Origin of the sequence: Zhenpiania hominis (assembly GCF_014333425.1) — a bacterium.
Classification (GTDB): Bacteria; Bacillota; Clostridia; order Peptostreptococcales; family Anaerovoracaceae; genus Hominibacterium; species Hominibacterium hominis.
On the sequence record NZ_JACRYT010000003.1, the window covers coordinates 115343 to 171543 of the forward strand.

A 56201-nucleotide genomic window follows, 5' to 3' on the forward strand; every position below is an offset into this window, starting at 1 on the left:
AGCCCTGGAGAACGGAGACTGTGAAACCGCGGGGAAATTTCTCTCAGAACAACTTATGGATACCATCAGTTATTTTGATTACGCGGAAAACTATTATCATGGATTTCTGGCCGGTCTTCTGAAAGGAGCGGGAAACTATCAGGTTCAGTCTGACAGGGAAAGCGGGAGCGGACGGCCGGATCTTCTTTTGAAAGAAAAAAAGTTTATGGGGAAAGCGATGGTACTGGAAGTGAAAATCGCCCAACGATTTGATGAGATGGAAGCGAAGTGTGAAGAAGCTCTCACCCAGATTAAAGAAAACCATTACGCAGAGCCGTTGCTTGCGGATGGATATCGTCCGGTTTTGTCTTATGGAATCTGCTTTTTCAAGAAAGGATGTATCGTAAAAAAGGGTGAGGCCATTACCCGGGTATAAACCGTTTCGATATCTGAACAATACATGCAGCTGCGCGAACATTTTGCGCTTTAAAAAAGCAGGATTGCGGATTGTTGACATATGTTGTAATGAAATGGTTAAATTTAGATAAAATCTGTTCCCAAGCCTCGAAAATCAGGTGTTAGAGGGGCTTTTAGGCTCCAAAACGCAACTCCTTTCAGTATTATGAGAATTTGTTCGCGCGGCGAGACACTGGGCTGAAGATTTCAATGATTTGTTCGCGCGCAGTAGAAAGGTTTATCGAAAAAACAGGGCTGTAGGGGATGAAACGTAACTCATCCCCTGCGGCTCTTTTTTTTGCGCAAAAAAAACTCCCGATATTTATAAAATCCTAAACGCTGGCCCGGCAAAAAAAGCAGGCATAAAACCTTGTCCACGGAATAAGATGTATAAACAAAAGGGAAAAGGGGTGTTTGAATGAACAACTTAGAGCAGATTTTAAATAAACTTCCGGAACGGATAAGAATACCGATTCAGGAACTTCCCGAGCCGCTGCTTGCCGGCCTGGAAGAGATAAGGCTCAGGGTCCGCGGCGATGTGCGCGTAATTTCAAAGAACAAGGAAATTGTAGTAGCCCTTAAGAAAAACGCCATGGTCACCAGACAGGAGCTGGATACGATTTTAAATAATCTTCTGGATTATTCTTATTATGCCTATGAGGAAGAACTGGCAAAGGGCTACATAACCATCGAAGGCGGACACCGGGTTGGGATATGCGGCCGCGCGGTTTTGGATCGTGGGAAGGTAACCCTGATTAAAGAGGTATCCTCCCTCAATCTGCGGAGAAGCAGGGAGATTACCGGCGTAGCTGATCGGGTGCTTTCTCATGTGCTGGATAAGGAGGGAAGACTTCAGAATACCTTGATTGTATCACCCCCCAAATGCGGAAAAACGACACTGTTGCGAGATCTGATGAGAGCGCTCAGCTATCAGGGATTTAAAATCGGCCTCTGTGATGAACGATCGGAAATCGCGGGAACTTATATGGGGAAGCCCTCTTTTGATATCGGGCCGAGAACGGACGTGCTGGACGGCTGTCCCAAAGCGGAAGGGATGATTATGCTGATCCGCGCCATGTCGCCGGACGCGGTTGTAACCGACGAAATCGGAAAAAAAGAAGACATTGACGCCATTGAAACCGCCCTTTGCGCCGGCGTGGCAATCCTTACAACCATTCATGGCAGAGACTACGATGATGTGCTGTCTTCCAATCTCGGGCCGATTGTAAAGAGGGGCGTTTTTTCCAGGATTCTTTTCCTGACAAACGATCCCCGGACCGGAACGATCCGTGAGGTTCTCCATGTTTAAAGGTTTTTTGTGTCTTATTATCATCTTCTCCTGCGGGGGACTTGGCATTATGAAAGCTCAGGTCTACAGTCAGAGACTGGAAGAACTCAGAGATCTGAAAGAGATGATCCGCATTCTGCAGACGGAAATGAGCTATCTGAAGGATCCGCTCCCCGCGGTATTTGCGAGGGTCGGTTCCTACAAAGACAACCGGGCGATGGATCTTTTGTGGGAATGCAGCCGGTTTATGAAAGAAAATCTGAATCTGAAGCAATGCTGGGACCAGGCTCTGGACCGCGCCTACAGCGGCAGCTGCCTGCGGGATGAAGACCGGATCATCATTTCGGATCTGGGACTGCAGCTGGGAAAAAGCGATCTGCGAGGGCAGGCGTCCATGTTCTCCCTTGCCGAAACCCGACTGGAGACACAAATGGAAGCCGCGGTGAAAGAAAAGGAAACCAAAGGGAAAATGTACAGGGGACTCGGATTTTCCATCGGTGTTGTCATTGCCATTATCTTAATTTAGGAGAGTAGAAAGCCATGAGTATGGATATTGATATTATTTTTAAAATCGCGGCGATCGGGATCGCGATCGCGGTGCTCAACCAGATTCTGCTGCGGGCAGGCAGGGAAGAGCAGGCTATGATGACGACCCTGGCGGGCATCGTCATTGTGCTCTTCCTGGTCGTGCAGATGATCAGTGAATTCTTCGATACAGTCCGGACACTTTTTCAGTTTTAGGAGGGACAGCCTGTGGAAATTATGAAAATCGCTGCCATAGCCATAGGCGGAGTCATCATGGCCTCCATTGTAAAACATTTTAAGCCCGAATTGTCTCTTTATGTCGCCTTAGCCACTGTGATGGTGATTTTCCTTATGGCGCTGGACAAACTGACTGCGGTCTTTCAGTTCCTGGAGAACATTTACGGGCAGATGACCTACGGAAAAGATTTTTTCCCGATCATCGTAAAAGTCCTGGTAGTCGCGTACCTGGCGGATTTTACCTCGCAGCTGTGCAAGGACGCGGGAGAAGGGGCCATCGGAAGCAAAGTGGAACTGGCAGGAAAAATTATTATCTTCTACTTGTCCATGCCGATTCTATTCGCGATCCTGGAACTGATCAATTCTATCCTGTAAAGGAGGCGCCCTGATGGATTACGATTCGATCATAAAAGAACAAATGGAAGAACTGGATCTGGCGGAGCTGGAACAGATTATGGAAGACGCGGCGCAGCAGAGCAATGGGATTTTTTCCGCTGTCTCAACCGATGAGATTGTCCAGAGTTTTATTGACGGAAAGCCTCTGTTTGACTCGGAAGTTCTTATACAAAACCTTTTAGACGTGTTTCTTTATGAAGTAAAAGCCGGACTGATTCTGGGAGTGGAAATTATCAGCCTGTGTATTGTCATCGGTCTTCTAAAAAACTTCTCGAGTTCGTTTGGGGACAAACCGGTTTCCACTCTGGGTACCGTAGTCTGCAGCTGTCTTGTCATTACACTGTGCCTGAAAAATTTTATGGTAACCTACGAGTCCTGCCTGGCGACTCTGGAAATTATGACAAAGACCATGCAGATTCTGCTGCCGATTCTGATTCCGCTGATTATCAGCATGGGCGGATTTTCCTCAGGAGGAATTCTGAATCCGGTCATATTAGGCGCCATTACTGCGTTTAATACGGCCCTGCAGAAGTTCATCCTGCCTCTGGTGTTTTTATCCAGCATCTTCATTCTGATTAACAGCCTTACAGAAAAGGACTACGTCAGCCGTCTGGCAGTATTTTTACGGAAAGCGGCAGTCTTTTTTACCGGGCTTGCCGTAACGATTTTCGCGGGGCTGACGGCCATCCAGGGTTTGGTGACAAAGACGGCGGACGGCCTTTTAGTCAATACCGCAAGGTACTCGGTGGATAATTTCGTGCCCATTGTGGGAGGCTTTGCCGCCGATTCCATCGATATGGTACTGAGCTGCGTAGCAGTGATTAAAAACGGAATTGGGGTTTTAGGAATCATTATTATTTTGTGCCTCTTAACAGCGCCGGTTCTGAAAATCCTCGCCATAGCGGTAATCTACAAGCTGACTGCCATACTGGCGGCGCCTATTGCCACCAAACAGATCGCGGACAGTCTGAATGAAATGGGCAGCGCGGTCATTACAATGGCCGTCGTTTTAGGGCTGTGCGCGCTGATGTTTCTGATCTTTCTCACAATTATCATCAGCATTGGGGGAGGAACATTATGGAAGTAATGAAGGAATGGGTAAAAAATATTTTTATTCTGATTCTGGCGCTGACCTTTATCGAGATGCTGCTGCCGACCTCCAGAATGGAAAAGTATATCAAATTTATTTTTTCTCTGGTCATTATGGCGACGATTCTGTCGCCTCTGCTGATTTTGCTGGAATAAGAGCGGCGCAGGAAAAATATATATAGTAAGGAGGAAGCAGATGTTTGAGAAATTAAAAAAAGATCCGAAAATGAAGGATCTGGCCATCAAGATCATTGCGGTTCTGATCATCCTGTCGGTCGCATTGCTGTCCTTTGATGTGTTCACCCAAAGCAAAGACGGACGAAAACAGATTCTGGATGAAGACGGAGGAACAGAGGAAGCTCTCTGCGCGATCCTGACAGATATGAAAGGAGTCGGAGAGGTGGACGTTATGCTTCAGTACGGGGAAGACGATCAGATATCGGGAGTAATTGTCACAGCAGAAGGCGCCGGCGATCCGGTTGTCCAGAACAATCTGGTAAATGCGGTACGGGCTGTTTTTAATATCCCCGTATCCAGTGTAATGGTCTTTGAAAAAGATGATAATGCTAATCAGGAAAATGGAGGAAAGGAAAAATGAAAAAACATACATTCTGGGAGCGGGTTAAAAGACATAAAAAAATGCTGGGAGGAGTTTGCGTCTTTGCCCTTTGTATCGGAATTCTGGCAGCCGCGGGAGGCGGGCTGAAAACACCGGACGCGGTAAAGAGCAATCAGGCGATTCCCGAACACGATGGGGACGTACTTGTGGACAGCATTCATGTACAGGAGGAAACCGAGGCTTCCAAACATGGGCAAAAGGATTCTCAAAAAGAAAGCAGCAAAAAAGATTCCGAGCTGGTAACATCGGATGATGTCAGTGATCTGGAAAATTCCGACACTTATTTTGAAGAAATGAGAGCAACCATCAATATGGATCGAAACGAAGTTATTTCTATGCTGACAGATGCGGAAAATACGGCGGAGGGCAGCTCGGAAAAAGAAAACGCGACCCAGCAGAAGCTTCAGCTTCTCGAATACATGGAGCAGGAACAGAATGTGGAAAACGCCATCCGCACAAAAGGGCTGCCTGAATGTCTGGTTTTGATCACAGAAAGCGGAGTAAATGTAACGGTTGACAAGCAGGATCTGAATCAGAGTGATGTGGCGAAGATTTGCGATGTGGTCATGCGCGAGACAGGCAGAAAAGCTCCGGACATCATCATCCAAAGCAGGTTCTAAAACCATTGTCATGAAAGGGTAAATTTGATATAATAAACCCTGAGGTGTAAAGAAATGAATGTGGCAAATGAGCAAAAGGCCGGAACCTTGAAAATTTCCGATGAAGTAATTGCTGTCTGCGCGGCCAACGCTACCCTGAAAACCGATGGGGTCGCGGAGCTGGCAGGCGGGTTTACCAATACACTTTCCAGAAATCTTCTGGGAAAAGAACTTCTTTCCAAGGGAGTCAAAGTTTCACAGGGCGAAGATGGCGCTGCCATAGACATATTCGTAATTGTACATTATCAGGTGAACATTCCGTCCGTCGCGTGGGAGATTCAGGAGCATGTGAAAAAGGAAGTGGAGTCCATGACCGAGCTTCCTGTTGCCGCTGTTAATATTCACGTACAGGGCGTTCACATGCCTGAGGAGGAGACTTAGGAGAAATGAATCGAACAGAGGCGAGAGAACGGATTATGCAGCTTCTCTATCAAATGGACATACAGGGCGACTACAGCAGGGAGTGCCGGGAGCGCTATCTTGAGGCTAATTTTCGGAAAAACAGTCAGAGAGAATACGCGGATCAGCTTTCCGACGCGGTAGCGGATCATATCGGCGAGATCGATGAAAGACTGAACGCGATCAGCTCTAAGTGGAATACCAAGCGCATGGCGAAAGTGGATCTTGCCATCGCCAGACTGGCGCTGGGAGAGATTTTTTATATGGACGCAATTCCCGACGCGGTGGCCATTAATGAAGCGGTAGATCTGGCAAAAAAATACAGTACAAATGAATCCCGCAGGTTTATAAACGGAATCCTGGGACAGATTGTGAAGAAAAAAGATGAACCAAACAGCGAATTGGATATTGGGAATTGATACCAGCAATTATAAGACTTCGGTTGCTGTTGTTGATTCTGAAAAAAAGATCCTTTGTGATCTGCGAAAATTATTGCGTGTAAAACAGGGCGAACGAGGGCTTAGACAGTCAGACGCCCTTTTTCAGCATCTGGAAAATCTGCCGCCTCTTTTGGAGGAAGCTCTGTCGGATGGGCGCAACCGGGATATTCGTGCTGTCTGTACTTCGGATCGTCCAAGGCCGGTAGAAGGGTCCTATATGCCTGTTTTTAAAGCGGGAATTGGATTCGGACAGGCAGTGGCGGCGGCGCTGCAGGTGCCCCATTATATGTTTTCCCATCAGGAAGGACATATTGAGGCCATCCGGGCTTACAGCCAATTCGCGGAAAAGGAAGCTTTTTTGTGCTATCATCTTTCCGGCGGTACCTGCGAACTTCTGAAAGTGGAGCCCGGCAGCCTGACAAAGATCGGCGGCTCAAAAGATCTGTCCATGGGACAGGTTTTGGATCGGGTTGGCGTGAAGATGGGATTTTCGTTTCCGGCAGGAGAAAGTCTGGACCATATGGCAGTTTCCGCGGAGAGCCCTTCTCAGGATTTAAAAAAAATTCCTGCCGACGGTCTCTGGTTTAACCTTTCCGGTATTGAAACGCAATGCGGCAGAAAGCTGGAAGAACTTAGGAAGAATGAAACCGGGCAGGAGAGCCTTGTGCGGGAACTATTTGATAAATTTGTAAAAATTCTGATCGAAATCACAGAAAAGGCGGCAGACGAGACCGGTCTGGACAGTGTTATGTTCGCCGGGGGCGTTTCATCCAGCCGGTATGTTCGCCGGAGACTGGAACAGTATTTTGAGCGTTCGTCTATTGAGATTGCTTTCGGACGGCCGGAGCTTTCCCAGGATAACGCGGTAGGAACAGCGCTGCTTGGAGGAAGACGGATATGGCGATAAAACCAGTAAAAGTGTCTCAGCTCAACGGATATATCAAACGAATCCTTCAGACAGATCCCCTTCTTGGAAATGTGTCGGTAATCGGAGAAATTTCCAATCTGAAATTTCACGGTTCCGGGCATGTGTATTTTTCTATGAAAGATGAAGGCAGCAGGTTAAATTGCTTTTTACCTGCGGATCGGGCGCAGAATCTTCGTTATGAGCTTTCGGAAGGTATGGAGATTACAGCCAGCGGATATATCTACCTTTATGAGCGGGGCGGGAGTTATTCTCTGAATATCCGGGACATTGAGGTGGCGGGACTTGGAAATCTGTCGATTGCCTTTGAAAAACTGAAGGCAAAATTAGAGGCGGAAGGATTGTTTGATAAAGAGCATAAAAAGGAAATTCCGTTTTTTCCGGAAAAGATCGCGGTAGTTACTTCGGAAACCGGCGCGGCGGTACGGGATATTCTGAAAATCATAAAAAGCAGGAATAACTATGTGGATGTGCTGATTTATCCGGTGCTGGTTCAGGGACCTTCCGCGGCAGGGGAAATTGCCCATGCCATTGCGGATATCAATGAAAAGTGGCCGGATATGGATACGATTATAACCGGACGGGGCGGAGGCGCCATGGAAGAACTATGGGCTTTCAATGAAGAAATTGTGGCCCGCAGCATCTACGCTTCAAAAATTCCAGTGATTTCCGCCGTAGGACATGAGACGGATTTTACCATTGCGGATTTTGTGGCGGATCGCAGGGCGGAAACTCCGACCGCGGCCGCCCATATGGCGGTTCCGGATATTGAAGAATTGAAAGGGTATATCGAAACTTTAAAACAGCACCTGGAGAGTGGGTTTGAAACCGGACTTAAATATCGGAGCATGCATCTTGAGAGACTGAATCTGGATGTGTTCAAACGGGATCTGGAAAGCCGGATTACCGTTGAGCAGATGCGGCTTGAAGCGATCCATACGGAAAACCTTCACAGTATACGCAGGCAGACAGAGGCCTATGAGAAGAAGCTGCAGCTGCTCCGGGAAAGTCTGGAGGCTTTTAATCCGAAGGCGATTTTAGCAAGGGGATACGGCGCTGTTTTGGACAGCGGGCGCAGATTTGTAAAAACAGCCGGGCAGATCCGCAAGGGAGACAAAATGATCGTTGCGCTCTCAGACGGAGAGGTTGACTGCATCACAGAGGATGTAAGGAGGGGAGAACAATGACGGAAAAAAAAATGACTTTTGAGGAAGCGCTGGAAAAGCTTGAAAAAAGTTCGGAAAATCTGAAAAGGGAAAATATTACACTGGAGGAAGCGCTGAAAAACTTTGAAGAAGGAATTGCATATTATAAGCAGTGCAGCGAAATATTAAACAGTGCGAAACAAAAAATTGAAACCTATTCCAAGTAAACAGGAGGAACACAAAAATGCCTGAACTAATGCGGAAAAAATACAAAAATCTAATCGAAGATCATATTCTGGATTATCTTCCCGATATCGACCACAAAAGCATAACCCTCTATGAGTCTATGAAATATAGCTTGACTGCCGGAGGAAAACGAATCCGTCCGATGCTTCTTCTGGCGGCAGCTGAATTTACGGGCTGCAAGATCGAGGAGGCGATCCCTTATGCGTGCGCCATCGAGTATATTCATACTTACTCGCTGATCCATGACGATCTTCCGGCTATGGACGACGATCAGCTCAGACGGGGCCAGCCGACCAATCATATTATTTTCGGAGAGGCCATGGCGATCCTGGCGGGAGACGGCCTGCAGTCAGCGGCATTTGAAGCGATGACAAAGGACCTGTTCCTTTATTTTGATAATGAGGATAAGCTGAAAAAACGGATCCGGGCGGCTAATGAAATCATTAAGGGGTCCGGATGCAGGGGAATCGTAGCCGGTCAGGTCGCGGATATCGAATCCGAGGACCGGGCATGTTCCGGAGAAATGCTGGATTATATTCATCTGACGAAAACAGCGGCTCTGATTGTGGCTGCGGTACGGGCCGGCGCGCAGCTTGGCGGAGCGGACGCGGAAACTTTGGAAAACCTTACCATTTATGCGGAAAATCTGGGGCTGGCGTTCCAGATTGAAGACGATATCTTAGATGTGATCGGCAGTGAGGAAGAAATGGGGAAGAAGGCAGGTATGGACGAGGCTAAGAAAAAGTCCACTTACCCGGCTCTTTACGGTCTGGAGGCGTCGCAGAAAAAACTGATGGAGCTGACAGAAACAGCGGTTGACGCATTAGCGTCTTATTATGACAACGCGGAATTTTTCGTGAAACTAGCAAAGGATTTAGCGACAAGAGGCAGATAGGAATGAAAAAGTTAGTGGAATATGATTTTCCGCGGGATTTGAAGGACATGTCGATCAAAGAGCTGGATCTTCTTTCTTATGAGATTCGGGATTTTCTAATATCCAATATTTCAAAGACAGGAGGACATCTGGCGTCGAACCTGGGCGTTGTTGAGTTGTCTATCGCCCTTCATAAAGTCTTTGATACGCCAAAGGACAAGCTGGTGTGGGATGTAGGTCACCAGTCTTATGTTCATAAAATTCTGACGGGAAGAGCGGGAGGATTTGAAAACCTGCGGAAATTCGGAGGAATGAGCGGCTTTCCAAAGGTAAAGGAAAGTGAATATGATACCTTTGATACCGGGCACAGCAGTACATCTATTTCCATAGCCGCGGGGATGGCTGCGGCAAGAGATTTGAGAGGAGAGCACTACAATATTGCGGCTATTATTGGAGACGGAGCACTGACCGGGGGGCTTGCCTATGAGGCGCTGAATAACGCGGGAGCGTCTAAGACGAAAATGATCGTCATTCTCAATGATAATGGGATGTCTATCGCGCCTAATACAGGAGGGGTGTCGCGGTACCTTGAAAAACTCCGCAGCTCACAGAAATATACGGAATTCAAACAGAAATTAAAAAAGAATGTTGCAGAAATCCCGGGCATCGGCAAAGGCGTGGTGTCGGGAATGCAGCACATGCGGGATTCCCTCAAATATGCGGTGTTGGATGGAATTATGTTTGAAGAGTTGGGTTTTAAATATTTCGGTCCTATTGACGGACATAGCGTGGAGGACTTGATTCGGACACTGGAACTGGTTAAAGAGGTTGATGAGCCGGTTTTTCTCCATGTCATTACCCAAAAGGGAAAAGGATACCGCAGCGCGGAAGAAACTCCCAGCAAATACCACGGAACCGGGCCTTTTGATCCGACTACCGGAAAACAGCATAGCAGCGGAACAGAGCTATCTTACTCTAAAGTGTTTGGCAGAAAGCTGTCGCAGTTGGCGCGGACAAATTCGGAAATTGTCGCGGTAGGAGCGGCTATGCTGGAGGGAACCGGTCTGAAAGAATTTAAGCAGAAGTATCCGAAACGAACCTTTGACGTGGGAATCGCGGAGGCCCACGCGGTTACGTTTGCGGCGGGAATGGCCGCGGGAGGCTTTCGCCCGGTAGTTGCCATTTATTCCACTTTCCTTCAGCGGGCATATGACCAGATTATGGAGGATGTCTGCCTTCAGAAACTTCCCGTTGTATTTGCCATTGACCGGGCAGGGATTGTCGGCGCGGACGGGGAAACTCATCATGGGATGTTTGATCTTTCCTATCTGGGCCATATGCCGAATATGACGATCCTGGCTCCCGCGGACAGCAATGAGCTGGAGTCTATGTTGGAATACGCTTTAACGCTGGAAGGACCCTGTGCCATCCGCTATCCGCGAGGGGAAGCAGCACAGCTGGATTTTTATCAGCCGATTGCGGGAAGCCTTGTACAGAAGGAAGGCAGAGATCTGGAAATCTGGGCAGTCGGCAATATGGTTTCTACAGGTCTTGAAGTCTGCAAACTGTTAGAAAAAAGAGGATTGGATGCAGGTCTTGTGAACGCTCGCTTTGTACGTCCGCTGGACCAGCCGGCCATTGAAGCTTCCGCAGGCAGAACCGGACTGATTGTGACTCTGGAGGATAATGTAGTGACTGGAGGATTTGGTGAAAATCTGGCCGCCGCCATTATGGAATCTCCTGTTAAAGTATTGAACTTTGGTTGGCCTGACTGCTTTATTGAACATGGGAGCTGCGGACAGCTGTTTGAAAAATACGGGCTGGACCCGGAAAGTATTGCGGAAAGGATTTGGAATTATATTGAAAAACAGGCTTGATATCATTCTTACAGAGAGAGGGCTCTTTGCTTCCAGAGAAAAAGCTCGGGCATCGATTATGGCGGGGCTCGTGTATGTAGACGGACAAAGAATTGACAAAGCGGGAACCGCAGTTGATACAGAGGCGCAAATACAGATTAAAGAAAATCTGTGTCCCTATGTAAGCAGAGGGGGACTGAAGCTGGAAAAGGCGCTGAATTACTTTTCTTTTCATCTGGATGGCGCGGTATGCGCGGATATTGGAGCCTCTACAGGTGGATTTACAGACTGTATGCTGCAGAAGGGCGCTTCAAAAGTATTCGCCATTGATGTAGGATATGGACAGCTGGACTGGAAGCTGCGAAACGATCCACGAGTGGTAAATATGGAAAAGACCAATGTGCGTTATCTGGATATCGACACCGTGGGAAGGGAGCGGTTGGACTTTATCAGCATCGATGTTTCCTTCATTTCTCTCAAATTGGTCTTTCCGGTAGCCGCTCAGCTCCTTTCCGACACGGGAAGCCTTGTATGCCTGGTAAAACCTCAGTTTGAGGCGGGACGACAGCAGGTGGGGAAAAAAGGAATTGTGCGGGACAGAGCAGTCCATAAGGAGGTTCTGGAAAAGGTAATCGGCTATGGAGCGGAAAACGGTCTTTTCGCCCATGGATTTACATATTCTCCGGTACGGGGGGCCAAGGGTAATATTGAGTACCTGTTGTATCTGAAAAAGACTTCTCCGGAAGATCCGCTGCCGGAGATCGCGTCGGTGGTAGAGGAGTCTCATAGAAAACTGGAGGGAAACGAATAAAAAGAAAGGGAGGCTAGAGAAATGAAATTATCGAACAAGGTACTGGCGATGGAGCATTCGCCGATCCGCAAGTTTAATGCCATCGCGCAGAAGGCAAACGAGGCTGGAAAGAAGGTATATTATCTGAATATCGGGCAGCCGGATGTGGAAACGCCGGCATGTTTTATGGAGGCGATTCGCGCCTTTGATGAAAAGGTGATTGCCTATGCGGAATCAGGAGGCGTCGCGGCGCTTCAGGACGCGATTTCCGGCTATTTCAGACAATACGGAATGGAATACGAAAGAGAAAACATTATCGTCACAAACGGTGGATCGGAAGCCCTTAGTATGACCTTTATCTCTCTTTTGAATCCGGGAGACGAAGTTTTGATTCCGGAACCATTTTATACCAACTATCATACCTTTGTGACTATGGCCGATGGGGTGATAGTCCCTATCACTACGACTCCGGAGGAAGGGTATCATTACGCGGACGCGGAAAAAATAGAAGCGGCTATTACGCCGAAAACGAGGGCGATCTGTTGCATCAGTCCGGGGAACCCCACCGGAAATGTGCTGACATTGGAAGAAATACGGCTTATCGGCGAAATTGCCAAAAAACACGATCTGTGGATTATCGCCGATGAAGTGTACCGGGAATTCGCCTATGACGGAAGACCGGCCACATCCTTTGGCATGGCGGAAGAACTGGCGGATCGGGTTATTATTATTGATTCGGTTTCCAAACGGTTTTCCGCCTGCGGCGCGAGGATCGGATGTATTGTTTCAAAGAACGAGGAACTCCTTGATAATCTGATGAAAATCGCTCAGGGCAGACTGTGTTCGCCGACAGTAGAACAGATTGGTGCGGAAGCTTTGTACAAGCTGTCTAAATCTTATTATGATGAGATCCGGGCAGAATATGAGGCGAGAAGAGACGTTGTTTATAAAGAATTGATGAAGATTCCCGGGGTTGTATGCCAAAAACCGGGAGGAGCCTTTTACCTGACGGCCAAGCTTCCGGTGGATAATGTAGAGGAGTTTCTTATGTTTCTTCTCACCGAGTTCGATGATCAGGGAGAAACGGTGATGTTTGCTCCTGCCGAAGGGTTTTACGCTACGCCGGGACTGGGAAAAGAAGAAATGCGTATCGCCTATGTTCTTAACAGGAAAGATATGGCCCGAGGTGTGGAGCTGATCCGCCTGGGGCTGGAGGCTTATAACAGAAGGTAAGGAAACATAAATTTCCGGAGAAACGCTTCTCCGAAGGAAAACCCCTGAGAGGTTCGATCGCTTCTCAGGGCGCTTTATATCGCAAAAGGAAAGGAATTAGAGAAACAATGGCACTATCACCAATGATGCAGCAATACACGAAGATCAAAGAAGACTATCAGGATTGTATTCTGTTTTTCCGGCTGGGCGACTTTTATGAAATGTTCTTTGAAGACGCGAAAACCGCGTCCAGGGAACTGGAACTGACGCTGACGGGAAAAAACTGCGGCCTGGAGGAACGGGCGCCTATGTGCGGGGTCCCTTTCCATTCCGCGGATACTTATATTGCGCGTTTGGTGGAAAAGGGATATAAAGTCGCGATCTGCGAACAGACGGAGGACCCTTCTCAAGCGAAAGGAATTGTTAAAAGAGAAGTGATCCGAATTATTACTCCCGGGACAGTCATCAGTCAGAATATGCTGAAGGAAACGGAAAACAATTATATCGCTTCTTTTTTCAGTAGACATGGACGGACCGGGCTTGCTTACTGTGATGTTTCCACAGGGGAGATCTACGCGACAGAAATCTCCCGCGGGGAGGATGCAGACAGTTTTGAGACACTCCTGAATGAACTGGTAAAAATAAAAGCCAGGGAAATCCTGTTTAACGAGGACTGCACATTGGATACAGAGGAAGTCAAGCGGATTACCGAGGCTTATTTCAACCCGCTGTCCGCGGATTATTATGAGGAACGGGCAGTGCAGGACGCGGTTCTGCGCCAGTTTAAGGTGAAGGCGCTCTTAGGTCTGGGACTGGAAGAAGAAAGCGCCGCCCTTTTCGCCCTGGGGGCTATGCTCCTGTATCTTCATGAAACCCAGAAAAACAGCCTAGAGCATATTACATGGCTGCACCTTTACGAGATGGGGACCCATATGGCGCTGGACAAGGCGACCATCAAAAATCTGGAATTGACGGAAACTCTTTTCGAAAAAAAGGTGCAGGGATCGCTTCTTGGAGTTCTGGATAAAACCAGCACCGCTATGGGAGGAAGAAGGCTGAAGCAGTGGATTCGGGAACCGCTGAATAACGCTGATGAGATCCAGGAACGTTTGGACGCGGTAGAAGTGCTGGTCGACGATCTGCTTTTGCGCAACAATCTGCGGGAAAATCTAAAACAGATCTATGACTTTGAACGTCTTTCCGGAAGGATCGCATGCGGCAGCGCTAATGGTAAAGATCTCATCGCCCTGCGAAACTCCTGCTTTGTGCTTCCTGAAATTAAGGGAGATCTGGAGGAAACGGACAGCGCGCTGCTGAAACGGCTCGGCCGGGAGGTGCGGGACTTAAAAGAGGTCTACCAATTGATCGATACGGCGATTGTGGAAGATCCCCCTTTTACCGTGAAAGAAGGCGGACTTATAAAAGAAGGGTACTCGGAAGAACTCGATGATTTGAAGTTCTCTATCCGGGACGCGCAGAACTGGATTGCGCAGCTGGAAAACAGCGAGCGGGAACGGACGGGAATCAAAAACCTTAAAGTGGGATTTAATAAGGTCTTTGGATATTTTCTGGAAATTACCAAATCTTATTACGATATGATTCCGGATAATTATGTGAGAAAGCAAACGCTTACCAACTGTGAGCGATTCATTACGCCGGAATTAAAGGAAATGGAAAATCTGGTTCTCAATGCCGAGGTTAAAATCAACCAGATGGAATATGAACTGTTTACTGCTGTGCGGGAGGAAATACAACAACACATTCGGGAAATTCAGACAACCTCCGCCGCTGTCTCAGCTCTGGATGTACTGGCCTGCTTTGCCCAGGTGGCCCAGCAAAATAATTACGTAAAGCCGCAAATTGACTGCGGGGATGAGATTCAAATCGAAAAGGGAAGACACCCGGTAATTGAACAGACCATTCGGGACGGAATTTTTGTAAGCAATGATGTATGGCTGGATCGGAAAGACTGCAGTATGCTTTTGATTACTGGTCCAAATATGGCGGGAAAATCTACATATATGCGACAGACCGCGCTTATTGTCCTGATGGCTCAGGCCGGATGCTTTGTGCCGGCGGAAACTGCCCGCATCGGCATAGCGGATCGGATTTTTACCAGGATCGGCGCTTCGGATAATCTGGCTCAGGGACAAAGTACCTTTTTTGTGGAAATGAGCGAATTAGCCTACATTCTCAACGCGTCCACAGAAAAAAGCCTGATTATTTTAGACGAAATCGGCAGAGGAACCAGTACTTACGATGGACTCTCCATTGCCTGGGCTGCCGCCGAATACTTGTGCAATACCAAAAAACAGGTCCGGACTCTTTTCGCGACTCACTATCACGAGATGACGGCTCTGGAAGGGAAGATGAAGGGGGTACATAATCTCAATGTGGATGTTGCCGAGGAAAACGGAAATGTGGTATTCCTTCATAAGATTGTGGAAGGAAGCGCCAGCCGCAGTTATGGTATTCATGTGGCGAGACTGGCGGGCGTTCCGGAGCTTCTTTTGGAACAAGCGGAAGTCAAGCTGAAAGAATTGGAAGAAGGAATTACTGCTCCGGATCCAAATTTTTCGGGTACTGCGCCTTCGAAAAAGGCGGAAGCGGAGGCTTTGGAAGAACAGCAGATCTCCTTCTTTGGGTTTGCGCCGAATCCTGTGGTGGAAAGATTGAGAGCGTTGGATCTGATGACTCTGACTCCGTCAGAGGCCTTTCGGATTTTGGAAGAGTTAAAGGCGGCGGCAGAGGAGTAACAGAAAGATGATTCATGTTTTAGAAAAAGAAGTAGCGGATAAAATCGCGGCAGGGGAGGTAATTGAACGGCCTCTTTCCATTGTAAAGGAGCTGGTGGAAAATTCCATTGACGCGGGAGCACGGAGTATTACAGTTGAAATAAAAAAGGGAGGAAAAAACTATATCCGTGTAACAGACGATGGCTGCGGAATCAAAAGCGATGAGGTGGAAATTGCGTTCCTGCGTCACGCCACCAGCAAAATTTCCCGGGCAAAGGATTTGGAAAGTATTGAAACGCTGGGATTTCGCGGTGAAGCCCTCGCTAGTATTGCCGCTGTTTCCCGAACGGAAATCATAACGAAAACGGCGGAAGAAAAAGCAGGAACACGCCTTGTAATCGAAGGAAGCAGCATTGCGGAGCGGGAAGCTACAGGATGTCCCGGCGGCACGACGATTGTTGTACGGGATCTATTCTATAATACCCCTGCCAGGCGAAAGTTTATGAAATCGGACGCAGGAGAAAGCAGCGCGGTTATTGAATTCGTCTCCCAGATTTCTTTAGCCTATCCCCATCTCCGTATCCGCATGATCAGCAACGGCAACATGCTGTTTTCTACGCCCGGGAAAGGGGATCGATACAAGAACATTCTGACGGTATTCAGCAGAGAGCTGGGCGATGGACTGATTCCAGTACAGGCTGAAGAAGGGAACCTGAGACTGGAAGGCTATATTTCAAACCCGGGAGAGAGCCGGGCGACAAGAAAGCAGCAGATTTTCTTCGTCAACGGCAGAGTTGTGGACAGTAAAGTGATACAGAAGGGAATCAGCCAGGCTTACGCGGATAAGCTTTTTGAGGGAAGATTTCCCATAGCCTTTCTATTTCTGGCGATCCGGCCGGATTCATTGGATGTCAATATTCATCCTAATAAAAGAGAAATCCGCTTTAACGATGAGGATTTTGTAACAGAATTTATAAGAAAGTCTCTGAGGGAAGCGCTTCTTTCAAAAGAATCCATCCCAGAAGTAAAAGAAAAAATGCTCTTTCGAAGACCTTTTCCAGAACCGACGGTTGCGAAAAGGGAATCTGCCGCTCCAGAGCCGGTGGCTGCCGCGGATAAAATCGAAGCCGAGGTTCCTCCGGAAGAGGAACAAGTTAACATAAAAAAATTATTGTCAAATATAAGAAACGAAGAAGACAGGCGGGAGCCAGAGCTGAGAGAAGCGGTGGCCGAATATCAGGTCAAGCCATCGCCGGAGGCAGATATTTTTGTAGAGTCTTCGGAGACTATTCTGCCAAAGACGCCTGCTCCCTTTGATTTTGATGAGCTTACCATCACCGGATCTATCTTTGGCACTTATATTACAGCCGTTGATGAAAGCTGCTTTTATCTCATTGATCAGCACGCTGCTCATGAAAGGATCTTTTTTGAAAAGCTGATGAAACAGTACCGGCAGAGTGAGACCTACTGTCAGCCGGTTATGCTTCCCATTACGCTGAATGTTTCCTACGATGTAGCCGAATCCCAGGATGACTGGGTGCCCCATTTGAATAGAATGGGATTCCAGGCGGAAGTTTTCGGCCCCAGGACGTACCGGATAAAGGGAATCCCCGCCTTTATGGAACTGGAGGAAGCAGAACGGTTTTTAAAGGATTTTACCGAACAGGCAGCGGCAGGAATAAAAATAGATAATCTTCCAGCGATCGAAAAAATTATCATGCGATCCTGCAAGAGCGCTGTGAAGGCGCACGACTATCTGAAGGACGAGGAGATTCGAAGTCTGTTTGAGGAATTGAAACAATGTGAAAATCCCTTTTCCTGCCCCCACGGACGGCCTACGTTTATAAAAATGACGCAGTATGAAATTGAAAAGATGTTTAAGAGGGTGTAAATGAAGGACTTAATCGCGGTAGTAGGCCCTACGGCTACGGGAAAAACGGAATACGCTATCCAGCTGGCGGAACGTCTCGGAGGAGAGATTGTTTCCTGTGATTCTATGCAGCTTTACAAATTCATGGATATTGGGAGCGCCAAGCCGTCTGAGGAAGAACGGCGAAAAGTACGGCACTATCTGGTAGATGAAATTGATCCTCGGACTCCTTTTTCCGTGGTACAGTATCAGAGGATGGCTAAACAGGCAATTCAGGAGATTTATGAAAAAGGCAAACTTCCCATTCTGGCAGGAGGTACGGGCCTTTATCTGAACTCGATCCTCTATGAGATGGATTTCAGCGCGCCTCCCGCGGATAACGGCTATCGGGAGAGACTTCAGGAAATTGCACAGCGGGAAGGAAAAGAGGTCCTGCACCGGATGCTTGCGGAGAAGGATCCGCAGGCAGCGGCTCGAATCCACCCCAATAATACGAAGAAGATTATCCGGGCTTTGGAGGCGGCGGAGACCGCGGGGCAAGGGATACGCCCCTTTTCCGAAGCAAACAGGCCCTGCCCGGACTACCATCCATTCCTTATCGGCCTTACCAGAGACAGAGAGGAGCTTTACGATCGAATCAACCGGCGGGTGCTGCTCCTGATGGAACAGGGGCTTTTAGAAGAAGTGGACAGGTTGCTCGCTATGGGTCTGACAGAGGAACATATTTCTATGAAGGGGATCGGATACAAGGAACTCATTGAATACCGAAACGGAAAATGGGATCTGGAAACAGCCATCGCAAAAATACAGCAAAATACAAGACATTATGCAAAAAGACAGTTAACGTGGTTCCGCAGATATGATAAAATAAAATGGTTTAACCTTTCCTGCTATGAGAGTCGGGAAAGGGCAATTGAGGATATGATGGCATGGATAAAGGTAAGGACGTAAAAGTTTATAACAGAAGCGGGCGGCCTGATAATGTTGTTCGGAAAGAACAGGATATTATCCGCCAGTGCCGGGAACTTGAGAAAGAGCTTCCTTCGTTTCTAAAGGGATATTTCACATATTTGCGGAGTAATGTGCTTCCTATGACAAGGCTCGCGTATCTGCATGATATTCGTTTTTTCTGCCAGTATCTGATTGACGAGACATCGCTGACGGAGGCGGAATGTGTCCGGGATATTACTCTAAACGATTTTTCTCAGATAACGGCTCCGGATGTCAACAGCTTCCTCGATTACTGCAGGCATTATGAAGTGGAAAAGGATGGATTTACGGTTGCCTTTGAAAACAGCAATAAAACTCTGGCAAGGAAAAAATCTTCGTTGTCTGTTTTATTCAAACAGCTTTACCGGGATCAGAAATTGGAAAAGAATATTACAGACGGGTTTGATCCGATTCGGGTGCCAGGCGCCTCGGAGCGTGAGATTAAAGCTCTGCAGGATGATGAGGTTATGATTATGCTGGATGCGGTCTCCACCGGCAGCCATCTGACAAAAAAGGAACGGCAATACTGGGAAAAAACGAAGAAGCGGGATAAGGCGATTCTGATTCTGTTTCTGACCTACGGCCTTCGGTTATCAGAGCTGCAGCAGCTGAATGTATCTTCCTTTCAGTTTTCACGGGGAGAATTCCTCATCTACCGAAAGAGAGGAAAGGAATCCACTATGCCTCTAAATCAGTCGGTCACCATGGTGATCCAGGATTATCTGGAAAATGAACGGCCGGGAGATGAAACCTTAAGCGAGGAAAATCGGGACGCGCTGTTTCTTTCCCTCCAGGGAAAGCGCATGACAGAGCGGCAGATTCGGGAACTGGTGAAAAAGTATACATCCATCGGTCTTTCGACTTCCCGAAAGAAGGGGTACAGCCCCCACAAGCTGAGGGCCACCGCGGCAACCAGTCTGATCGGACGGGGAAATTCGATTTATGATGTTCAGGCGCTGTTGGATCACGAACAGGTGACAACAACCCAGCTTTACGCGGCTCATAAGATGAATGTCAAACGGGATCTGGTGCGCGATATGGAATGGGAACTGGAGCGTTCCGGAAAAAAAGAGGGAAAACCTTATGAAAAAGATAAGAAATAATTCATAATATAGATAAGAATTTAATGGTAAGATCATTTGGAAAGGAAATAAGTAAGGAAATGAAGAAGAAGGAAATATTCTGTGTGCTTGCAGCGTCGCTGTTTATCTCAAATTTCATATCGGTGTCCCCCGTCTCTGCAGTTGATTATTCCTTCATACAAAAAGTGGAGCCCCTTCAGTATGACTGGGAATTTCAGCAAGAACTGAAAGAAGACAAGGCAATCAAAAACGGAAAGCCAGATACTCGCTGGTTCGATCCGGAGGATCAGCGCAAGGAATACGAAATTTCCACAGAAGAGGAGCTTATGGGGCTTTCTCAACTGGTCAGCACAAGAGAATTTAACTGGCAGGTAAATGAAGTCTATACATTTAAGGGGATTACGATAAAGCTGATGAATGATATTGAGCTGACAAAGGATTGGACCCCGATTGGATATTCGGATATCTACGCCTTTGAGGGAATTTTTGAGGGAAATGGACATACAATTTCGGGAATTCATATTGAAAAAACCAGTGATGACAATCAGGGATTTTTCGGCTATCTGAAAGGAACGGTCCGAAATCTGAATCTGTCAGGAAGTATTGAAACAGAGACAAGTACTGTGGGAGGTCTTGCCGCTGTTATGGCTCCGGATTCTTCTGTGGAAAACTGCACAGTTGATATGAACGTTTCCGGAAGGGACAAGGTCGGTGGCATTGTGGGACAGAGCACGTCCGCGCGGATTGAAGACTGCCATAATAAAGGAAATGTCAGCGGGACCGTAAAAGTCGGCGGCGTTGTCGGAGAAAACTGGAATGGATCTGTGGTCCAGTGCTCCAATACCGGCACCATATCTTCTTCCGGGCGTGGCGTAGGAACTTATGGAACCGGCGGGGTCGCGGGAAGATCGGTGGCAAGAGACGCCGTGATTCGGGAATGTTACAATACCGGGTCTATTCGCTCCAACAATGAATGTACCGGTGGAATTGTCGGCTATACCAACGCTTCTGGTTCTACCGTAGAAAGCTGTTACAATACAGGGACGGTTTCCGGAGTGAAAGGAACGTCTTCGCTTGCGAATTATGTCGGTGGAATCGTCGGAAGCATTGGGGAGAACGGAGTTCGCCTGAGAAATTGCTATAATGTAGGCGCTGTGAAGAACGGAGAATATCTCGGCGGTGTTCTTGGAAACTTTACAGCCAATTATTACGCAAACATTGAGACCTATATCAGCAATAATTATTACCTGGACGAATCTGCGCCGGTCGCGGTAGGGAAAGAAAAAGATGGAGAGGGAGAAAAGAATTATTCGAATGTGGCATCGGTAGAACTTTCCGGAGATTTGAGAAGCACACATATGGCGGCGGCGCTGGGCAGCGCATATCGCCCCGATCAGGGCGGCCTGCACGGGGTTAACAATGGATTTCCGGTTTTAACATGGCAGGAAGAAACCACGATAGACCGGAAAACGCTGCTGAAAAAAATGAAAATTAACTACAAGAAGGAGTTTAACGCTTTTTTTGACGCGCATCCTTATGGAACCGCATCCGGTCAATTTATTTTGGAATTATCCAACCCGCATGTATTCTTTGAACGCCAGCTTTCGGATCAAAAAGCAAGGGCAGAAGAACGAGCAGAAAAAGAAGCGGCTGCGGAATAACAAAGAGCAAATTACGGAAACCTAGGAGAGAGAACGAAATGCGAAAGAACACATATCAACTATTATCGGAGGAACTGGGCGTTTCTCCAAAGGTACTCGACCGGATCGAACAGGCGGAATCCGATATCCGCGGCGAGTTTGACAGCCTTGATGATATTATGGCTTATAATCAGTATAAAGTGCTGACTGCGTTTCAGAATAATCGAATCAGTGATATGCACTTTTCCTGGAATACAGGATATGGATATAATGACGCGGGAAGAGAAGCTCTGGAACGGGTTTACGCGGATATTTTCCGGACAGAGGCGGCGTTGGTACGACCGATTATTGTAAATGGAACCCACGCTCTTACTTTAACACTGACGGGGATTCTCCGTCCCGGCGATGAACTGATCTACTGTACAGGAGCCCCTTATGATACGCTGGAGGAAGTAATCGGAATCCGGGGTGAAGGCAAGGGCTCTCTGAAGGAGTTCGGTGTCAGCTATCAGCAGATTGAACTGACACCGGAAGGAGAGATTGATTTGGCAGCCTTGAAAGAAGCGATTACGGGAAAGACTCGCATGGTGACGGTACAGCGCGCGACCGGATACGGATGGAGAAAGGCGATTACCATTGAGCAGATCCAGGAGTGGGCTGATTTTGTCCACGGAATCAATCCGGATATTATCTGTATGGTGGATAACTGTTATGGAGAATTTCTCGACGTGAAAGAACCAACCGAAGTGGGAACGGACGTTCTTGCTGGATCTCTCATTAAAAATCCGGGAGGCGGGCTGGCGCTGACAGGAGGATATATTGCCGGACGGCAGGATTTGATCGATGATATTTCTTATCGCATGACATCCCCTGGAATCGGCGGAGAATGCGGATTGATGTTCGGACAGACACGAACAATGTTCCAAGGGCTGTTCCTGGCGCCCAAAACAGTAAATGGAGCAGTTAAGGGGGCTGCTCTGTGTGCCAAGGTTTTTGAAAATCTGGGGTTTGATGTGTGTCCAAAAGCAGAAGAAAAGCGGAGCGATATTATTGAGGCTGTCAAACTGGGAAGCCCGGAAGCAGTCGTTGCGTTCTGTGAAGGAATTCAGGCTGCTGCGCCGATTGACGCGCATGTGAAGCCTGTGCCATGGGATATGCCGGGATATGATGATCAAGTAGTAATGGCAGCGGGAGCCTTTATACAAGGATCTTCCATTGAGTTAAGCGCGGACGCGCCTATTCGTGAGCCTTATATCGTATATTTCCAGGGCGGGCTTACTTATGAACATTCTAAATTTGGGGTAATTAAAGCTTTACAGGCTTTATATGAACAGAATTTAATTTCTCTGTAGTTTTCAAAAGGGAATTTGGGTAGAGAGGGTGGCTGGATATGGACAAGCATAGAAAAGATAAAATTCATAAACGCATCAAAGTCATCAGTACGATTTTGAAATTCGCGCTGCTGCTTTTGATTATTATCGGGCTGCCGCTGTATATTTACTTTTTTGAGCCACAGCTTATCGACAGTATGTCCAGTATGGAAAATGTCAACGCGTTGTTCGAGCATTACCATGCGGAAAGTATTCTTGTTTATATTGGAGCGCAGATTCTTCAGATTATTATCTGTGTGATTCCGGGCCAATGGCTCCAATTTGCGGCGGGATATATGTATGGGTTCTGGCTGGGCTTTTTATATTCGATTATCGGCGCGGCGATCGGATCGGTGGTGACCTATTATCTCGCCAAGCTTCTAGGGCGGGACGCCATGCATCTGATTTTTGGAGAAGCCAGGATTAACGAATTTATCCATAAGCTAAACAGTAAGAAGGCAATTGTCATTGTTTTTTTGATTTTTCTGATTCCCGGGGTTCCAAAGGATCTATGTAACTATGCCGCTGGAATTTCCGAGATGAAACTCAAACCGTTTTTGACCGTTTCTCTTGTAGGGCGCAGCCCGGGAATGATGGGAAGTCTTCTGATTGGCAGACAGATTGAAGCTGGGAATTATACTGGCGCCATTGTGGTTGCTGCGGTAGCTGTAGTTCTGTGCGTAGTGGGGATTATTATGAGAAAGCGTCTTACCGGTTGGATGGATAAAGCTTATGATCGGCTTTATAAATAGCGGGCGAAGGGCCTAGCAAAGAGAAAGTGATACATTATGAAACAGAGATTAAATTTTATTTTCTATGGGATTGCCCTTGTTTTGGTACTTATCCCCATCGGAATGGAGCAGTCCGTTGGAAGGCCGATGCAGCAGCCATGGGAAACCCTGATGCTTTCCGTCGGTATTGTATTCCTTATTTTAGGAAAACTTTTTACCATTAGACAAAAGGGCAGAGCAGGCGGCGCTGCCGGCTCAATTTTCACAGATCTGATCATTGTTGCTGCCCTTTGCGCAATGATTATTTGGATGTTCGTAAAACTGTAATCGGTATAAATCTTCCAAACAAATACGAACAAATGTTTATTTTTCTCTTGACAAAGAATGAATGTTCGTGTATGATAAGAATATCAGAACGAACAAATGTTTCATGCGTTTCATACACAGGAACATATCAAGGGAGGGATAAATCATGATGGCAACTACTCATACCTGTAAAACCAGAAAAAGATATTACGTGAAATCCAGAAGTAGATTTACGATTTTTATCGTCTTATCGCTGCTTATTCTTGTTGGAGTGTTTACTACGGTCTTTGGCTTCAATAATGCAGAGGGATCGACAAAACAGCAGTACGTTCAGGTAGAAGTCCTTCCTGGTGATACGTTATGGCAAATTGCAGACGAATATATGCCTGCCGATATGGATCCACGGGAATCCGTTTATGTGATATGTGAACATAATCATATCTCCGCATCGGAACTTCAGGCAGGTCAAGTTTTGAAAATCCCCGTAAATAACCTCTAGTCTAACAAGACTGGAATTAATGTAGCAAATTATTTCCCTAAACCAATATTATATGATACAACGAACAGAAAAGACGCCCCGATGGTTCCTCATTGAGGGCGTCTTTTCTTTATAAGTCCTATTAACTATTCCGAAAATTTATGTTTTCGGAATAGTTACGTCTATCCTATTTTAATTTTGTTCCTGTTTTTCAAATTCCAATGTCGCGCCACCCTGTTCGACACTGAGCGTGTCGTCTTTTAATTCAAAGCTGAGTTCCGCGCTGGTATCATCTGTGACAATATAGGCGCCGTCTTTTCGTTCCCATTCGCCTTTGCCTTGTGTTCCCATCATATCCGCATCGACAGTATTATCTCCATTAAACGTAATTTTAGGAGTTTCTGTAGTATTTGTATTTTTTAAGAATTGTTTGACGGACATCTCCTGGCCAAGAGCGCTTACTTTACTCATTTCCCATGTCCCCACAACCGGATCATCGCTGGAATCTCCGCATGCAGATAGTAATAACATACAGCCCAGCAGCATAACGAGTAGCGTAAACGTTATAAAATGTTTTGTTTTCTTTTGCATGCTAAAAAACCTCCTCTTACTATTGACGTTCATAGGTTAATGTATAGCCATTTTGTTTGATTGTTAACATGGAGCCGTCCATATCCACAGATTGGGTATGCTCCTCGCTGTCGGTTTTATAAGTTATAGAATAATTGCCGTTTTCTTCCGCCCATGTTCCAGTACCGGAGTCCCCGTCTACATCAAGCGTGACCGATCCGTCTGTTTCAAATTTGAGGACAGGCACTTTTTCCACATCAGCAGATTTCATATAATCCTCGGCGCTCATCTGGCTGGTTCCACTTGAGATTTCAGTCATTTCCCAGGTGCCTGCGATTGCGTTGTTTCCACCGGTCTTCTGATCGCTGCCGCAGGAAGCAAGGAAAAGGCACAGGAGCATCAACACTGAAATAAAAAAAAGGTGGTGCTTCGTTCTGGCTGTCTGATACATCGTTATTTCCTCTTCTGTTTTATAGTAATTGCTGCGTTGCCGCAGCTTGCTTTTGTGTAGCGTGTAACAATTGCGGCGGCAGAGGTATCAAAAGTTTTAGAACCCCTCCGCCGTGAACATGATTAGTTGTTTCTCAGCGCTCTCTTTTTTTCTACTTCTTCGAACAGCCGTTTTTCATCATCTGTTTCCGGTGTATATTCCGGTACGCTCTGCGGCCTTCCGTTTTTGCCCATGCAGACCATTGTAAAGTATGCGGACAAAGCTTTCTGTGGGCCGGAATGAGATACCAGATCCTCTGCTTCTACATTTACGAGGACTTCCATTGAGGTCCTTCCGACATATACAATAGAAGCGGTGCATGTGACGAGTGCTCCTACAAAGATCGGAAGATGGAATTCCAGTTCATCTACTCTGGCCGTAACGCAGTTTTCCTTCGCATAGCGTATCGCTACCGCTCCGGCCGCGGAGTCCATGAGTTTCATGATTTCTCCGCCATGAACATTGCCAGCCACATTGGCTTGATTTGGCAGCATAACCTGGCTTAGTACAATTTGATTTCTGATATTCATTTTTGCCTCCTGTTTTCTTTAATAACTCTATAAACAAGGGGTCTGCTGCGAGTCCAGAAAGCTCTGCAGGATCAGCACAGCAGCCTGCTTGTCGATTACCTTTTTCCGTTTACTTCGACTAACATCGCCTTCAATCAGGACTTTTTCCGCCATTACGGTAGTCAGGCGTTCGTCCTGATAGACAATCTTTACATGGCTCATACCGGAACTTCTCATTTTATTTTCCAGCATGGTTTTAAATGTATATACTTTTTCCGTCTGAGGGCTGTCGGTTCCGTCCAATTTTTTTGGCAGACCGATTACAACGGTATCACAGTCGTATTCCTTGATCAGATCCATAACTTTTCCAGCGTCTTTTCGGATGCCGATCCGTTCAATTGTTGTAACTCCCTGCGCGGTAATCAGCAGAGGATCGCTGACAGCAACGCCAATTGTTTTATCCCCCACATCAAGCGCGATTTTCTTCTGCATAAAACTCCTCTCTCTGTTATAAGGATTCCCATAACAGAAAAATAGCGGACCTAAAAATATATGGCCCGCTCTTCTTTCATTCTTCTTTTGTTCATTTGTGAAGATAGGACTTGATCAGTTCCTCCACCAGATCGTCGCGTTCAATGCGTCCGATAATATTTCGAGCATTGTTATGACTGGTAATATAGGAAGGATCGCCTGACAGAATATAGCCCACTAATTGGTCGATTGCATTGTATCCCCGTTCTTCCAGCGCGTCATATACAATGGTCAGGATTTCTTCAATTGTGCGCTGTTCTAATTTATCCAGATTATCGTACATTCTTGTTTGTCTGTCCATGTATGTACCTCCCTTGCTATCTATCTTCTTTATTGATTATACACTTTTATACAATGAAGTACAAGAACTTTTACGTAATTTTACAAAGACTTAATCTTCTTCTTACACATTTTTTACAGCAGTGTTTCAGCCATTGCAAAGGCATCCGGGATCTTGGAAGGATCCTTGGCGCCGGCTTGGGCCATATCTGCTTTTCCGCCTCCACCACCGCCTGCGGCAGCTGCGATTTGCTTGATCATTTTGCCGGCGTGATAACCCTGATCAAGGAGATCGTCAGTTAGAGAAACAAGGAATGTAACTTTGCTTCCATTTTGCGCGGCAAAAACCATGGCAGTGTTTTTATGCTCCTTTTTAACATCATCCGACAGTTTCCGCAGATCGTCAATCGCATAATCCTTAAAAGAACGAGTTAAGAGAGTAACTCCGTTAATCGTTTTTGCTTCCGCAAACATCTGATCGAGCGCACTGCCCATAGCGTTCTTTTTAAATTCCTCTACCTCTTTTTTTAACGCCCGTATTTCCTCGGTCAGTCCCACGGCTCTGTTCACAAGACCAGACGAGTTTGTTTTCAATAGTTCCGCTGTTTCAGAAAGAATTCTTTCATTTTCTTCCAGCTTCTTTAAAACGGATGCTCCGGTAATCGCTTCGATCCTGCGAACGCCGGAAGCGACGCCAGATTCAGAAAGCAGACGGAATACCCCGATTTGGCCGCTGTTTGCCACATGGGTTCCTCCGCACAGCTCTTTACTGCAGTCTCCAATGGAAACCACTCGGACTGTATCTCCGTATTTATCGCTAAACAGGCCGATCGCCCCTTCTTTTTCCGCTTCCTTAATTGGCATTTCTCTTGTAGATACATCAAGAAAACGGGAGATCTGATGATTTACAATGGCCTCCGTTTTCAGCAGTTCATCCTTCGTCATGGCCTCAAAGTGGGTAAAGTCAAAGCGCAGAGAGTCTGCCGCAACGCTGGAACCTGCCTGCTGAACATGCTCGCCGAGTACCTGTCTCAGTGCCGCGTGAAGCAGGTGAGTTGCCGTATGGTTACGTGCCGTATGATTGCGGTTTTCCAGATCTACCTGGCAATGCACGGTTTCATCCCGACGGAGCGTTCCGGAAACAGCCTTCACCTTATGGACAAATACATTCTGTTTCTTGGAAACGTCCAGAACCTCTCCTTCAAACGCGTCGGTGGAAATGGTTCCCCGGTCACAGGCTTGTCCGCCGCTTTCCGCGTAAAACGGGGTTCTATTGAGGACAACCATACAGGTGTCTCCCTCTTTCAGCTCATCGATCGGATTTTTTCCGGCAAAGAGTAAAGTAACTGTACCTGTATCAGAAAGTGTTTCATAACCGGTGAAAGTTGTTCTCTCTCCCAGATCCAAGTCTGCGTTGGCCTCCTCCCAGCCGGCATCCTCTTTCGATTTTTGCGCGGCTCTGGCCAACTCTTTCTGATGCTCCATATGTTTTTTAAAACCTTCGACGTCAGCTTCACAGCCCTGTTCCTGCAGGATTTCCTGAGTCAGCTCCAGCGGGAAGCCATAAGTATCATGGAGTTTGAATACCTTTTCCCCTTCAAGCAGCGTCTTATGCTCCGCTTTCATCTGGGATACATAGTCCTCAATAATACTCATGCCCTGATCAATTGTACTGCTGAATTTGGATTCTTCAATAGCAATGACCTTCTTGATATAATCCTCTTTTTCTTTTAATTCAGGATAAGCGTTTCCGGAAATTTCAATGACTTTCGCGCAAAGATCCGAGAGGAAGGAGCCCTGAATACCAAGAAGCTTGCCATGCCGCGCGGCTCTTCTTAAAAGGCGGCGGAGCACGTATCCCCTACCCTCATTGCTTGGGATAATACCGTCTCCGATCATGAATGTCATAGAACGGAGATGATCGGTAATGATACGGATGGAAACATCTGTATCCGCTTTTCCGCTTTTATAGGCGACTCCCGAACGTTCTACAACACTGTCCAGTATATAGCGGACTGTATCAACATCAAATATGGAATCTACGCCCTGCATAATGGTGGCGATCCGTTCCAACCCCATTCCAGTATCGATATTCGGGTGAGCGAGATCGGAATAGTTGCCGTTTTCATCTCTGGAAAACTGTGTAAATACATGATTCCAGAATTCGATATAACGGTCACAGTCACAGCCGGGTCTGCAGTCTTCTTTTCCACAGCCGTACTCTTCTCCCCGATCATAGTATATCTCGGAGCATGGTCCGCAGGGGCCAGTTCCAATTTCCCAGAAATTATCATCTTTCCCAAGACGAACGATTCGTTCTTCTGGAAAACCTATGACATTTTTCCAGATGTCATAAGCCTCATCATCTTCTTCATATACGGAAACCCAGAGACGATCTTCAGGGAGTTTGAGAACTTGAGTCATTAACTCCCAGCCCCAGGTAATGGATTCTTTCTTAAAATAATCGCCAAAGGAAAAACTTCCCAGCATTTCAAAAAAAGTACCATGCCGCGAGGTGTAGCCAACATTTTCAATATCACCGGTACGAATACATTTCTGACAGGTTGTCATCCGTTTGGATGGAGGGGTTTCAAGACCTGCGAAATAAGGTTTTAATGGTGCCATACCGGAATTTATCAAAAGCAGACTCTTGTCCTTTTCCGGGATAAGAGAAAAACTTTTTCTTTTATAGTGACCTTTTGATTCATAGAAGCTCTGGAAAGCCTGACGAATCTCATTCAGTCCCATTTTTTCCATAGTAAAAATCCTCCCAATGATTAAACAATTACTCCATATTATATTCTATTTAAAGAGATCTTTCAATACATTCTATGTACGCTTAATAGCGGTTACCGTTTCCTCTATGATTGTGCCGGTTTGTTCATTATTACTTAATATAGGAAACTCTGCCCGGATCATAGTACCCTCTCGCCTGAGGCTGTTGATCCGGTACACCCAGGGCAATAACTGCGTAAGGGACACTGGTGATATTGAGCAGTTCTTGTGTTTTCTGTACCCGGTGCTGGATAGGGTACATACCGCACCAGCATGTGCCGTACCCCAGCTCCAGTGCCTGCAGGATCAGATTTTCCGCCGCGGCGCCGCAGTCCTGAGGCCAAAAACCATCGCAGATGCCGCTCTGCAATTCCGGGCGGGCACAAATGAGAATTGCCGCTGAGGCGGTATTCAGCATGCGGGAATAGGGATTAATTTCCGTCAGCTTTTGTAAAATCCCCCGGTTCTCAATGACAATGAATTCCCAAGGCCTGGTATTTCCGGCGCTGGGCGCCATCATCGCGGCTTCTAAGATCAGTTCAATATGTTCTTTCGGAATAACGGTTCCTTTTTTATATTTTCGAATACTTCTTCTTGCGCGAATTGCTTCTGTTACGTTCATTTTTTCCTCCTTTGTTTGCTCCGATTATTATATCACGGAGACTTTACCTGTGCAAACAAACAAGGCGCAAAAATGCCGCCGTGGAAAAAAGGCAAACGGCGGCATTTTGATACTATGGCTCCTTATAGCTTTCTGGCCAGTTCACTAACAATCCCATTGTCGTTTTCCAGATCCTCTCTGGTCATGCCCACAATCTGCATATCCAGCATGCGGTTCCACAATTTGTCTTTTTCCATTTCTTCCAGAATTCCCATTTTACATATCCTCCGTCATTCGATCCGCGATGTCTTTTAAATCGTCTACGGTGTGCTTCAGCCCCTTCTGAATGTGTTTCTGATCCCTAGGGGACATAAACGAATAGGCGCAGACGCCTACGATTGCTCCGGCAATTCCAGCTCCGATAGCTGTATTGCATACTTTTCCCATTTTTTCTCCTCCTTTTTCTTTTCGTTCTTCATTTAGTATTCCCGAAGAAACGCAAACTTTATGCTGGCAATTGCTTGCTGAATTTCCGGGATTTTAGGCAATCGATCTTGAATCCGGATGTCTGCTGTGATATAAAATGAGGAGGAAATTGTTAACATTTTTGAAGAGGTTGTTATGAAAAAAAAGAAACTTGGAAATACAGGCATTGAAGTCAGTGAATTTGGATTTGGCGTTATGACGATTGGCAGTTCGCAGTTGGATCTTCCCTTGGAAGAAGGAGCGGAGTTAATCCGTTACGGACTGGAGAACGGACTTCACTTTCTGGATACGGCTCAGTATTATGAAACGTATCCCTACATAAGGGAAGCCTTAAAAAAGACAGATGTTCACCCGGTTATTTGTTCCAAATGTCTGGATCCTACTTACAGCGGGATGCGCAGCGCGGTGGAGGAAGCGCTGCGAGAACTGGACCTTGAGCAGATCGATCTCTTTCTGCTCCATGAAGTGCGAAATGATCCAGACTGGGAGAATCGCGCGGGCGCGTGGCGCTGCCTGCAGGATATGAAAAAAGCGGGACTTGTAAAAGCTATTGGCGTTTCCACGCACCATGTCGATGTGGCGCAGAGGATCGCGAGCACGCCGGAAGCCGACGTCCTCTTTCCGCTGATTAATTTTCAGAGTCTGGGGATCCGAAAGGGAGACGGTCCGGGAACAAAAGAAGAGATGGCGGCTGCCATCCGGGCCTGTTCAGAGGCGGGGAAAGGCGTGTTCGCCATGAAGGCCTTCGGCGGGGGAAATCTGACAGGTTCCTATGTGGAAGCGTTGGACTATGTTCGTAGTCTGCCCGGAATTGACTCTATTATGATCGGTTTTGGGAAAAAAGAAGAAGTGGATCGTATTAGAGAATACGCGGATGGTACCTTGCCCAAGGAGTATCGCCCGGATCTTTCAGAAAAGCGAATCCGCATTGATCAGGGCGACTGTGAAGGCTGTGGAGCCTGCAAAGAGCGATGTCCGAATCATGCCATCTTTTGGAATGAAAACGGGCTGGCACAGGTGGATCCCGATGTCTGCATAACCTGTGGGTATTGTGCGCCTGTGTGCCCGGTAAGAGCGATTATTCTTCTATAGTTTACATAAAATAATTATTGTCTTTTATTCGATGAAGCCGCCGCCTGCGACGCAGTCTCCGTAATAAAACACGATGGATTGTCCCGGAGTAGCGGCTCTTTGTTTTTCATCAAAGACCGCGGAAATCCTCCCGTCAGGAAGAGTGTGGAGTCTGGCGGAAGCAGGTTTTGCCGCGTAGCGGATTTTCGCGGTAACTTCGGCGTTTTCCAGAAAGTCCGGAAGCTGTCCGGAAGCGGAATTTGGGAAAAAACTGTTTCCGCAGATAACTTCCCGGGAAAAAAGATCCTCATTATCTCCAAGCGTAATCGTGTTGTTTTCCGGGTCCATCCGAATGACGAATACAGGTTTTCCAAAGGTGATTCCAAGTCCCTTTCTTTGGCCGATGGTATAGCGGACAAGCCCTTGGTGTTGCCCCAGAATATGGCCGTCCTTATCAATAAAATTCCCAGGTTTGGGGTTGACACCGCGTTTCAGGAGGTAGTCCGCATAAGTCTCCCCTTCAGGAAGAAAACAGATTTCCTGGCTGTCCTTCTGATCGGCGTTAAACAAATTCTTTTCTCGCGCGGCAGCTCTGGCTTCCTCCTTACTGTGAAGTATCCCTAAAGGAAGCAGCAGGCGTTCAATGATAGAGGAAGACAGGCGGTAAAGCATGTAAGATTGATCTTTCTTCTCGCTTTCACCCTTTCGGATGCTCCAGCCAAGCCGGGCGTGCCGCGTCGTCCGGGCGTAGTGGCCGGTTGCGATATAAAAGGCGCCTTCCCTGTCCGCAGCTTCAATCAGCGTCCGAAACTTGACCGCGGGATTACAGACAACGCATGGATTCGGTGTTCTCCCACACTGATATTCTTGGCAAAAATTATGAATTACCGTTTTTTCAAATACTTCATGGATATTCCGGTAGAGAAAAGGAATGCCCAGTTGTTCCGCCGCCCGTCTGGCCGCCGCCGCTCCCTCTTTATTTTCCGGCTGCTCTACATCAAAGTAAAGACCGGTTACCTGATATCCTTTTTCCAACAACAACAAAGCAGCGGTAGTACTGTCTACTCCGCCGCTCAGTCCTAATATTACTTTTTTTCGATCCAGAGACCTGTCCATATTATTCATCCTCTGGAAGATCGTGATGATCGTCCTCGTCCGCGTTCGGATCAAAACCTTCCAGGCCTTTGTAGGTCTTGCCGGTTTTCTGCGCGTAATCATAAATGGCCGACTTGATAGCGTGATCCGCCAGTACCGAGCAGTGTACTTTGACTGCCGGAAGACCTCCAAGCTCGTTGATAATCTGTTTGTTCGTCAGTTCCAGCGCTTCATCGATGGTCATACCGATGATCATATCGGTCGCTACACTGGAGGAAGCGATCGCGGAACCGCAGCCAAAGGTTTTAAATTTTGCATCGGTAATTTTGTCATCCTCAACTTTTATAGAAATCTGCATCATGTCGCCGCATACAGGGCTTCCATAAGTGCCAACTCCATCTGCGTTTTCCAGCTCTCCTACATTGTGCGGATTCATAAAATGTTCCATTACTTTATCATTATACATGTTTGCCATGATTACCACCCCTTTTTACTTGATACTGATGAAATTTCTCTTAATTTATTTACCACATTTTTCAGGGTTGAAACAACATAATCGATATCCTCTTTTGTCGTCATGTCGCCAACTGTGAGCCGCAGAGTTCCATGAATTCGCTCTACCGGAACGCCCATAGCGGAAAGCACATGAGACGGTGTCAGGGAAGCCGACGAACAGGCAGAGCCTGTGGAAACGGCAATTCCGTTCATATCCAGATAAAGAAGCATGGCTTCCCCTTCGATAAACTCAAAGGTGAGGTTGGCGTTGCCCGGATGCCGATGCTCCCTGGAGCCATTTACATACACATGATCGATCTGCTCCTGGACCTGCTGAATTAAATAGTCCCGCAGAGAAGATGTATGTTGAATATGCTCCTGAAGATGGATACGGGCCAGTTCCGCGGCTTTTCCAAAGCCTACGATTCCGGCTGTATTTTCCGTACCGGCTCTCTTTTTATTTTCCTGGGCGCCGCCGTGCATGTAATTAGAAATTCGCACACCTTTACGGATATATAGAGCGCCAATCCCTTTTGGCCCGTAAATTTTGTGGGCTGACATAGACATCATATCCACGCCCAGCTCTTTGACGTCAATTTCCATGTTTCCCAAAGCCTGTACAGCGTCCGTATGAAACAAAATATTATGCTTTTTCGCGATGGCGGCAAGCTCTTTTATCGGCTCAACCGTTCCCACCTCGTTGTTTACAAACATGATGCTGATTAAGATCGTTTTATCCGTAATTGCGGCTTCCAGCGCCGCGGGATCCACCAGTCCCTCTGAATCCACATCCAAATAAGTAACCTCATACCCGTGTTTTTCCAAAAATTCACAGGAGTGAAGCATCGCATGATGTTCGATTTTCGTGGTAATAATATGATTTCCTTTATTTTTCAGAGCATCCGCGGCCCCCATCACTGCCCAGTTGTCCGCCTCTGTTCCGCAGGAAGTAAAAGTGATCTCTTTTTCCCCCGCGCCAATCAGATCCGCGACCTGCTTTCTTGCTTTTGCCAGGGCCTCTTTTGGTTCGCCTGCGATGGCATACAGACTGGACGGATTTCCGTAAAATTCCGAGAAATAAGGAAGCATCGCATCAAGAACTTCCTTTTTTACTGGAGTTGTTGCTGAATAATCTAAATAAACCTGTCGCATTTTGTGCTCCTTTCCCCTTTTTTTGTACCTTATTTTCATTATACCAATCTTTTCTGGCTTTTAAACATATTCACTTGATTTTCCGTAGGAAGAACCATAAACGGGTTCGAATACAGTAAGGCGAAAGCTGCCGGCATCATTTTGAATCGCGATATTATAGATGCCTGACCATATGGAAGCGCCGATATCCCATTGAATCCTGGCTTCATAGGTTATGTATTCAAACATGGTTTTCTTGCGTTTCAGTTCCTTGAACTTAATAAAACAGAACTGCCCTTTTTCTCCGCCCTTTCCAAGCTGCGTGTTTTTCGCAGCTTTTGTCAGACTGGCAAGATCGCCCTCCAACACAGCGTCCTGTTCGATCTGCCGCAGCCTGTGTTCGGCCGCGGCTGGACGAAGATGCCCGGACGATGTACTCATCAGAATGCGGGTCCGTTCCCTTATTAGCGACTGAACGGCCTTGTCTGGTTCCGGCTCCGACAGCCCTGTTAAAAGGCTGAAAAAAATTACAGCCAAAGCAGGGAAACCAAGCAAATAAAAAGATTTGTTTTTTCTTCTGTACATAAGACACACCCCATCTATTTCTTTATTAATTACTATATAATAAAGAATGTGGCGTGTTTGTCGTTTCCCGGTGTCTTATTTTATCTTTTTTTCGTGAGTGCGGTTGTATTCCGCCTTTTCCTCTTCCGTCATATCTTCTACAAATTTAATTCGATCTAGATGACCCCGAAAATGCTCGCGGAATTTTTTCAGATATTCGGCCCGGAGCGCTTCCCTTTCCTTGTGTTCTTCTTCCGTGAGACCTTCTTCTTTGTGCTTTTTCGAAAGTTCGTTGATCCGATCAATTTTTTCTTTTTCCAGCATGTTGCCTTCTCTTCTTTCTATAATGTGTTACGTTATAATGCATGCTTTCAAACAGGTTGAGAACTTCTGCCGAAAAGGTAGAAACGTTCAAACATTCCTGACCTCCTTTTAGGGCGGAAATTCCGCCTCTTTGCGGATTTAGTATATAAAATTAAACTTTTTTTGTCAACCGGACTATAGATTTTTACTGAAAATGTGGTAAAATATTAAGGATTGTAGTTTATAACTGGAGGAAAATAAATGAAAAAGAGACTGGTTATAACCGGTATGGGAGCGGTAACTCCTATCGGGACAGGAACGGACAAGTATTGGAACAATTTAATTCACGGCGAGTGCGGCGTTGATCACATTACGCGGTTCGACGCTTCGAATCTGCCGGTACAGATTGCGGCTGAAGTCAAGGACTTTGAGCCGAAAAATTATATATCCGCGAAACTGATTCGCGAAATGGATTTATTCCAACAGTTCGCTTTTGCGGCGGCAACAGAGGCTCTGGAGCAGAGCGGGTTCCCTGTAGAAGAGGAATCGCAGCGGATTGGAATCGTTATGGCGACAGCTCTCAATGGGACTTCCGCTACAGCTCAGACTCAGGAAGAATTATCTTCGGGAAAAGCCAAAAAGGTAAGTCCAAGATTTGTGCCTAAAATTTTGGGGAACCTGGCGGCTGCTCAGTTTTCTATTGCAAAGGGAATTCATGGGCCGAGCTATACCATTAATACTGCCTGCTCTTCCGGCGGGGATGCGCTGGCTATGGCAGGAACTATGATTCTTGCGGGTCAGGCAGACGCCATGATCGTCATGGGAGGAGAAAACGGCCTGTGCGAAGTTACGATCAGCAGTCTGGCTCAGGCAAAGGCGCTGTCCAGAAACAATGATAATCCAAAAGCTGCCTGCCGTCCTTTTGACGCGGACCGGGATGGCTTTATTATGGGAGAAGGCGGCGGCGCGCTGATTGTAGAATCGGAAGAACATGCCCTGCAGAGAGGCGCGGAAATTTTCGCGGAGCTGGCAGGCTATGCGAATACATCAGACGGGTACCATGTAACGTCCCCGGATCCGGAGGGAACGGGAGCGATTAACTGTATGAGATTGGCTCTTTCTATGGCGGAGATGAAACCCGAAGACATCGGTTATATTAATGCTCACGGAACGTCTACACCGCTGGGAGATCCGATTGAGACAAGGGCAATCAAAGCGGTGTTCGGGCAGAATCCGCCTCCGGTAAGTTCAACAAAAGGCGCAACCGGACATCTTATGGGCGCGGGAGGCATTACCGAAACTATCGCCTGTATCCAGGCCATTCGTACGGGAATCCTGCCGCCGACACTGGGCTATCAGACGCCGGATCCGGAATGCGATTTAGATTATATTCCCAATCAGGCCAGAGAATCTGCCATTGAAACGGCAATGTCCAACGCCCTTGGTTTTGGAGGGCAGAATTCCAGTATTATTATACGGAAGTACCGCTGACCGGGAAAATAAATAGAAGGAACAAAGAAAGAGCTTTCCAGCGCAGAAAACCGAAAGGATTTGCTGCTTTAGAAAGCTCTTTTTCTATGTACGGTATACGCCGGTTCTTTACAGGGAATTTCCTATTTGCCAGGCGCGCTTCATAATTTCACCATCTTCGCTGAGATCGCTGTCCCCTCCTGCGATGATTTTTCCTGCCAGTTCCATATCCTTGGATAGGAATGTGTTGAGATACCAGTCGTAATTGGCCTGATACTTTTCATAGTTTTCCGGCGCCCCTTGGGCAAAAATACCGATGAGTTTGACGCCTGGCTGTAGTCTCGATTTTCTTTCCTTGTCGGAAAGACAGTAATGCCGGTTCATAAAGGTAATCATCGGGCCCGCTATTTGGGAGTAGTAGTTGGGGGAAGTTACAATCAGTGCCCCACTTTCTCTCAAATCCTGAAAATAAGATTCCATGTCATCCTCAATTACACAGTCCGTGTTATGCTTCCTGCAGCATCCGCATCCCTGACATCCCATCACTTCCATATCTTGAATATGGTAAAGCCTTACCTCATGTCCCGCTTCCCGCGCTCCTTGGAGCGCTTTTTTTGCAATTCGCGTAGATACGCTGTTTTCTCTGGGACTTCCCAGCACTGCTGTAATTTTCATATCGCTTTTCTCCTTTTTTCCGATTTCCTCTTTCTGTATTATACGGATTTTTGGAGATGTTGTCTACCGCCCTACCCGACTTTTCGCTCAAGACGCAGCTTGTCTGCGATGATGGCGATGAATTCAGAGTTGGTGGGCTTACCTTTATCGTTTTGGACGGTATAGCCAAAGAGACTGTTGATGGTCTCGATTTTTCCTCTGTTCCAGGCCACTTCAATCGCGTGGCGGATCGCCCGTTCAACACGGCTTGGCGTTGTATTATTACGTTGTGCGATTGCAGGATACAATTCTTTTGTTACAGCGCCTAACAGATCCATATCCTCTACAACCATAGTAATCGCGTCCCGGAGATACTGGTAGCCTTTAATATGCGCGGGAACGCCTACCTCGTGAATGATGTTTGTAATATCGATTTCCAAATCCTCGTGGACATTTGACTCCTGATTGTTCAGAATTGCTCTGGCAAAGCTGATTTTTCCTTCTTCGCGGACTTCGTTTCCGGAAAGCTGGTGAATTCTTTTTAAAAGAATGTCAAAGCTGAAGGGTTTGACAATATAATATTCCGCACCCAGATGGATCGCTTTCTGTGTAATGGTTTCCTGCCCTACTGCAGAAAGGACAATAATGCGGGGATAAATCGGCAGCTCCATGGCATTAAGCTCTTCCAGGACGCCAAGCCCGTCTAAATGAGGCATAATCATATCAAGAACTAAAACCTCAGGCAGATGTTCTTTTACAGCATCAATCGTCTTAATTCCGTCATTTACGATAAACGAGACGTCAATTTCCTCCTTATCATGGAAAAAATCCGAAAGTATGTCACAAAAGTCCTTATTATCGTCAGCAATACCGATTTTAATTCTTTTCATTGAAAACCTCCTTTTCTCAAATAACGCATGAAAAGTATTTTTCCTCTTTTTTTCTTTTGTGGATTGTTGTTCCATATACCATTTTAGAGTATCCTGTAAAAATAGCAATGAAAAAAGAAAGTCAATTTGAGTTGTATTTCGACAAATTCTGTAGTCCAAAACCGGAGTCTTTCAGTGTCAGGAAGCTGCTTCCTGCAGCATCCATTCAATAAAAATTCCGTACCCTTTCTGAGGGTTATTGACGAATACATGTGTGACAGCTCCGATGATCCGATCATTTTGAATAATCGGGCTTCCACTCATTCCCTGAACAATACCTCCGCTTTTCTCAAGCAGACGTTCATCGGTCACCTGGATAATCATACCTTTATCCGACGGCTCTTTTTGATGATCGATTCTTTCGATTTCGATTTCAAATCGCTGCAGCTTATTATCATCCAGAGTAGTCAGGATATAGGCCTTCCCTTTTTCTACCTGATCCTGAGTCCCAACGACAAGAGGTTTATCATACAAAGTGTTTTCGATGGGATGATAAGCATTGCCGAAAATTCCATAAGATGTATTTTTTTCAAGCCCTCCCAGCGGAGATTCAGCTTCATAGAAAACGCCTCTGATTTCTCCGGGTGTTCCAACCTCGCCTTCCTGGATCGACTGAACCTGAGCTTGAAGAAGCTGCCCTTTGTCAACGGAAAGTACTGATCCTGTTTCCGGATCCACGATTGCATGCCCCAAAGCTCCAAATGATTGGCTGACCGGATCGTAGTAGGTCAGAGTCCCAATCCCTGCGGTTTTATCTTTTACCCAGACGCCCAGCTTATATAGACCATCTTCTTTTGCCAGTACCGGAGTGAGCCGGATATTGAGAGTGTCCTCTTTTCTTTTTACTTTGAGATTGACATCCCCCCGGATCTCATTAACAACTTCCTGAACCTCTGAAGCCTTATAAACCTTTGTTCCGTTAATTTCCAGGATCATGTCTCCAATTTGCAGTCCTGCCTTGATCCCCGGATTGATCCGTTCGCCGTCTGCTGTCTCGATTTCTTCAAGTCCTACGATCAGAACTCCCTTTACGTCCATCCTAACCCCAACAGAATGTCCGCCGGGAACAAGGACCCGTTCGCTGACTACATCTACACTGGCCGCATCGTTCTGAGGCGCTTCCGTAAGCTGGCCTACAAGAATAATGGTAAGCAGGAGTCCTGCGAAAATCAGGCCTCCTTTTTTGAACGCGCTCTTCATTTCTGACTTCGAGCCTCCTAGCTATCAAAGTTTTCCAGAAAATCCGCCAGTTCGTTCTCGTCCTCCACACGGACTCCTTCCGAAAGGAGCTGCTGATCTTCCGTACTCAGCAGCTGAAAGGGAACGGTTGTGATCTGATATAGATCCTCCTGGCCGTTTTCATCACAATAAAACACTTTTACAACATCCTCCACTTCTTTAATCAGATAATAGGTCTGCTGCTTTTCTTCTGTCTGTGCCGCTTCATTTTCAGATTCTTTTTCGGTCGTTTCCTGATCCAGACTGTCGACGACAGGTTGGCTTTCCTGTGTCTGATTCTGTGTTTTTTCGCTTACCTCTGTAACGGTATTGACATTCTGGCTGTTTCCGTCGTAGTTGACCCAGATGCCAAAGGCCAAAAGGAACAGAATGAGCAATCCATAAAACCATTTACTTTTAATAAATCCCTTTTTCTGATTACTAAACATACTACCACCTCAACTGGTAGTATTCGCTAATAATTAGAATTTAATACCTCTTTCGTCTATGAATCAAAATAAAAATAGTTCCGCCCGAAGCCGCGAGGAGAAAGATCAATATCCCGATCCAAAAGGAAGAGAAATCTCCGGTCTGGGGAGAATGATCCATTTTTTTCGGTTTTTCCGGTTTTGTCGGCGCGGCTTCTTCCCTTTTTATTTCCTCCTTCTGGTTTGTCATCTCACATTTCAGGATCTCGCCATTTTCTTTTATTTCAAAAGGATAGGGCCGTTCGTCAATTTGATATCCTTCTGGCGCGTCGAATTCCCGAAAATAGTAATTCCCTACAGGAAGGTTCTCAAAGAATGCTTTTCCGTCCGAATTCGTTCTTGTCTGCAGGAGGACCTTCTGATCCTGATCGAGGATTTCGATACCGGTGTCCGGGAGAGGCTGGCCAGTAGAGACATCTGTCTTTTCAATTTGGACTTCGCCGGCCTCCTGATGATTTGTCACAGCAATTTCGGTGATCGCAAGGGTTTCCTCCTGCCCGGCAAAATGAAGTTCCGCAGTAATCGGCTCTTCTGGAGGAAGATATCCTTCCGGAACCTCCTTTTCCACTATATTATACTTTCCGAGATATAATTCCCCCGAATTTGCCTTTCCTTCCGCGTCGGTAGTGATCGTTCCCGCACTTTGGCCGGCCTTCAAGCGGACGGTTCCGTCTGCTGTAATAATATCCTCCGCGGCTAGGATTTCAAAGACCACTCCTTCCAGGGGTATGGATTCCTGTACCATCTTTCCGTCCTGCGGGACGAATCGTTCTCCCTGCTTCGTGACTTTTAAAATGCCTCTCTGCGGGGCATCTTTTTGCTGAACAACGGTATCTGTATCGGATACGGTAAAGGTGAGCGGTTCTTTGTTCAGCAGGTATCCATCCGGCGCCTGAATTTCCTGAAGCTGGTAGGTGCCGGGGCTCAGTTCTTCTTTGATAACGGCTTTCCCATCGCTTCCGGTACGCAGGTTTTCGATGAGAGTTCTCCCGCCGGAATCTAAAACTTTGTAAACCGCGGGAGAGGCAGTAATGAGAAGTCCGGTTTCCGCGTCCTGTTTTTCAATGGTTACATTCGGTCTGGATTCCGTCTGCACTTTCAGATACGAAGAAGACAGATCCAGAGAACCCATAATCATTGCCTGATAGTCCTCGTTTGTCGTACAGTTCCAGACCAGAAGCTTTCCGGACGCGCTGCCGCCTGAAATATCGTTTTTTACAGTCAGAGTCAGGGCGGTAGTAAAAGGTTCGGAACTTTCCAACGTGTACTGGTACTGTTTTTTTGTTACTTTAAACCTGGAGTCACTGAGGGTGATACCATTTGTCTTTTTGTTGGAATCGGTCAGAGTCACCGCCCATTTTCCGGTCTGACTGTTGTACTGCATCTTATGGACTTTTGCGGAAGCCTGCGTCTCAGAAGCAAAGCTGTGGACAGTCAAATGCTCATTCACTTTTTTCACCAACCAGTTATAACATTTTTCCGCAGGCCTTCCTGCAAGGAATTTCTGCATATGTTTGGCAGGCATGCTGTGAGCGGCGGCAAGCTTCGTACCTGTTACAGCCCCGTTTTTTTTGGTAATCGTCCGCAGTCCCTGCTGTGCTTCCCAGATGAGAACCTGAGTTGCAAAGTAATAATCCGCATCATTTGTTCCGGAAACCGGTACCTTTCGCGATCCGTTTCTTCCATAACAAAGGGCTGCGGCGATAATCTTCTGCGCGTCGGAAGGCAGTGCTTTAAACAGATTTTTCCCTTTCGTCGAATCGGAGGCTTTATAATTCGCCTGATCGCTAAAAGAAGCGCCGAATTCCGCACAATAACCATACTTTGATCCTTTATCGGTTGTGTCGCTGATTTTCAGATAGCGCCAACGAACCTTCTTCCTTCCATTTCCAGACTTTGTGGTCTTTTTTCCATTGTTGCTGTAAAATACAGTCTTTACATCTTCGTTTATGTAATATTCTTTTCCGTCTTTCCCAATCAGAATCTTTGTAAAATCCGCGTTTCCTTTATCTCCATGCTGCCATGCGGCAAAGGCTGGCGCAGGAAACAGAGAAACAGCGAAGCAGATAACCAGGAACAGACTAATCCCCTTTTGCCAAATCCTTTTCATAATATCTTATCCCCCTAAACTGTAATATGTTCCTTTAAATTTTCAAAAGTTTTATCTCCAATTCCATCTACATTTTTGATTTCTTCAATGTTTTGGAAGGCGCCGTTGCTGTTGCGGTAGCTAAGAATTTTTTCAGCAGTTACAGGTCCTACTCCGTCCAGAGTCTGAAGTTCTTCAGAAGTAGCGGTATTAATATTGACTTTTGCGGAAAATCCGGAGTCTGCCGCTTCCTGTGGCTGGAGAGGCTCCAGGGCTGATGCGGCAGTCTCTCCCTTTTTCGGAATATAGACCTTTTCCCCATCTGTAAGGAGCGCTGCCTGGTTGATTCCGGCCGTATCCGCGTCTTTTCTCAGCCCGCCCGCAGCGGAAATCGCGTCCGCAACCCGGCTGCCGCTTCTCAGCTCTACTACCTGGGGAGCCTGTACCGCGCCCCCGACGTCGACAATAATGGAAGCAGATTCACTTTCGGCGCTTTGGGGTTCGCTTTCCAAAGAAACTTCCTGTCCGGACGAAACAAGGATATCTTCCCCAACGTCCTGTTCCCCGTCTCCTGCAAGAAAGACAAAAAAAGCAACCGCAAGTATAACGATAATTGCAGTTGCTTTTATTACAAGTTGTTTGTTGCTGAGCAGAAATTCTTTGTTCAGATATTGCTTCATCTGGAAATCCTCCTTTCTTGAATGTTTACATTATTTTACATTCGCCAGGAGGAAATGTCAATATATTACTGTTATTTTTTTACAAATTATCTATCTTAAAGAAAACTCAGTTTTGTGCGCATAACGCTTATATCCGAACGTTCATCCGGAAGGCCCCAAAACCGCACAAGCGCGGTAATCAGGAGCTCCGGACTCAAATTGGAGTCGCTCCCTGAGTCCAGCAGAGCGGTAACCAGAAGATTTTCTCCTACCGATACGATATTCATGCTCCGGATTTTATCTCGTATATTGATATCTTTCATTTCCTTTGATTTCTTCTGTCTCTTAGGTACCCGGATTTCCTTTTGTTTTAGAAAATCCTCACATAAATCTGCTGCGGATTTGCGCGGGGTGGATTCTCCCGCGGGGATTGCAATAATGTATTCTGCTGCTGTTGTCCTGGCCGCCAGACTCTTTTTGGAGTCATCTCCCTTTTCACAGGAGAAAATACGGATCCCCTCTGGAAGCTGACGTCTCAGAGCTTTCGCCAACTCTTGCGGCTGATAGGGAATATCTGTCTCAAACTCCAGATATTCCGATACACTGGAATATCCCAGAGGGAGCGGTTGAGCAAATCCCATTTTCGGATGGGGATTGAATCCTTTGGAATAGGAAAGACAGATGCCTTCTCGTTTAAACGCCCGCTTAAAAAGGCGCAGAGTGTCCAAATGGGAAATATAGCAGATGACTCCTTCTTTTGAAAATTTAATTATATATCGATTCATATTCTGTCCTCCGGCATACATTTCGCATGTCTGTTCATTCCACAGCCGCTACATTCTTTCCGGCAGTCTGGAGTGGTTTCTTCTTTAAGCGCCTTTTCGTTTTCCCGAATCAGATAGTCTCTGGAAACAAAGGAATCAATATGATCCCAAGGAAGGGCTTCATCATAAGGACGGCGACGGATGTTGTAAAAGGCCGGATCAATTCCGGTATCGGAAAAGGCCTGTTTCCAAAGATCCGCATTGAAATGCTCCGACCAGCCGTCGAATTTGCAGCCCAATTTGACGGCCTGGATCAGCGCGCGTCCCAACCGGCGGTCTCCTCTTGCGAACACCGCTTCCAGAGCGCTGATTTCCGTGTCATGGTAATTAAATGTGATTCCTTTGACAGAAAGCTGTCTGGAAAGGTAGTCGTGTTTTTGGATGAAAGATTTTTCGGTATCCTGTCCTTCCCATTGAAACGGGGTATGGGGTTTGGGTACGAAATTGGAAACGCTGACTGTCACATTAAAACGGCCGCCCTTTCGTCCTTTTAGTTCGTAGTTGATTTCTTTTATTTTTTTAGCGATCTGCGCGATGCCATCCAGATCGGCTTCCGTCTCAGTAGGAAGTCCAATCATAAAGTAAAGTTTTACATGGTTCCATCCAAGACTGAGGGCTTCACGCACTGAACGGTAAATATCATCTTCTGTAATTCCCTTGTTGATGACATCCCGCAGTCTCTGACTCCCCGCTTCCGGCGCGAAAGTAAGGCCGGATTTCTTATATCCCTGAATTTCTTCCAGTACCTTAAAGGAGAAGGAATCCAGACGCAAAGAAGGAAGCGACAGAGAAACATTCCGCTCTTTGCAGGTATTCATCAGATCCAGAGCCAGCTCTTCAAAGCGGGAATAGTCGCTGGTGGAAAGGGACAGCAGCGATAATTCTTCGTGTCCGGTACTGTCCAGCTGTTTTCGCGCCAGTTCACGAATGGTCTCAAGGCTTCGCTCTCTTACCGGCCGGTAAATCATTCCTGCCTGGCAAAAACGGCAGCCGCGGGTGCAGCCACGGAAAGTCTCAACTACGGCCCGATCGTGTACCGTCTCAATAAAGGGAACAATCGGCTCTGTCTGGAAAGGCGTTCCATCCAGATCTTGAACCAGCGCCCGCCGGATCTGCTGCGGAGCGCCTTCATAGAGCCGTTTCATTCGGAGAAGTGTACCGTCTTCTTTATATTCGGGCTGATAAAAACGCGGTATGTAAACTCCCGGAAGGCTGCAGATCTCTTTTAGATATTCTTCTTTTGACTGTCCGACCCTCCGCATTTTTACAACCTGCGGGAGTAGCTCTTCCCCGTCACCGATCAGAAAAACATCGACAATATCCGCCAGAGGTTCCGGGTTGTAGGCACAGGGACCTCCCGCTATAATCAGCGGATCCTCTTCTTTTCTTTCTGCGGCCAGAATGGGAATTTTCCCCAAATCCAGCATATTGACTACGTTTGTAAAAGAAAGTTCGTACTGGAGTGTAAAACCCAGAAAATCCAGTTCTTTTACCGATGTTTTTGTTTCCAGCGTGAAGAGGTCCATCCCGGCTTTGCGCATGCGGGCCTCCATATCCATGGCAGGAGCAAAAACACGTTCACAGTAGATATCCTCATCCTGATTCAGAATGGAATAGAGCAGCTGAAGTCCCATGTAGGACATACCAATCTCATAAGTATCCGGGAACGCAAAACCGAACCGCAGTCTTACCTGATCCGGATTTTTGACTGCGGAATGAATTTCGCCGCCAATGTAACGGGCAGGCTTTTCCACTTGTTTTAAAAGCTTGTCCAGTTCTTTATTAATTTCCATTATATCACCGTCTGTCCGCCTTCCATCAGTTGATCGACTGTCATCCCAATCGTCCTTTCAATGCCGTCCAGCAGAAGCCGCGCTTCCTGCTTTTTTTCCAGAATGCGTTTTTCCGCTTCCGGATGCCCCTGCTTTCTTGCTTTTTCAATAATATATTCCATACGCCTGTCCAGTCCCACGTACTCGTCTTCTTTGACTGTCCGGTCCCCCAGGCAGACCAGATCGGTTTCCGTCACATGTTCGACCGGAGAAAAGGGCGAGTAATTCATATGGACTCGTATAATATCCGCTTCCTGATTATAACCGAGATTCCGCGCCATCTGGTAGCCTTTTTCCCAGTGTTCATTTTCTACTCTCGCAATATCGTGGATCAAGGCAGCTGCCTGGATCAGTTCCAGATCCAGATGATATCCGTGCTCATTAAGGGCTCTTCCGATTCGTACAGCGGTATCCGCGACTGCCATACAGTGGCGGATGACATGCTCCGGCGTGCCGTATTCTTTTAAAAGCCGCAGACATTCCTGCCTGTCCGGATGTTGTTGTTTCATAATCTCATCCTTTTCTTTCTGAAATTTCCTAAAACGCCTGCGCAGGCGTTCAGATTATTATACCACAGATCCGGAATTTTGACATGCCTGCACAGTGCTTTTTCACGGCTTTGGAAATTTAATTTAATTCAGAAAGGCGATAGTAAAATTCCGTGTTTTTTTCTTTTTTGAAAGTCCCAATGGCCTGACCTTTCTTTACCCGTTCCAGTTCCTTAACATGAATTTCTTCACAATTTCCATAAATGCTTTCGGCGTCTTCACCGTGAAGAATTTTTATAAACTTTCCGATTTTTTCATTTTCCCCTACCGCGGAGACAGTACCTGCAGCTACCGCATGTACCGTGACCGTTTCTCCATTCTTTACGTCATCAATCGGTTCCCCGTATCGGGATCCCTCCTCTGCAGATAGCACTGCGTTCGTCACGGCTGCCGGAGCTTTGGCGACTGCTTTCGCGCTGTCTCTGGCAAAGGTTAGAACATCGCTGACTGTATAGTTTTTGGATAGATACGCGACTGCTGCCTCACTTCCGCGGTTTAGCTGCGGAATATTGGATTTTTGCGCGGCAAAAAAAGCAAGAACGATGAGCAGGCAGATTCCGGTCTGCTTAAAAAGCTTTGATTTCCACATAATGATTCCTCCTGCTCTATTTTATGCGGACAGCAGTAAAAAAGACGAAAAAAGACTCTGCCCAGTCTGTAAAGAACTGTTGCAGAGTCTCTCCTTTTCCTTTGAGAGATGGAATCGTTTCTTTTATTTTGCGATTTTGTCCGTGTTTCTACAGGATTTCGGACTCAGCTTCCACAATTTTTCCGCAGTAGGAATCCAGTTTTTCGCATAAGATTCACATTTGGAACAGAGATGATCCACATCCTCCCGGCTTTCCAGATCCGTGGAGACAGCGTCGGTTTGTTTGACCATTTCCCGCAGTTTTTCCGGATTTTCAAGCATTGGGCATGGACGGAGCTGATTCTGATTGAACGGCTGTCCATCATGATAGGCCATAAAGAGCGGCGACTGCAGGCATTCCAGCAGCGTATGCTCCCGAATGTTACAGTTGGAGTAATGGATAAATACACAAGGGTCTGCGTCTCCATTGGCATTGATATGAAGATATCGCCTTCCTCCCGCAATACAGCCGCCTACATATTCTCCGTCATTTTGGAAGTCAATCGCGAAAATGGATTTTGTTTGGCGGAACTTGCGGAGCTGATGATACATGAATTCTCGCTGCCGCGGAGATGGAAGCAGCTCGGGAACCGCGTCATTTCCTACCGGCATGTAGTGGAAATTCCAGATGAAAGAAGCGCCCCACTCGATCATCTGATCATAAAATTCGTCGCTGCTGATGACGCTTAAATTTTCACTGGTATAGCAACAGGAAATTCCAAATGGCAGCCGGTTTTCCTTCAGAAGATTCATTGCGTGTACAACCCGGTCGAAGGAGCCTTCTCCACGGCGCGCATCGTGACTTTCGCGGTTTCCCTCTACACTGATTGCGGGAATGAAATTCTTCACCCGCAGCATTTCTTTTACAAAAGTCTCATCAATGAGTGTTGCGTTGGTAAAGGAAAGGAAAACACAGTCTGAATGTTTGTTGCATAAGGCGATGAGGTCGCGCTTGCGCACAAGAGGCTCTCCTCCGGTATAAATGTATGTATATACCCCCATTTCTTTACCCTGCGCGATAATATCATCGATTTCATCAAAAGTTAAATTAAGCTGATTTCCGTATTCTGCCGCCCAGCAGCCTTTGCAGTGAAGGTTGCAGGCGCTGGTGGGATCCAGCAGAATCGCCCACGGGATGTTACAATGGTATCGTTTTCGGTATTCTTCCTGAGTCTTCCAGCCAATCAGATTGCCGTTTATGAAAAAATTGGTAAAAATTGTTTTTAGAACCTCTTTGTCAGTTTCCTTAACGACCCGCATAATCAGCTGATACCAGTTGGATTCCGGATCATTGACGACCTTGCGGATTGCGTTCCTCTGAGCTGGGAATGAATCTTCACCATTTCCCGCGAAACGGTCAACCCATTCCATCAGCTTTGGAATATTCTGTTCCGGATTCTTTTCAATATAGTCGTAGGCTTTTTCCAACCCGATTTTTTTTAAATGATTTGTAAACATACAAAACTCCCTCCTGAACGTGCTCATTTCATTATAGGGGGAGTTTCAGACAGGAGGAATATACAAAACCCCTGAAGTGTCAAAATTCCGACATTTCAGGGGTTTTGTATAAAAATACTGAATATTCTATACGATTAGATTGTCATAGAAAACTCATCAATTAGATGCGTGGCGGTACAGTCGATTACCCTTTTCAGGCGGTTAAGTTCAAACATATAATCACCGCGCATTCCTCCTTCAATCCACTCGATAACAATGCCTGTCAGCAGGAGTACATACACATCCAGTAGAAATTTCCTGTTTTCGGAAGAGAGTCTTCCGGCATTTGGCTGGGAGTCTAGGATTGTTTCCATAATGGGGTAGAATACGCTTTTGATACAGTTGCGAAGCGAGGCTCTGCTCATGGAATGGAAAGCGTTTAGGGTGCGGTCTTCATTATCCTGCAGATATTTGAAAACCTTGCTCATCGCTTCCACCCAGTCTTTACAGACTGTGTCGGTTCCAATAATCTGTCTGGCGTCTTCCAGAAGAATCCACTCCATAAGGTCATAGATGTCATGAAAATTGTAGTAAAAAGTCTGTCTGTTTACACCGCATCCTGCCACAATTTCTTTTACTGTAATTTTATCAACGGGTTTATGTGTTAAAAGTTCTTTTAATGACTCTGCGAGCAGCTGTTTTGTATGATTGGCCATATTCTTTCCTCTCTTCTCGTATCAACTCTTAAAATTCATCAAAATACTCGAATTCATAATCAAAGATGCGGATGGTATCGCCTTCTTCTACTCCCATTTCTTTCAGTTCATCCATGGCTCCGCTTTTTTCAATATATTTGTATAGATAGCGGAGAGATCCTGAATCATTGAAATTAGTGGAATTAAAGATTTTTTCCAGCTGTTTTCCAGTCAGGACGTACGCCTCGTCTTCTCTTTCAACATATACTGTCCTGTAATCCGGATCCTGATCGTCTTTTTCAAAGTCAAACAGCTCCACATACTCTTCTTCCTCAGGTTCCTGTGCCAGATGATCAAGCTGGAAGGCAGCTTCTGCCAGAACTTCTTTTACGCCAAGATTCAAAGGCGCGGACATCGGGAATACCTTGTAGCCCTTTGCTTCGATTGCTTCTTTAAAATGTTTGTATTCCGGTCCATCCTCGTCGACCATATCCATTTTATTGGCGGCGACAATCTGCGGTTTTTTTAAAAGGCGTGGATTGTAAGCTTCCAGTTCGCTGTTGATCTTCTCGAAATCTTCCAGAGGATCCCGTCCTTCGCTGCCGGAAACATCAACTACATGGATCAGTACTTTCGTCCGTTCGATATGCTTTAAAAACCGGAAACCGAGCCCTGCCCCTTGGTGCGCGCCTTCAATGATTCCAGCGATGTCCGCCATAACAAAACTCGTATCGTAAATTTGAACAACTCCCAGATTCGGGTCAATGGTCGTGAAATGATAATCCGCGATTTTGGGCTTCGCGCTGGTTGCTACCGAAAGCAGAGTGGATTTTCCAACATTGGGAAAGCCTACGAGTCCGACATCCGCAATCAGTTTCATTTCCAGAATGACGGAACGCTCTTTTGCGAAACCTCCGGCTTCCGCAAAATTGGGAGCCTGGCGTACAGAATTTTTATAATGAACATTTCCCTTTCCGCCTTTTCCTCCCTTGGCGGCCACAAAAGAATCGCCGGCTTCCACCAGATCTTTCATAACCAGACCGCTCTCTTCGTCAATAACCACGGTTCCCGGCGGAACTTTGATAATCAGGTTCTTTCCGTCCTTTCCGAATTTTTTCTTTTTCATGCCGTCCTGTCCGTTTTCGGCCTGGTATTTCCGTTTATATCGAAAATCCATCAGCGTGCGCAGGCTGTTGTCGGCCATAAAGATGACATCGCCGCCCTTTCCTCCGTCTCCGCCGTCAGGACCTCCCTCCGGAACGTAAGGCTCCCGGCGAAAAGATACGGCTCCGTTTCCACCTTTTCCAGAACGGATGGTTATTTTCGCTCTATCTACAAACATGATTTATCCTCCGTAGAAAAAAGACTGCCGCTCACGCAGCAGTCTTCTAAATTCAATTAAGCTTCTTTTGGATATACACTTACCTGCTTTCTCTTCTTGTCATAACGTTCGAACTTTACAGCTCCGTCAATCTTCGCAAATAATGTGTCGTCTCCGCCGATTCCAACATTGTTGCCAGGATGGAACTTAGTTCCTCTCTGTCTTACCAGAATGCTGCCGGCAGTTACATACTGACCGTCTCCACGTTTTACGCCTAACCGTTTCGACTCACTGTCGCGGCCGTTCTTCGAGCTTCCTACACCTTTTTTACTTGCCATGGACCAGACACCTCCTTTTTTATCTAATTTATCTGGAATTTACTTTACTGCAGCTTCGATTGCTTCAAGAATAACCGGCTTAGTTGCCTTTTCATCGATCTCGATGTTGTTTTCTTTTGCAAATTCAATCAGTTCCGCCTTTTTCATGGATTTCAAAGACGGCTTTTTTTCTGTTTCCGCGGTTTCCGCTTTCGCTTCCGCAGGAGCTTCTTCCTTTACAGGAGCCGCTTTTTTTGCCGGAGCAGTTCCGTCAGCCGAAATTCCTGTGATTTCAACCAGTGTGTAAGGCTGTCTGTGACCCTGCTTCTTTCTGTAATCCTTCTTAGCCTTGTACTTGAAGATGATGACTTTCTTACCCTTTCCGGTTTCGATTACATCTCCAAATACAGCTGCGCTTTCTACATAAGGCGCGCCTACCTTTGCCTCAGCGCCTTCGCCGAGAACCAGTACCTTGTCGAATTTTACCTGTTCGCCATCAGCCGCTTTAATTTTTTCGATACGGATCTGATCGCCTTCGGAAACACGGTACTGTTTTCCGCCTGTTTCAATAATTGCGTACATTGTTCTTTTTTTCTCCTCCTCTATCCAGTCTCGCCAGCGTGGGCAGCTTTTGAAGCTTTAAAAAGGCCCAGTTTGTGCGGCTTACATTGTTATATGATACCATGAGGGACGGGCTGTGTCAAAGGATTTTTTGTAGATTTTAGTCCAGAAGTTATTTTACTTTTACTCGTTTTACCTTGCTGTATGATCCGTAAAGTTTGCTGCCCCCTGCTTTTTTATAAGCTCTTACTTTCACATAGTAAACTTTTTTTCGTTTCAGCTTTTTAAAGGTTTTGCTGGTAGTACGATTTTTGGAAATGGTTGCCCGTTTTTTTCCTTTTGTGAATTTTTTGTTTCTGGCGATCATTACCTGATAGCCGGATGCGGCGCTGTTTCGTTTCCATGTAACTGTCAGGGTACGTTTTCCAGCTTTTACGGACCGCAGAACTACTTTTTTCGGCGCTTTTTTTACAGATATCTTTCGGGAAATGGTCTGCCCGCTGATCGGAAGGGTTGCTCTGATGGTCGCGGTGCCCGTTTTCTTCCCTTTAATTACGCCGGATGAATTGACCGTTGCTCTGGCATTGCTGCTCTTCCAGTTGAATGTCCGGGGCTGCAACTTTATGGATACCAGACCGAATTTTGGATTTCTTACATAAAGAGGAAAAGATGTTGTTCCTCCTTTTGAAACGACAATTGTTCCGGAATCCCGATAGGCTTTCAATCTTCCGGGAAGAGCCTGTACCGTCAAAGTAGCCTGTTTTACACCTCTTCCTGCAGCGATCACATCTGCGTCCTGGAATCCGAACACCTGAACCCAGCAGCGAGGGCCGCCATTTTGGCGAAAGCAGCCGATGCCGATGGAAACATAGTTGCTGTTCAGAATGTTCGCGCGGTGTCCCGAAGATTCCATCCAGCTTTCCATAACTCTCTTCGCGCTACTTTGGCCAATCGCAATATTTTCACCGGATATTTTATAAGAAGCAGTATAACACATAGTGCCGTCCGGCCGTTCATGGTCAAAATAGAGAGCTCCTTCCGCAGCGCGCTGCATGGCGGCCTGCTGAAGTTCCACATCCATAGTCAGAGCAGGAAGCCCCGCAGCCCTTCTTTCTTTATTTACGATGGTCAGTACATCGGAAGCTTCCGAATAATCGAGAGTCCCCTTTACATAAAAAAACTCATTTGCCGTCTGTGTCTGTTCCCCATCCTGACGGTATGAGGCTGCAGGAGTACCGTCTTCCGCAAAGCTATAGAGCGGAACGGTAAAAATCATCAGAACCACAGTTGCAAGAGCCAAAATCCTTTTTTTCATATTCTTGTACTCCTTTTTTGAAAATATGTTTTTGATGCTGGAATTATTATAACATGGAGAATCTGGCAGAACAATCTATCCTGTTGTTATTCTTCCTGTTCCCGGAATTCTTTGCGCAGCCTGCTGAGCGTTACAGGTGTCATATTCAGAAAAGAGGCGACATGTCTGTGGCTGACGCGATCAATCAGATCTTTATATTCACGCAGGAACCAATTATATCGTTCCTTTGCGTTCAGCATATAAATCGCGTGTTTAATATTTTGGTGTTCTTCCATTTCACGAATTAAAAGCTCATTATAAACATATACGAGCTCTGTGTGCTGCAGGAGTAACTCTTCTACAGCCTGCTTGGGTAGTTTTACAATGGTGGAATTTGTCTCTGCCGCAACATTGACAGCGGGCGGCTGATCCAGGCGGTAACTCCCGAGGGCCGCCTGTCCATAACGAAATACAAAACATTCTGTAGCTTCCTTACCTTTCGGATTCCCCCAAAAGCCCCGGAGAATCCCCTCGACCAAAAAAAAGAGACTTCCCTGCGATTCTCCTTTTGTAATCAGGTACGTCCCCTTTTTATATGTTTCTACTGCCGATAACCTGCAGAATTTTTTTAGAATTCTTTCGTCATGTATATTCAAAATATCCTTGAAAAATTTTCTTTTATCCATCTGACTTCCACTTTCTGTTGTGTTTTAAAGAGAGTATCCATATTCTACCTTAATTCGGGTATTTTTGTGCCATAATGTAAAAAATGAACCGTGAAATGTAACAAATAGGGTATTATCTGTCCGGTTTGATATCGTAGAGCAGATCGCAGTAACGTCTGTCCTGCCTGGGGATGCTTTTCAGGGATTTAAGCATTGCTTTCGCACTGGGAAAACGCTTTGAGGGATTCCTGTCAGTGGCTTTTTTGATTACACTGGCAAACGGCGCTCCCAATATCCGGGCCAGTTCATCCATCTTATTGTCTTGTTCAAGGGGCGAATACCTTTCTCCTAAGGCCAGATGATATAAAGATGTTCCTATTTTGTAAATATCCGAACGTCTGCTGCGAAGTTCAGAAACCGGCCTTCTGCCGGGGGAAAGAAAAACACGGAAGTCCACCAGGCAGATGCTGCCTTCCGGAGTAAGCAGAATGTCAGACGGTTGAATATCCTTATGAATGAAAATCTTCTGCGAGTGAAGATAGGCCAATGCGCTGCAGAGCTGCATCCCCCAAAGCAGAAGCTGCTGTCCGGAAAAACATTTCTTTTCTGACAGAAGTTGCTGAAAGGACTTCCCGGGAATAAAAGGCGTGACTACATAAAGTTCATCGTCTATTTCTATGAATTCCAGTATCTGAGGTAAATGTGGATGCTTCAGATGTCTGAAGAATTCTGCCTCCCGCGTCCCACGGAAAATCGCCTGATCTGTTTCTCTTAATTTCCGCAGGACAACAAGCTGCTGTTCCTGGTTGTGGTAGGCTTTATAAATTGTGCTGCCGCGCTCGGTATCCTCCAGTAGCGTATAAGATTCAGATATAGGAATGGGCACTGTTTTAGTTTGCATAAATATCCAACTCTTTCTATATAAGTGATTTGCTTTCCCTGTAGCCCTAAAATGGACATATAATTTTATTATATCCTGTTTTTTCGGAGTATGCATTAACATAGGTTAACAGAATGAAAGTTTTTTTGACTTTTTTTATAAATAGCTCTTGTTTTTTTAAAGTTAATTTTTATACTTGATTTTTTATTTTTATGATGATAAACTTTTCCTACTCGTATTTTTATATAGTGAACAGGAGATCCTTATTTTGCAGTTCTTTCTTATTTGTACAAGCGTTTTTACCAACAGTATTTTTTTGATTTTTTTTCAAGAGTTTTTCAGGCCGAAAAAAGTCTGGCTGCCCGCGATATTTTTTGTTTTACCACCAATTGTTTTTTGTTTGGCGGGTTTGTATCCGGATGTGCTGCTGCGGATCCCGGAGGATCTGGCATCTCTTGCTATTGTCTGGTTTTTTAATCTTTGCGCGTTATTTTTCTGCTGTTCCGATCCTCTGAGAAAAAAGATGAAAGCTGCCCTTTGGATGTTGGGCCTGTATCTGGCATCCGTGCTGATTTTTTATATGATCTTTGCAAAGCAAGTGCAAAGCTATACCGATACAATTGGTATTGGTGATGATATCCATAAAGAATTGTATTATCTGCTTATACAGCTTACTTTTTTCTTTGTTTGCACTCTGGTTTTCAGCGCAGCTTTTATTTTTTACAAATTTCGGAAAAAGCAAATGACACTCCAGAACACAGCCCTTTTCAGTTTATTTGTGGCTACACAAATACTTTTAATGGCGTCTCTTTTGATCCGCGTTTACAGGAATATCGATTTCCCTATCCTGTGGTTCTGTCTTGCTTCTGGAGTCATGTGCATTGTCGCTGACTTTTATGTGTTCAAAGCATTCAAGGAAATCGGGCGCAAATCAAAGCTTAGACAACAAGCCTATTTTTATAAAAAACAGCTGGATATTCAGCTGAAGCATTACGAAAAGCTTTCGGAATATGACGTGACACTTTCTCATATCCGACACGATTTAAAAAATGAAATCAGTGTGATTCAGTACCTTCTGCAACAGAAGAATTACCAGGATGCAGAGGAACTGGCTGATGAAATACAGAATATGATTCAGAGACTTGAGAAGATTGAATGTTGCGAGAATAAAATTCTCAATGCGTTGATTTTTATCTGCGGTCAGAAAATGGAATCCCAGGGGATTGATTTTACTTGCAGGAATTTGGACATTCCAGAAACCATCTCCGCGGATCTTCCACAGCTTTGTGAAACCTTTTCCAGCAAACTGGAAAGCTGTATGAAGAAAGGTCCTTCAGCAGCTGAACTGTCCGGAACCTTTGCGGAAGGAAAGTTCCTGCTGACAAGTAAATTTTCAAGCAGAGAGCAGGATGTGGTACAGGATACGATTTATGTGAACTAGCAGAAAGCGGGAAATTTGCGATGCTGATTTTTTGCTGTATCCTTGCGGATATAGCGGCATTTTATATTTTAAGGGAAATGGACAAGAAAGCGGAGCTGGAAGCTGGAGCCTCTCGCGGAAGAGCTGGAACATCTGCGGACTGTATCTTATTGCAGGCACCGTATCGTAAACGCCTTGATTTTTATGAAACACAGGGAGATGAAGCAATCCGGCATCTCCTTGGTTTACCGCATTCATCTGGAAAAAGACTGTTTTGTGGAAAACAGCGACCTCTGCCGGATTCTGTCCAATCTGCTGGACAACGCCATCGAGGCCTGTCGTGAAATTCCAGATGCGGAGATCCGCCTCACCTGTATGCCAGTGAAACATACCCTGCTTATTAAAACTGAGAATCCGGTTTCTGATGTGATCCGATTTCATAAAAACGGACTTCCGCTTTCTTCAAAAGAAGGCCCCGGACATGGAAGAGGCCTCGCCAGTGTCAAAGAAATTGCGGGAAAATACCATGGGACTCTGAAGATTGAGGCGGATACGGATAAGTTCACGGTATCAGTCAATTTGTTTTCAATTCGTATGAAGGGAGGAAAAGACAGTTGCTGTATGGATTAACTGTACTTTGTACGACCCTGAGCAATACTGCTCTGGCTATTTTTTTCAGTCTGACGATGACAGGAAAGCGCAAGGTCCTTTTCGTCATTCTTTTTTCGCTGTCTGTTCCCGCGGTTTTGCTTCCGCTTGACTTGCTGAATATCGCGGAAATTACAGAAGGACATATTCTGCGTTCCCTCAGCGCTATGTTCTTGTCTTTTCTGCTGATTCGCATTTTCTTTGAGGAAACCATTGTCAAGGAAATCGTAATTTTCGCAGTTGGTATTACATTTTCTCAGATGTGCAATCTCCTTATTTCCGTACCTCTCGCTAAAAGCGGTTTTTTCGAAGCATCAATTCCTCAGACAGAGCTGACGCCGAATTTTTTAATTGCGCAGTATCTGACGACATTTGCATATGCGCTGT

63 protein-coding genes and 1 pseudogene (2 of these 64 running past the window's edge) are annotated in these 56201 nt (G+C 46.2%); 32 read left to right on the plus strand and 32 right to left on the minus strand.

Annotation, left to right across the window (positions count from 1 at the left end; all coding sequences use genetic code 11):
* The 27 genes from H9L42_RS04865 to yneA all read left to right on the plus strand — a co-directional run.
* Positions 1-415, plus strand: the 3' end of a protein-coding gene (locus tag H9L42_RS04865) for an AAA family ATPase (RefSeq protein WP_187302261.1). The gene continues 1295 nt to the left of window position 1, outside the view; only the last 415 of its 1710 coding nucleotides appear in the window; its start codon lies beyond the left edge, outside the window; it ends in the stop codon at positions 413-415.
* Positions 416-853: 438 nt separating this feature from the next.
* On the plus strand, positions 854-1744 hold the full coding sequence (spoIIIAA, locus tag H9L42_RS04870; protein ID WP_187302262.1) for a stage III sporulation protein AA: 891 nt from the start codon (positions 854-856) through the stop codon (positions 1742-1744).
* Complete coding sequence (locus H9L42_RS04875; RefSeq protein WP_187302263.1) at positions 1737-2249, plus strand: stage III sporulation protein AB; 513 nt, start codon at positions 1737-1739, stop codon at positions 2247-2249. Before spoIIIAA ends, H9L42_RS04875 begins: the two co-directional genes overlap by 8 nt.
* Before the next feature lie 14 nt (positions 2250-2263).
* Positions 2264-2464, plus strand: coding sequence for a stage III sporulation protein AC (gene spoIIIAC, locus H9L42_RS04880; RefSeq protein WP_465270647.1), 201 nt, complete (start codon positions 2264-2266; stop codon positions 2462-2464).
* A gap of 21 nt (positions 2465-2485) precedes the next feature.
* A complete protein-coding gene (spoIIIAD, locus tag H9L42_RS04885; RefSeq protein ID WP_243235667.1) occupies positions 2486-2860 on the plus strand; it encodes a stage III sporulation protein AD in 375 nt (124 codons plus the stop codon).
* A gap of 13 nt (positions 2861-2873) precedes the next feature.
* Complete coding sequence (gene spoIIIAE, locus H9L42_RS04890; RefSeq protein WP_187302265.1) at positions 2874-3968, plus strand: stage III sporulation protein AE; 1095 nt, start codon at positions 2874-2876, stop codon at positions 3966-3968.
* Positions 3959-4126 (plus strand): stage III sporulation protein AF, encoded by a 168-nt coding sequence (locus H9L42_RS04895; RefSeq protein ID WP_187302266.1) that lies wholly within the window; start codon positions 3959-3961, stop codon positions 4124-4126. Before spoIIIAE ends, H9L42_RS04895 begins: the two co-directional genes overlap by 10 nt.
* Before the next feature lie 40 nt (positions 4127-4166).
* Positions 4167-4568, plus strand: a complete 402-nt coding sequence (locus tag H9L42_RS04900; protein WP_187302267.1) for a hypothetical protein — start codon at positions 4167-4169, stop codon at positions 4566-4568.
* A complete protein-coding gene (locus H9L42_RS04905) occupies positions 4565-5209 on the plus strand; it encodes a SpoIIIAH-like family protein (protein WP_187302268.1) in 645 nt (214 codons plus the stop codon). The genes H9L42_RS04900 and H9L42_RS04905 overlap by 4 nt, the downstream gene beginning before the upstream one ends.
* A 54-nt stretch (positions 5210-5263) precedes the next feature.
* The gene (locus H9L42_RS04910; RefSeq protein ID WP_187302269.1) at positions 5264-5629 is read left to right on the plus strand and encodes an Asp23/Gls24 family envelope stress response protein; all 366 of its coding nucleotides are present in this window, start codon (positions 5264-5266) and stop codon (positions 5627-5629) included.
* Between the two features lie 5 nt (positions 5630-5634).
* Entirely contained in the window at positions 5635-6066 is a 432-nt protein-coding gene (gene nusB, locus H9L42_RS04915) for a transcription antitermination factor NusB (RefSeq protein ID WP_187302270.1), read from the plus strand.
* Positions 6032-6994 (plus strand): tRNA (adenosine(37)-N6)-threonylcarbamoyltransferase complex transferase subunit TsaD, encoded by a 963-nt coding sequence (locus H9L42_RS04920; protein ID WP_187302271.1) that lies wholly within the window; start codon positions 6032-6034, stop codon positions 6992-6994. The genes nusB and H9L42_RS04920 overlap by 35 nt, the downstream gene beginning before the upstream one ends.
* Positions 6985-8199, plus strand: coding sequence for an exodeoxyribonuclease VII large subunit (xseA, locus tag H9L42_RS04925; protein ID WP_187302272.1), 1215 nt, complete (start codon positions 6985-6987; stop codon positions 8197-8199). Before H9L42_RS04920 ends, xseA begins: the two co-directional genes overlap by 10 nt.
* Entirely contained in the window at positions 8196-8384 is a 189-nt protein-coding gene (xseB, locus tag H9L42_RS04930; protein WP_187302273.1) for an exodeoxyribonuclease VII small subunit, read from the plus strand. Before xseA ends, xseB begins: the two co-directional genes overlap by 4 nt.
* 17 nt (positions 8385-8401) lie before the next feature.
* A complete protein-coding gene (locus H9L42_RS04935) occupies positions 8402-9298 on the plus strand; it encodes a polyprenyl synthetase family protein (protein ID WP_243235660.1) in 897 nt (298 codons plus the stop codon).
* A gap of 2 nt (positions 9299-9300) precedes the next feature.
* Entirely contained in the window at positions 9301-11154 is a 1854-nt protein-coding gene (gene dxs, locus H9L42_RS04940) for a 1-deoxy-D-xylulose-5-phosphate synthase (RefSeq protein ID WP_187302274.1), read from the plus strand.
* Positions 11138-11944, plus strand: a complete 807-nt coding sequence (locus tag H9L42_RS04945; protein WP_243235661.1) for a TlyA family RNA methyltransferase — start codon at positions 11138-11140, stop codon at positions 11942-11944. Before dxs ends, H9L42_RS04945 begins: the two co-directional genes overlap by 17 nt.
* A gap of 21 nt (positions 11945-11965) precedes the next feature.
* Positions 11966-13156, plus strand: a complete 1191-nt coding sequence (locus H9L42_RS04950) for a pyridoxal phosphate-dependent aminotransferase (protein WP_187302275.1) — start codon at positions 11966-11968, stop codon at positions 13154-13156.
* A 107-nt stretch (positions 13157-13263) separates the two neighbouring features.
* A complete protein-coding gene (mutS, locus tag H9L42_RS04955; protein WP_187302276.1) occupies positions 13264-15891 on the plus strand; it encodes a DNA mismatch repair protein MutS in 2628 nt (875 codons plus the stop codon).
* A 7-nt stretch (positions 15892-15898) separates the two neighbouring features.
* The gene (gene mutL, locus H9L42_RS04960; RefSeq protein ID WP_187302277.1) at positions 15899-17761 is read left to right on the plus strand and encodes a DNA mismatch repair endonuclease MutL; all 1863 of its coding nucleotides are present in this window, start codon (positions 15899-15901) and stop codon (positions 17759-17761) included.
* Positions 17762-18691 (plus strand): tRNA (adenosine(37)-N6)-dimethylallyltransferase MiaA, encoded by a 930-nt coding sequence (miaA, locus tag H9L42_RS04965; protein ID WP_187302278.1) that lies wholly within the window; start codon positions 17762-17764, stop codon positions 18689-18691.
* The gene (locus tag H9L42_RS04970; RefSeq protein ID WP_187302279.1) at positions 18670-19833 is read left to right on the plus strand and encodes a tyrosine-type recombinase/integrase; all 1164 of its coding nucleotides are present in this window, start codon (positions 18670-18672) and stop codon (positions 19831-19833) included. The genes miaA and H9L42_RS04970 overlap by 22 nt, the downstream gene beginning before the upstream one ends.
* A gap of 59 nt (positions 19834-19892) precedes the next feature.
* Entirely contained in the window at positions 19893-21473 is a 1581-nt protein-coding gene (locus H9L42_RS04975) for a GLUG motif-containing protein (protein WP_187302280.1), read from the plus strand.
* Between the two features lie 38 nt (positions 21474-21511).
* The gene (locus H9L42_RS04980) at positions 21512-22804 is read left to right on the plus strand and encodes a methionine gamma-lyase family protein (protein ID WP_187302281.1); all 1293 of its coding nucleotides are present in this window, start codon (positions 21512-21514) and stop codon (positions 22802-22804) included.
* A 38-nt stretch (positions 22805-22842) separates the two neighbouring features.
* On the plus strand, positions 22843-23574 hold the full coding sequence (locus tag H9L42_RS04985) for a TVP38/TMEM64 family protein (protein WP_187302282.1): 732 nt from the start codon (positions 22843-22845) through the stop codon (positions 23572-23574).
* 36 nt (positions 23575-23610) lie between these two features.
* Positions 23611-23880, plus strand: coding sequence for a hypothetical protein (locus H9L42_RS04990; RefSeq protein WP_187302283.1), 270 nt, complete (start codon positions 23611-23613; stop codon positions 23878-23880).
* Between the two features lie 145 nt (positions 23881-24025).
* On the plus strand, positions 24026-24358 hold the full coding sequence (gene yneA, locus H9L42_RS04995; protein WP_187302284.1) for a cell division suppressor protein YneA: 333 nt from the start codon (positions 24026-24028) through the stop codon (positions 24356-24358).
* Positions 24359-24529: 171 nt separating this feature from the next.
* Here yneA and H9L42_RS05000 read toward each other — a convergent pair whose 3' ends face one another.
* The 9 genes from H9L42_RS05000 to H9L42_RS05035 form a co-directional block, all read right to left on the minus strand.
* Complete coding sequence (locus tag H9L42_RS05000; protein WP_187302285.1) at positions 24530-24928, minus strand: hypothetical protein; 399 nt, start codon at positions 24926-24928, stop codon at positions 24530-24532.
* A 19-nt stretch (positions 24929-24947) separates the two neighbouring features.
* Entirely contained in the window at positions 24948-25358 is a 411-nt protein-coding gene (locus H9L42_RS05005) for a lipocalin family protein (RefSeq protein ID WP_187302286.1), read from the minus strand.
* 122 nt (positions 25359-25480) lie between these two features.
* Complete coding sequence (locus H9L42_RS05010) at positions 25481-25927, minus strand: acyl-CoA thioesterase (RefSeq protein ID WP_187302287.1); 447 nt, start codon at positions 25925-25927, stop codon at positions 25481-25483.
* A 27-nt stretch (positions 25928-25954) separates the two neighbouring features.
* On the minus strand, positions 25955-26398 hold the full coding sequence (gene ruvX, locus H9L42_RS05015) for a Holliday junction resolvase RuvX (protein ID WP_187302288.1): 444 nt from the start codon (positions 26396-26398) through the stop codon (positions 25955-25957).
* Positions 26399-26489: 91 nt separating this feature from the next.
* Entirely contained in the window at positions 26490-26738 is a 249-nt protein-coding gene (locus tag H9L42_RS05020; RefSeq protein ID WP_187302289.1) for an IreB family regulatory phosphoprotein, read from the minus strand.
* 113 nt (positions 26739-26851) lie between these two features.
* Positions 26852-29473, minus strand: a complete 2622-nt coding sequence (alaS, locus tag H9L42_RS05025; protein ID WP_187302290.1) for an alanine--tRNA ligase — start codon at positions 29471-29473, stop codon at positions 26852-26854.
* A 130-nt stretch (positions 29474-29603) separates the two neighbouring features.
* On the minus strand, positions 29604-30113 hold the full coding sequence (locus H9L42_RS05030) for a nitroreductase family protein (protein ID WP_187302291.1): 510 nt from the start codon (positions 30111-30113) through the stop codon (positions 29604-29606).
* Between the two features lie 122 nt (positions 30114-30235).
* Positions 30236-30367: a hypothetical protein gene (locus tag H9L42_RS17155; protein WP_283243214.1), complete on the minus strand. Its 132-nt coding sequence runs from the start codon at positions 30365-30367 to the stop codon at positions 30236-30238.
* Between the two features lies 1 nt (position 30368).
* A complete protein-coding gene (locus tag H9L42_RS05035) occupies positions 30369-30539 on the minus strand; it encodes a hypothetical protein (protein WP_187302292.1) in 171 nt (56 codons plus the stop codon).
* Positions 30540-30713: 174 nt separating this feature from the next.
* Between H9L42_RS05035 and H9L42_RS05040 the strand changes: the two genes are divergently transcribed.
* Positions 30714-31670, plus strand: coding sequence for an aldo/keto reductase (locus tag H9L42_RS05040; protein WP_187302293.1), 957 nt, complete (start codon positions 30714-30716; stop codon positions 31668-31670).
* A 24-nt stretch (positions 31671-31694) separates the two neighbouring features.
* Here the strand turns inward: H9L42_RS05040 and mnmA are convergent, their stop codons facing one another.
* From mnmA to H9L42_RS05065, 5 genes are all read right to left on the minus strand, one after another.
* On the minus strand, positions 31695-32765 hold the full coding sequence (gene mnmA, locus H9L42_RS05045; RefSeq protein WP_187302294.1) for a tRNA 2-thiouridine(34) synthase MnmA: 1071 nt from the start codon (positions 32763-32765) through the stop codon (positions 31695-31697).
* A 1-nt stretch (position 32766) separates the two neighbouring features.
* Positions 32767-33210 carry a Fe-S cluster assembly scaffold protein NifU gene (gene nifU, locus H9L42_RS05050; RefSeq protein WP_187302418.1) on the minus strand — a complete coding sequence of 148 codons (444 nt, stop codon included), beginning with the start codon at positions 33208-33210 and terminating at the stop codon, positions 32767-32769.
* An 11-nt stretch (positions 33211-33221) separates the two neighbouring features.
* The gene (gene nifS, locus H9L42_RS05055; RefSeq protein WP_187302295.1) at positions 33222-34391 is read right to left on the minus strand and encodes a cysteine desulfurase NifS; all 1170 of its coding nucleotides are present in this window, start codon (positions 34389-34391) and stop codon (positions 33222-33224) included.
* 60 nt (positions 34392-34451) lie between these two features.
* Complete coding sequence (locus H9L42_RS05060; protein WP_187302296.1) at positions 34452-34955, minus strand: hypothetical protein; 504 nt, start codon at positions 34953-34955, stop codon at positions 34452-34454.
* A 75-nt stretch (positions 34956-35030) separates the two neighbouring features.
* A complete protein-coding gene (locus H9L42_RS05065) occupies positions 35031-35258 on the minus strand; it encodes a DUF896 domain-containing protein (RefSeq protein ID WP_187302297.1) in 228 nt (75 codons plus the stop codon).
* Positions 35259-35498: 240 nt separating this feature from the next.
* Between H9L42_RS05065 and fabF the strand changes: the two genes are divergently transcribed.
* Positions 35499-36728, plus strand: a complete 1230-nt coding sequence (fabF, locus tag H9L42_RS05070; protein WP_187302298.1) for a beta-ketoacyl-ACP synthase II — start codon at positions 35499-35501, stop codon at positions 36726-36728.
* A gap of 108 nt (positions 36729-36836) precedes the next feature.
* Here the strand turns inward: fabF and H9L42_RS05075 are convergent, their stop codons facing one another.
* The 18 genes and pseudogenes from H9L42_RS05075 to H9L42_RS05160 all read right to left on the minus strand — a co-directional run bounded on the left by H9L42_RS05075 (position 36837) and on the right by H9L42_RS05160 (position 53767).
* A complete protein-coding gene (locus tag H9L42_RS05075) occupies positions 36837-37382 on the minus strand; it encodes a flavodoxin family protein (RefSeq protein WP_187302299.1) in 546 nt (181 codons plus the stop codon).
* Positions 37383-37453: 71 nt separating this feature from the next.
* Positions 37454-38251 carry a sporulation transcription factor Spo0A gene (gene spo0A, locus H9L42_RS05080; protein ID WP_187302300.1) on the minus strand — a complete coding sequence of 266 codons (798 nt, stop codon included), beginning with the start codon at positions 38249-38251 and terminating at the stop codon, positions 37454-37456.
* Positions 38252-38428: 177 nt separating this feature from the next.
* Positions 38429-39490 (minus strand): SpoIVB peptidase, encoded by a 1062-nt coding sequence (spoIVB, locus tag H9L42_RS05085; protein WP_187302301.1) that lies wholly within the window; start codon positions 39488-39490, stop codon positions 38429-38431.
* Between the two features lie 17 nt (positions 39491-39507).
* A complete protein-coding gene (locus H9L42_RS05090) occupies positions 39508-39957 on the minus strand; it encodes a BofC C-terminal domain-containing protein (RefSeq protein ID WP_187302302.1) in 450 nt (149 codons plus the stop codon).
* Positions 39958-39997: 40 nt separating this feature from the next.
* Positions 39998-42106, minus strand: a complete 2109-nt coding sequence (locus H9L42_RS05095) for a thioester domain-containing protein (protein ID WP_187302303.1) — start codon at positions 42104-42106, stop codon at positions 39998-40000.
* Between the two features lie 14 nt (positions 42107-42120).
* Positions 42121-42765, minus strand: a complete 645-nt coding sequence (locus tag H9L42_RS05100) for a helix-hairpin-helix domain-containing protein (RefSeq protein WP_187302304.1) — start codon at positions 42763-42765, stop codon at positions 42121-42123.
* A 95-nt stretch (positions 42766-42860) separates the two neighbouring features.
* The gene (locus H9L42_RS05105) at positions 42861-43529 is read right to left on the minus strand and encodes a TIGR03936 family radical SAM-associated protein (protein ID WP_187302305.1); all 669 of its coding nucleotides are present in this window, start codon (positions 43527-43529) and stop codon (positions 42861-42863) included.
* Positions 43526-45361, minus strand: a complete 1836-nt coding sequence (locus tag H9L42_RS05110) for a TIGR03960 family B12-binding radical SAM protein (protein WP_187302306.1) — start codon at positions 45359-45361, stop codon at positions 43526-43528. Before H9L42_RS05110 ends, H9L42_RS05105 begins: the two co-directional genes overlap by 4 nt.
* The gene (locus H9L42_RS05115) at positions 45361-45909 is read right to left on the minus strand and encodes an HD domain-containing protein (protein WP_187302307.1); all 549 of its coding nucleotides are present in this window, start codon (positions 45907-45909) and stop codon (positions 45361-45363) included. The genes H9L42_RS05110 and H9L42_RS05115 overlap by 1 nt, the downstream gene beginning before the upstream one ends.
* A 118-nt stretch (positions 45910-46027) precedes the next feature.
* A complete protein-coding gene (locus H9L42_RS05120; protein WP_187302308.1) occupies positions 46028-46537 on the minus strand; it encodes a M23 family metallopeptidase in 510 nt (169 codons plus the stop codon).
* 123 nt (positions 46538-46660) lie between these two features.
* The gene (locus tag H9L42_RS05125) at positions 46661-48034 is read right to left on the minus strand and encodes a radical SAM protein (protein WP_187302309.1); all 1374 of its coding nucleotides are present in this window, start codon (positions 48032-48034) and stop codon (positions 46661-46663) included.
* 134 nt (positions 48035-48168) lie between these two features.
* Positions 48169-48729 (minus strand): TetR/AcrR family transcriptional regulator, encoded by a 561-nt coding sequence (locus tag H9L42_RS05130; RefSeq protein WP_187302310.1) that lies wholly within the window; start codon positions 48727-48729, stop codon positions 48169-48171.
* 28 nt (positions 48730-48757) lie between these two features.
* A complete protein-coding gene (gene obgE / locus H9L42_RS05135) occupies positions 48758-50050 on the minus strand; it encodes a GTPase ObgE (protein ID WP_187302311.1) in 1293 nt (430 codons plus the stop codon).
* Between the two features lie 56 nt (positions 50051-50106).
* Positions 50107-50367, minus strand: a complete 261-nt coding sequence (rpmA, locus tag H9L42_RS05140) for a 50S ribosomal protein L27 (protein ID WP_187302312.1) — start codon at positions 50365-50367, stop codon at positions 50107-50109.
* Positions 50368-50619: 252 nt separating this feature from the next.
* Positions 50620-50928, minus strand: a pseudogene (rplU, locus tag H9L42_RS17430) (50S ribosomal protein L21); the annotation flags it as partial.
* A 151-nt stretch (positions 50929-51079) separates the two neighbouring features.
* Positions 51080-52222 (minus strand): CAP domain-containing protein, encoded by a 1143-nt coding sequence (locus H9L42_RS05150; RefSeq protein ID WP_187302314.1) that lies wholly within the window; start codon positions 52220-52222, stop codon positions 51080-51082.
* A gap of 86 nt (positions 52223-52308) precedes the next feature.
* Positions 52309-52887 (minus strand): Crp/Fnr family transcriptional regulator, encoded by a 579-nt coding sequence (locus H9L42_RS05155; RefSeq protein ID WP_187302315.1) that lies wholly within the window; start codon positions 52885-52887, stop codon positions 52309-52311.
* A 112-nt stretch (positions 52888-52999) separates the two neighbouring features.
* Positions 53000-53767 (minus strand): serine/threonine protein kinase, encoded by a 768-nt coding sequence (locus H9L42_RS05160; protein WP_187302316.1) that lies wholly within the window; start codon positions 53765-53767, stop codon positions 53000-53002.
* A gap of 388 nt (positions 53768-54155) precedes the next feature.
* Here H9L42_RS05160 and H9L42_RS05165 point away from each other — a divergent pair, with 388 nt between their 5' ends.
* From H9L42_RS05165 to H9L42_RS05175, 3 genes are all read left to right on the plus strand, one after another.
* Positions 54156-55187, plus strand: coding sequence for a hypothetical protein (locus H9L42_RS05165; RefSeq protein ID WP_187302317.1), 1032 nt, complete (start codon positions 54156-54158; stop codon positions 55185-55187).
* A gap of 198 nt (positions 55188-55385) precedes the next feature.
* Positions 55386-55796, plus strand: coding sequence for an ATP-binding protein (locus H9L42_RS05170; RefSeq protein WP_187302318.1), 411 nt, complete (start codon positions 55386-55388; stop codon positions 55794-55796).
* Positions 55781-56201 carry the 5' end (the start) of an ATP-binding protein gene (locus H9L42_RS05175; protein WP_187302319.1) on the plus strand. Its footprint extends 902 nt past the window's final position, so only the first 421 of its 1323 coding nucleotides appear in the window; its start codon is at positions 55781-55783; its stop codon lies beyond the right edge, outside the window. Before H9L42_RS05170 ends, H9L42_RS05175 begins: the two co-directional genes overlap by 16 nt.

Excerpts from the sequence above, each read along its gene's own strand:
- H9L42_RS05040 (WP_187302293.1), top strand. The coding sequence starts at position 30,714 with ATGAAAAAAAAGAAACTTGGAAATACAGGCATTGAAGTCAGTGAATTT.
- spo0A (WP_187302300.1), bottom strand. The coding sequence starts at position 38,251 with ATGAAAAGAATTAAAATCGGTATTGCTGACGATAATAAGGACTTTTGT.
- H9L42_RS05020 (WP_187302289.1), bottom strand. The coding sequence starts at position 26,738 with ATGGACAGACAAACAAGAATGTACGATAATCTGGATAAATTAGAACAG.
- H9L42_RS05115 (WP_187302307.1), bottom strand. The coding sequence starts at position 45,909 with ATGAAACAACAACATCCGGACAGGCAGGAATGTCTGCGGCTTTTAAAA.
- yneA (WP_187302284.1), top strand. The coding sequence starts at position 24,026 with ATGATGGCAACTACTCATACCTGTAAAACCAGAAAAAGATATTACGTG.
- H9L42_RS05090 (WP_187302302.1), bottom strand. The coding sequence starts at position 39,957 with ATGTTTAGTAATCAGAAAAAGGGATTTATTAAAAGTAAATGGTTTTAT.
- xseA (WP_187302272.1), top strand. The coding sequence starts at position 6,985 with ATGGCGATAAAACCAGTAAAAGTGTCTCAGCTCAACGGATATATCAAA.
- H9L42_RS04970 (WP_187302279.1), top strand. The coding sequence starts at position 18,670 with ATGGATAAAGGTAAGGACGTAAAAGTTTATAACAGAAGCGGGCGGCCT.
- H9L42_RS04985 (WP_187302282.1), top strand. The coding sequence starts at position 22,843 with ATGGACAAGCATAGAAAAGATAAAATTCATAAACGCATCAAAGTCATC.
- H9L42_RS04950 (WP_187302275.1), top strand. The coding sequence starts at position 11,966 with ATGAAATTATCGAACAAGGTACTGGCGATGGAGCATTCGCCGATCCGC.
- H9L42_RS04980 (WP_187302281.1), top strand. The coding sequence starts at position 21,512 with ATGCGAAAGAACACATATCAACTATTATCGGAGGAACTGGGCGTTTCT.
- H9L42_RS05035 (WP_187302292.1), bottom strand. The coding sequence starts at position 30,539 with ATGGGAAAAGTATGCAATACAGCTATCGGAGCTGGAATTGCCGGAGCA.
- H9L42_RS05160 (WP_187302316.1), bottom strand. The coding sequence starts at position 53,767 with ATGCAAACTAAAACAGTGCCCATTCCTATATCTGAATCTTATACGCTA.
- H9L42_RS04875 (WP_187302263.1), top strand. The coding sequence starts at position 1,737 with ATGTTTAAAGGTTTTTTGTGTCTTATTATCATCTTCTCCTGCGGGGGA.
- H9L42_RS05100 (WP_187302304.1), bottom strand. The coding sequence starts at position 42,765 with ATGAAGCAATATCTGAACAAAGAATTTCTGCTCAGCAACAAACAACTT.
- H9L42_RS05110 (WP_187302306.1), bottom strand. The coding sequence starts at position 45,361 with ATGGAAATTAATAAAGAACTGGACAAGCTTTTAAAACAAGTGGAAAAG.
- spoIVB (WP_187302301.1), bottom strand. The coding sequence starts at position 39,490 with ATGAAGAGCGCGTTCAAAAAAGGAGGCCTGATTTTCGCAGGACTCCTG.
- H9L42_RS05030 (WP_187302291.1), bottom strand. The coding sequence starts at position 30,113 with ATGAACGTAACAGAAGCAATTCGCGCAAGAAGAAGTATTCGAAAATAT.
- mutS (WP_187302276.1), top strand. The coding sequence starts at position 13,264 with ATGGCACTATCACCAATGATGCAGCAATACACGAAGATCAAAGAAGAC.
- H9L42_RS05065 (WP_187302297.1), bottom strand. The coding sequence starts at position 35,258 with ATGCTGGAAAAAGAAAAAATTGATCGGATCAACGAACTTTCGAAAAAG.
- spoIIIAE (WP_187302265.1), top strand. The coding sequence starts at position 2,874 with ATGGATTACGATTCGATCATAAAAGAACAAATGGAAGAACTGGATCTG.
- nifU (WP_187302418.1), bottom strand. The coding sequence starts at position 33,210 with ATGTATAATGATAAAGTAATGGAACATTTTATGAATCCGCACAATGTA.
- H9L42_RS05095 (WP_187302303.1), bottom strand. The coding sequence starts at position 42,106 with ATGAAAAGGATTTGGCAAAAGGGGATTAGTCTGTTCCTGGTTATCTGC.
- fabF (WP_187302298.1), top strand. The coding sequence starts at position 35,499 with ATGAAAAAGAGACTGGTTATAACCGGTATGGGAGCGGTAACTCCTATC.
- H9L42_RS05060 (WP_187302296.1), bottom strand. The coding sequence starts at position 34,955 with ATGTACAGAAGAAAAAACAAATCTTTTTATTTGCTTGGTTTCCCTGCT.
- alaS (WP_187302290.1), bottom strand. The coding sequence starts at position 29,473 with ATGGAAAAAATGGGACTGAATGAGATTCGTCAGGCTTTCCAGAGCTTC.
- H9L42_RS17155 (WP_283243214.1), bottom strand. The coding sequence starts at position 30,367 with ATGGGAATTCTGGAAGAAATGGAAAAAGACAAATTGTGGAACCGCATG.
- nusB (WP_187302270.1), top strand. The coding sequence starts at position 5,635 with ATGAATCGAACAGAGGCGAGAGAACGGATTATGCAGCTTCTCTATCAA.
- H9L42_RS05155 (WP_187302315.1), bottom strand. The coding sequence starts at position 52,887 with ATGGATAAAAGAAAATTTTTCAAGGATATTTTGAATATACATGACGAA.
- H9L42_RS04895 (WP_187302266.1), top strand. The coding sequence starts at position 3,959 with ATGGAAGTAATGAAGGAATGGGTAAAAAATATTTTTATTCTGATTCTG.
- spoIIIAD (WP_243235667.1), top strand. The coding sequence starts at position 2,486 with ATGAAAATCGCTGCCATAGCCATAGGCGGAGTCATCATGGCCTCCATT.
- miaA (WP_187302278.1), top strand. The coding sequence starts at position 17,762 with ATGAAGGACTTAATCGCGGTAGTAGGCCCTACGGCTACGGGAAAAACG.
- H9L42_RS05170 (WP_187302318.1), top strand. The coding sequence starts at position 55,386 with ATGAAGCAATCCGGCATCTCCTTGGTTTACCGCATTCATCTGGAAAAA.
- mnmA (WP_187302294.1), bottom strand. The coding sequence starts at position 32,765 with ATGGACAGGTCTCTGGATCGAAAAAAAGTAATATTAGGACTGAGCGGC.
- H9L42_RS04910 (WP_187302269.1), top strand. The coding sequence starts at position 5,264 with ATGAATGTGGCAAATGAGCAAAAGGCCGGAACCTTGAAAATTTCCGAT.
- H9L42_RS04900 (WP_187302267.1), top strand. The coding sequence starts at position 4,167 with ATGTTTGAGAAATTAAAAAAAGATCCGAAAATGAAGGATCTGGCCATC.
- mutL (WP_187302277.1), top strand. The coding sequence starts at position 15,899 with ATGATTCATGTTTTAGAAAAAGAAGTAGCGGATAAAATCGCGGCAGGG.
- H9L42_RS05130 (WP_187302310.1), bottom strand. The coding sequence starts at position 48,729 with ATGGCCAATCATACAAAACAGCTGCTCGCAGAGTCATTAAAAGAACTT.
- ruvX (WP_187302288.1), bottom strand. The coding sequence starts at position 26,398 with ATGCAGAAGAAAATCGCGCTTGATGTGGGGGATAAAACAATTGGCGTT.
- H9L42_RS04920 (WP_187302271.1), top strand. The coding sequence starts at position 6,032 with ATGAACCAAACAGCGAATTGGATATTGGGAATTGATACCAGCAATTAT.
- H9L42_RS05005 (WP_187302286.1), bottom strand. The coding sequence starts at position 25,358 with ATGTATCAGACAGCCAGAACGAAGCACCACCTTTTTTTTATTTCAGTG.
- nifS (WP_187302295.1), bottom strand. The coding sequence starts at position 34,391 with ATGCGACAGGTTTATTTAGATTATTCAGCAACAACTCCAGTAAAAAAG.
- H9L42_RS05150 (WP_187302314.1), bottom strand. The coding sequence starts at position 52,222 with ATGAAAAAAAGGATTTTGGCTCTTGCAACTGTGGTTCTGATGATTTTT.
- H9L42_RS05075 (WP_187302299.1), bottom strand. The coding sequence starts at position 37,382 with ATGAAAATTACAGCAGTGCTGGGAAGTCCCAGAGAAAACAGCGTATCT.
- xseB (WP_187302273.1), top strand. The coding sequence starts at position 8,196 with ATGACGGAAAAAAAAATGACTTTTGAGGAAGCGCTGGAAAAGCTTGAA.
- H9L42_RS05000 (WP_187302285.1), bottom strand. The coding sequence starts at position 24,928 with ATGCAAAAGAAAACAAAACATTTTATAACGTTTACGCTACTCGTTATG.
- H9L42_RS04990 (WP_187302283.1), top strand. The coding sequence starts at position 23,611 with ATGAAACAGAGATTAAATTTTATTTTCTATGGGATTGCCCTTGTTTTG.
- H9L42_RS05105 (WP_187302305.1), bottom strand. The coding sequence starts at position 43,529 with ATGAATCGATATATAATTAAATTTTCAAAAGAAGGAGTCATCTGCTAT.
- H9L42_RS05125 (WP_187302309.1), bottom strand. The coding sequence starts at position 48,034 with ATGTTTACAAATCATTTAAAAAAAATCGGGTTGGAAAAAGCCTACGAC.
- spoIIIAC (WP_465270647.1), top strand. The coding sequence starts at position 2,264 with ATGAGTATGGATATTGATATTATTTTTAAAATCGCGGCGATCGGGATC.
- spoIIIAA (WP_187302262.1), top strand. The coding sequence starts at position 854 with ATGAACAACTTAGAGCAGATTTTAAATAAACTTCCGGAACGGATAAGA.
- H9L42_RS05010 (WP_187302287.1), bottom strand. The coding sequence starts at position 25,927 with ATGAATATCAGAAATCAAATTGTACTAAGCCAGGTTATGCTGCCAAAT.
- H9L42_RS04905 (WP_187302268.1), top strand. The coding sequence starts at position 4,565 with ATGAAAAAACATACATTCTGGGAGCGGGTTAAAAGACATAAAAAAATG.
- obgE (WP_187302311.1), bottom strand. The coding sequence starts at position 50,050 with ATGTTTGTAGATAGAGCGAAAATAACCATCCGTTCTGGAAAAGGTGGA.
- rpmA (WP_187302312.1), bottom strand. The coding sequence starts at position 50,367 with ATGGCAAGTAAAAAAGGTGTAGGAAGCTCGAAGAACGGCCGCGACAGT.
- H9L42_RS05120 (WP_187302308.1), bottom strand. The coding sequence starts at position 46,537 with ATGTGGAAATCAAAGCTTTTTAAGCAGACCGGAATCTGCCTGCTCATC.
- dxs (WP_187302274.1), top strand. The coding sequence starts at position 9,301 with ATGAAAAAGTTAGTGGAATATGATTTTCCGCGGGATTTGAAGGACATG.
- H9L42_RS04975 (WP_187302280.1), top strand. The coding sequence starts at position 19,893 with ATGAAGAAGAAGGAAATATTCTGTGTGCTTGCAGCGTCGCTGTTTATC.
- H9L42_RS04935 (WP_243235660.1), top strand. The coding sequence starts at position 8,402 with ATGCCTGAACTAATGCGGAAAAAATACAAAAATCTAATCGAAGATCAT.